General features: G+C 45.3%; 44 protein-coding genes and 1 riboswitch (2 of these 45 cut by a window edge). Of the genes, 30 read left to right on the plus strand and 14 right to left on the minus strand.

From position 1 onward, the window contains the following. Both CLV59_RS14260 and CLV59_RS14265 read left to right on the plus strand, forming a co-directional pair. Positions 1 to 734 carry the 3' portion of a HEAT repeat domain-containing protein gene (locus CLV59_RS14260; protein ID WP_111592711.1) on the plus strand. 217 nt of this gene lie to the left of the window's left edge, so 734 of the gene's 951 nt are visible here — the last part of the coding sequence; the start codon falls outside the window, past its left edge; the stop codon is at positions 732 to 734. A 57-nt stretch (positions 735 to 791) separates the two neighbouring features. Further along, on the plus strand, positions 792 to 2,954 hold the full coding sequence (locus CLV59_RS14265) for a S9 family peptidase (protein ID WP_111592712.1): 2,163 nt from the start codon (positions 792 to 794) through the stop codon (positions 2,952 to 2,954). A 78-nt stretch (positions 2,955 to 3,032) separates the two neighbouring features. On the opposite strand, the gene CLV59_RS14270 is transcribed toward CLV59_RS14265, so the two are convergent. The 3 genes from CLV59_RS14270 to CLV59_RS14280 form a co-directional block, all read right to left on the minus strand. Beyond that, positions 3,033 to 3,704, minus strand: coding sequence for a DUF1349 domain-containing protein (locus CLV59_RS14270; protein WP_111592713.1), 672 nt, complete (start codon positions 3,702 to 3,704; stop codon positions 3,033 to 3,035). 30 nt (positions 3,705 to 3,734) lie between these two features. Continuing rightward, positions 3,735 to 4,850 carry an SGNH/GDSL hydrolase family protein gene (locus CLV59_RS14275; RefSeq protein ID WP_111592714.1) on the minus strand — a complete coding sequence of 372 codons (1,116 nt, stop codon included), beginning with the start codon at positions 4,848 to 4,850 and terminating at the stop codon, positions 3,735 to 3,737. Positions 4,851 to 5,275: 425 nt separating this feature from the next. Then, positions 5,276 to 6,298, minus strand: coding sequence for a LacI family DNA-binding transcriptional regulator (locus CLV59_RS14280; protein ID WP_111592715.1), 1,023 nt, complete (start codon positions 6,296 to 6,298; stop codon positions 5,276 to 5,278). 393 nt (positions 6,299 to 6,691) lie between these two features. Between CLV59_RS14280 and CLV59_RS14285 the strand changes: the two genes are divergently transcribed. Beyond that, complete coding sequence (locus CLV59_RS14285) at positions 6,692 to 7,555, plus strand: OmpA/MotB family protein (RefSeq protein WP_111592716.1); 864 nt, start codon at positions 6,692 to 6,694, stop codon at positions 7,553 to 7,555. A 41-nt stretch (positions 7,556 to 7,596) separates the two neighbouring features. On the opposite strand, the gene CLV59_RS14290 is transcribed toward CLV59_RS14285, so the two are convergent. Further along, positions 7,597 to 8,091 carry a DUF2867 domain-containing protein gene (locus CLV59_RS14290; protein WP_111592717.1) on the minus strand — a complete coding sequence of 165 codons (495 nt, stop codon included), beginning with the start codon at positions 8,089 to 8,091 and terminating at the stop codon, positions 7,597 to 7,599. 89 nt (positions 8,092 to 8,180) lie between these two features. Between CLV59_RS14290 and CLV59_RS14295 the strand changes: the two genes are divergently transcribed. Together CLV59_RS14295 and CLV59_RS14305 are read left to right on the plus strand one after the other, a co-directional pair. Beyond that, positions 8,181 to 8,651 carry a DinB family protein gene (locus tag CLV59_RS14295; RefSeq protein ID WP_245950868.1) on the plus strand — a complete coding sequence of 157 codons (471 nt, stop codon included), beginning with the start codon at positions 8,181 to 8,183 and terminating at the stop codon, positions 8,649 to 8,651. 383 nt (positions 8,652 to 9,034) lie between these two features. After that, positions 9,035 to 9,394, plus strand: a complete 360-nt coding sequence (locus CLV59_RS14305) for a hypothetical protein (protein WP_111592720.1) — start codon at positions 9,035 to 9,037, stop codon at positions 9,392 to 9,394. A 5-nt stretch (positions 9,395 to 9,399) separates the two neighbouring features. On the opposite strand, the gene CLV59_RS14310 is transcribed toward CLV59_RS14305, so the two are convergent. From CLV59_RS14310 to CLV59_RS14330, 5 genes are read right to left on the minus strand one after another with little or no spacing between them, the layout of a single operon-like run. After that, positions 9,400 to 10,398, minus strand: a complete 999-nt coding sequence (locus CLV59_RS14310; RefSeq protein WP_111592721.1) for an L-histidine N(alpha)-methyltransferase — start codon at positions 10,396 to 10,398, stop codon at positions 9,400 to 9,402. A 28-nt stretch (positions 10,399 to 10,426) separates the two neighbouring features. Further along, a complete protein-coding gene (egtB, locus tag CLV59_RS14315; protein ID WP_111592722.1) occupies positions 10,427 to 11,578 on the minus strand; it encodes an ergothioneine biosynthesis protein EgtB in 1,152 nt (383 codons plus the stop codon). Positions 11,579 to 11,585: 7 nt separating this feature from the next. Then, positions 11,586 to 13,151: an ABC transporter permease/substrate-binding protein gene (locus CLV59_RS14320; RefSeq protein WP_111592723.1), complete on the minus strand. Its 1,566-nt coding sequence runs from the start codon at positions 13,149 to 13,151 to the stop codon at positions 11,586 to 11,588. Positions 13,152 to 13,154: 3 nt separating this feature from the next. Beyond that, positions 13,155 to 14,099 carry an ABC transporter ATP-binding protein gene (locus CLV59_RS14325; protein WP_111592724.1) on the minus strand — a complete coding sequence of 315 codons (945 nt, stop codon included), beginning with the start codon at positions 14,097 to 14,099 and terminating at the stop codon, positions 13,155 to 13,157. 44 nt (positions 14,100 to 14,143) lie between these two features. Continuing rightward, positions 14,144 to 15,529, minus strand: a complete 1,386-nt coding sequence (locus CLV59_RS14330; protein ID WP_111592725.1) for a mercuric reductase — start codon at positions 15,527 to 15,529, stop codon at positions 14,144 to 14,146. 160 nt (positions 15,530 to 15,689) lie between these two features. On the opposite strand from CLV59_RS14330, the gene dusB reads away from it, so the two are divergent. The 5 genes from dusB (at position 15,690) to CLV59_RS14355 (ending at position 22,589) form a co-directional block, all read left to right on the plus strand. Then, the gene (dusB, locus tag CLV59_RS14335) at positions 15,690 to 16,727 is read left to right on the plus strand and encodes a tRNA dihydrouridine synthase DusB (RefSeq protein ID WP_111592726.1); all 1,038 of its coding nucleotides are present in this window, start codon (positions 15,690 to 15,692) and stop codon (positions 16,725 to 16,727) included. A gap of 125 nt (positions 16,728 to 16,852) precedes the next feature. Then, on the plus strand, positions 16,853 to 17,434 hold the full coding sequence (locus tag CLV59_RS14340) for a nuclear transport factor 2 family protein (RefSeq protein WP_170137754.1): 582 nt from the start codon (positions 16,853 to 16,855) through the stop codon (positions 17,432 to 17,434). Between the two features lie 113 nt (positions 17,435 to 17,547). After that, positions 17,548 to 18,381, plus strand: coding sequence for an aldo/keto reductase (locus tag CLV59_RS14345; protein ID WP_111592728.1), 834 nt, complete (start codon positions 17,548 to 17,550; stop codon positions 18,379 to 18,381). Between the two features lie 177 nt (positions 18,382 to 18,558). Further along, positions 18,559 to 20,715, plus strand: coding sequence for a glycoside hydrolase family 3 N-terminal domain-containing protein (locus tag CLV59_RS14350; RefSeq protein WP_111592729.1), 2,157 nt, complete (start codon positions 18,559 to 18,561; stop codon positions 20,713 to 20,715). Between the two features lie 44 nt (positions 20,716 to 20,759). Then, the gene (locus CLV59_RS14355) at positions 20,760 to 22,589 is read left to right on the plus strand and encodes a glycoside hydrolase family 9 protein (protein ID WP_245950869.1); all 1,830 of its coding nucleotides are present in this window, start codon (positions 20,760 to 20,762) and stop codon (positions 22,587 to 22,589) included. A 60-nt stretch (positions 22,590 to 22,649) separates the two neighbouring features. On the opposite strand, the gene CLV59_RS14360 is transcribed toward CLV59_RS14355, so the two are convergent. Continuing rightward, complete coding sequence (locus tag CLV59_RS14360; protein ID WP_111592731.1) at positions 22,650 to 25,016, minus strand: ABC transporter permease; 2,367 nt, start codon at positions 25,014 to 25,016, stop codon at positions 22,650 to 22,652. A 139-nt stretch (positions 25,017 to 25,155) separates the two neighbouring features. Further along, a complete protein-coding gene (locus CLV59_RS14365) occupies positions 25,156 to 26,394 on the minus strand; it encodes a multidrug effflux MFS transporter (protein ID WP_317048647.1) in 1,239 nt (412 codons plus the stop codon). Between the two features lie 298 nt (positions 26,395 to 26,692). Here CLV59_RS14365 and CLV59_RS14370 point away from each other — a divergent pair, with 298 nt between their 5' ends. After that, positions 26,693 to 27,148, plus strand: coding sequence for a GNAT family N-acetyltransferase (locus CLV59_RS14370; RefSeq protein ID WP_211323860.1), 456 nt, complete (start codon positions 26,693 to 26,695; stop codon positions 27,146 to 27,148). A gap of 80 nt (positions 27,149 to 27,228) precedes the next feature. Here the strand turns inward: CLV59_RS14370 and CLV59_RS14375 are convergent, their stop codons facing one another. Further along, on the minus strand, positions 27,229 to 28,347 hold the full coding sequence (locus CLV59_RS14375) for a DUF4932 domain-containing protein (RefSeq protein ID WP_170137755.1): 1,119 nt from the start codon (positions 28,345 to 28,347) through the stop codon (positions 27,229 to 27,231). Positions 28,348 to 28,524: 177 nt separating this feature from the next. Then, positions 28,525 to 30,033, minus strand: a complete 1,509-nt coding sequence (locus CLV59_RS14380) for a succinate CoA transferase (protein ID WP_111592733.1) — start codon at positions 30,031 to 30,033, stop codon at positions 28,525 to 28,527. A gap of 176 nt (positions 30,034 to 30,209) precedes the next feature. Between CLV59_RS14380 and CLV59_RS14385 the strand changes: the two genes are divergently transcribed. The 12 genes from CLV59_RS14385 (at position 30,210) to CLV59_RS14440 (ending at position 45,220) form a co-directional block, all read left to right on the plus strand. Next, entirely contained in the window at positions 30,210 to 30,623 is a 414-nt protein-coding gene (locus tag CLV59_RS14385; RefSeq protein ID WP_146616198.1) for a hypothetical protein, read from the plus strand. 118 nt (positions 30,624 to 30,741) lie between these two features. Beyond that, on the plus strand, positions 30,742 to 32,172 hold the full coding sequence (locus CLV59_RS14390; protein WP_170137756.1) for a DNA/RNA non-specific endonuclease: 1,431 nt from the start codon (positions 30,742 to 30,744) through the stop codon (positions 32,170 to 32,172). 50 nt (positions 32,173 to 32,222) lie between these two features. Further along, positions 32,223 to 33,410: a M20 metallopeptidase family protein gene (locus CLV59_RS14395; protein WP_111592736.1), complete on the plus strand. Its 1,188-nt coding sequence runs from the start codon at positions 32,223 to 32,225 to the stop codon at positions 33,408 to 33,410. A gap of 52 nt (positions 33,411 to 33,462) precedes the next feature. Then, a complete protein-coding gene (locus CLV59_RS14400; RefSeq protein ID WP_111592737.1) occupies positions 33,463 to 34,167 on the plus strand; it encodes a hypothetical protein in 705 nt (234 codons plus the stop codon). A 162-nt stretch (positions 34,168 to 34,329) separates the two neighbouring features. After that, complete coding sequence (locus CLV59_RS14405; protein ID WP_170137757.1) at positions 34,330 to 34,935, plus strand: RNA polymerase sigma factor; 606 nt, start codon at positions 34,330 to 34,332, stop codon at positions 34,933 to 34,935. Positions 34,936 to 35,001: 66 nt separating this feature from the next. Next, positions 35,002 to 36,006 (plus strand): FecR family protein, encoded by a 1,005-nt coding sequence (locus CLV59_RS14410; protein WP_111592739.1) that lies wholly within the window; start codon positions 35,002 to 35,004, stop codon positions 36,004 to 36,006. Positions 36,007 to 36,015: 9 nt separating this feature from the next. Continuing rightward, positions 36,016 to 38,997: a TonB-dependent receptor gene (locus CLV59_RS14415; protein WP_111592740.1), complete on the plus strand. Its 2,982-nt coding sequence runs from the start codon at positions 36,016 to 36,018 to the stop codon at positions 38,995 to 38,997. A gap of 10 nt (positions 38,998 to 39,007) precedes the next feature. Beyond that, a complete protein-coding gene (locus CLV59_RS14420; protein ID WP_111592741.1) occupies positions 39,008 to 40,348 on the plus strand; it encodes a DUF4876 domain-containing protein in 1,341 nt (446 codons plus the stop codon). Positions 40,349 to 40,356: 8 nt separating this feature from the next. Beyond that, on the plus strand, positions 40,357 to 41,916 hold the full coding sequence (locus tag CLV59_RS14425; protein WP_146616199.1) for a DUF6850 family outer membrane beta-barrel protein: 1,560 nt from the start codon (positions 40,357 to 40,359) through the stop codon (positions 41,914 to 41,916). Between the two features lie 21 nt (positions 41,917 to 41,937). Further along, the gene (locus tag CLV59_RS14430) at positions 41,938 to 43,071 is read left to right on the plus strand and encodes a cytochrome-c peroxidase (RefSeq protein ID WP_111592743.1); all 1,134 of its coding nucleotides are present in this window, start codon (positions 41,938 to 41,940) and stop codon (positions 43,069 to 43,071) included. A 109-nt stretch (positions 43,072 to 43,180) separates the two neighbouring features. Then, on the plus strand, positions 43,181 to 43,771 hold the full coding sequence (locus CLV59_RS14435; RefSeq protein ID WP_111592744.1) for a TetR/AcrR family transcriptional regulator: 591 nt from the start codon (positions 43,181 to 43,183) through the stop codon (positions 43,769 to 43,771). Between the two features lie 198 nt (positions 43,772 to 43,969). Continuing rightward, positions 43,970 to 45,220, plus strand: coding sequence for an MFS transporter (locus tag CLV59_RS14440; RefSeq protein WP_111592745.1), 1,251 nt, complete (start codon positions 43,970 to 43,972; stop codon positions 45,218 to 45,220). On the opposite strand, the gene CLV59_RS14445 is transcribed toward CLV59_RS14440, so the two are convergent. Continuing rightward, positions 45,210 to 46,139: an alpha/beta hydrolase gene (locus CLV59_RS14445; protein WP_111592746.1), complete on the minus strand. Its 930-nt coding sequence runs from the start codon at positions 46,137 to 46,139 to the stop codon at positions 45,210 to 45,212. The genes CLV59_RS14440 and CLV59_RS14445 overlap by 11 nt on opposite strands. Positions 46,140 to 46,189: 50 nt before the next feature. Here CLV59_RS14445 and CLV59_RS14450 point away from each other — a divergent pair, with 50 nt between their 5' ends. The 7 genes from CLV59_RS14450 to metE all read left to right on the plus strand — a co-directional run. Next, positions 46,190 to 46,807, plus strand: a complete 618-nt coding sequence (locus CLV59_RS14450; RefSeq protein ID WP_170137758.1) for an RNA polymerase sigma factor — start codon at positions 46,190 to 46,192, stop codon at positions 46,805 to 46,807. Positions 46,808 to 46,917: 110 nt separating this feature from the next. Then, complete coding sequence (locus tag CLV59_RS14455) at positions 46,918 to 48,054, plus strand: FecR family protein (RefSeq protein ID WP_170137759.1); 1,137 nt, start codon at positions 46,918 to 46,920, stop codon at positions 48,052 to 48,054. A gap of 188 nt (positions 48,055 to 48,242) precedes the next feature. Next, positions 48,243 to 51,593: a SusC/RagA family TonB-linked outer membrane protein gene (locus CLV59_RS14460; RefSeq protein ID WP_170137760.1), complete on the plus strand. Its 3,351-nt coding sequence runs from the start codon at positions 48,243 to 48,245 to the stop codon at positions 51,591 to 51,593. Between the two features lie 10 nt (positions 51,594 to 51,603). Further along, on the plus strand, positions 51,604 to 52,959 hold the full coding sequence (locus CLV59_RS14465; RefSeq protein WP_111592750.1) for a RagB/SusD family nutrient uptake outer membrane protein: 1,356 nt from the start codon (positions 51,604 to 51,606) through the stop codon (positions 52,957 to 52,959). Positions 52,960 to 52,973: 14 nt separating this feature from the next. Next, entirely contained in the window at positions 52,974 to 53,849 is an 876-nt protein-coding gene (locus CLV59_RS14470; RefSeq protein ID WP_170137761.1) for a DUF4843 domain-containing protein, read from the plus strand. Positions 53,850 to 53,870: 21 nt separating this feature from the next. Continuing rightward, positions 53,871 to 55,463 carry a PKD-like family lipoprotein gene (locus CLV59_RS14475; protein ID WP_111592752.1) on the plus strand — a complete coding sequence of 531 codons (1,593 nt, stop codon included), beginning with the start codon at positions 53,871 to 53,873 and terminating at the stop codon, positions 55,461 to 55,463. Between the two features lie 193 nt (positions 55,464 to 55,656). Next, a riboswitch (cobalamin riboswitch) is annotated at positions 55,657 to 55,848 on the plus strand. Between the two features lie 161 nt (positions 55,849 to 56,009). Continuing rightward, positions 56,010 to 57,671: the 5' portion of a 5-methyltetrahydropteroyltriglutamate--homocysteine S-methyltransferase gene (gene metE, locus CLV59_RS14480; RefSeq protein WP_111592753.1), read on the plus strand. It continues 657 nt past the right edge of the window; 1,662 of the gene's 2,319 nt are visible here — the first part of the coding sequence; the start codon lies at positions 56,010 to 56,012; its stop codon lies off the right edge, out of view.

Raw genomic sequence — 57,671 nt, forward strand, 5'->3', positions numbered from 1 at the left:
ACCCTGAAGTTATTCGCTTTTTAATCGACCGGCTTAAGATAGAGCAAGATCCGGATATGATTACCGGTATTCAACAGGACCTGGAACGGGGCCTGCCGGTTCCTTCTTACATCAATGTGCAGCCCTTGCTGAATAATACCCTGTCTGCCAATACCAATGTACGCAGGTCCGCCCTGCTTGCCCTCAAAGGAACCAAAAATCCTATGGTGGAAGATTGGATATTACAGGTGTTACAACGTACTGTAAACGAATATGATATATATTATATTACCGTCTTGTTAAATAAGATTGCCACCCGCAAGAGTCTGGCGGCCTTAAAAAGATTACTGGAGCATCACCGTCATGATGTGAGGAGTCTGGCATTTGCCACTATTGCCGATATAGAACGGGAGAAAGAGGTATTGTTCTATGCCCGTTGCCTGATGCGTGGGCAATTGAAATTTGAGGCCATGCAGGCGATTTACAAGTATGCTGATGAAAACGCCATACAGGCGGTAATAAATCGTATCACCGAGTTACTTTCCCGCAAAAGAACGGGTGAAGCGCATCATCTCAATAATGACTCGCACAAAACTGGTTTCACAGACCTGATGCTGGGGATGGAGTTCCTTTGGAAATTCCGGGCAGCTAAAGCGGAAGTAAAGAAGACCTTCTCCTGGATTGCAGAAAAACGGGCCGATTATCTGTTACCGGAAGAACGGGAATGGATACAGCGGAATGGGGCGGTAAGCTGATTACACGCGGTAAACAGGCTTCTTTTGGTTACATTCGCATCCTAAAAAGTTTAAAGGATGAAAAAAGCGTTCCTAGTGCTTTTGACTGGATGTGTGATGAGTGCCTGGCAATATACCTATGCCCAGCAGCGGATGTACACCATGTCGGAGGCTACCAATGGGCTTCGCATGGAGCTGGCCCCCGAAAAGCTGAAAATGTTTGAATGGATTCCCGGTGAAAACGCCTACACAAGAGCTGTCTCAGCAAATGGCTCCACCGCCTGGGTGAAATACAGCGTTCCTTCCATGAAAGCGGATACTTTATTGACGGCCGCTAATCTGAGTGATCAACTGTTCTCCGGAAATGCGCTTCGCAGCCTGCCAATGCTCAAGTGGATCAATGCTTCCAATGCCTGGTTTGCAATGGGTAACAAGGTATATACCGTTTCCCAGAAAGAAGGGAAATGGCAGGGAGCTTCGCTTTGCACACTGCCGGAGGGAGCGGAAAATGTCTCCCTAAACCCTAAAAGCAATCAGATAGCCTTTACTGTCAACAATAACCTCTTCCTTCGTACTGCCGATGGTCGTACCCTCCCGGTAACAAATGACGCCGATGCGAACATTGTGAACGGAAAGAGCGTACACCGCGATGAATTCGGTATCAGCGGTGGCATATTTTTCTCTCCAAACGGTGACCAGCTGGCCTTCTACCGTATGGATCAACGAATGGTGAATGATTATCCGGTGGTAGACTGGTCTGTAGTACCAGCAAAAGCCAACCTGATAAAATACCCGATGGCCGGCGGTAAATCTCACGAAGTAACCCTTGGCATCTACCAACCAACCACACAAAAAACGATATTTCTGAAAACCGGTCTGCCAGCAGATCATTACCTCACAGGAGTTACCTGGGCGCCGGATCAGCAGTCTGTCTATATTGCCATTCTTAATCGCGAGCAAAATCACCTCTGGTTGAATCAGTACAGCACCGCTACCGGCGACCTGGTGAAAACACTTTTTGAAGAAACAGACAGCAAATATGTGCATCCGGAACATGGGCTGACATTCGTACCTGGTAAAAACGATCAGTTCATCTGGTATTCCGACAGAGATGGTTTCCGTCATCTGTACCTCTACAATACCAACGGACAATTAATTCGTCAGCTGACAAAAGGCGAGTGGGTAGTGAATGATATCCTGGGCTTCAACTCCGGCACAGGCGAAATCGTGATTACCACCGCGAAAGAAAGTCCAATGGAGAAACATGCATATGCAGTTTCTCTGAAAAATGCAGCAATGCGTCGACTGGATAATGCAGCGGGATGGCATGAAGCGCAACTAAGTCATGATGGTAATTACTTGCTGGATGTATACAGCTCAGCTAATGTTCCTGCTGTTTCGCAGGTAGTGGCGGTAAAAGGTAAATGGGCGCAAACGCTGCTGGAAAGTAAGGATGCACTGAAGGAATTCAAACGTCCTGAAATCCGGAATGTTACCCTGAAAGCAGATGATGGTACGCCATTGTATGGTAAAATAATTCTGCCGACAGATTTCGATTCTACCCGTAAATATCCGGTGATTGTATATCTCTATAATGGCCCTAACGTACAGCTGATCAAGAATACCTGGCCTGCCAGCGGCAATCTGTGGTATGAATATATGGCGCAGCATGGCTATATCGTATTTACGATGGATGGTCGGGGTAGTCTGAACAGAGGAATGGCTTTTGAACAGGCTACTTTCCGTCAGTTAGGTACTGTGGAGATGAATGACCAGCTGCAGGGCGTGGCCTACCTGAAGTCACTTCCTTATGTAAATGCCGACAAAATGGGCGTACATGGCTGGAGCTTCGGAGGATTTATGACCACATCGCTGATGTTACGTCATCCGGATGTGTTTAAAGCAGCAGTAGCGGGTGGTCCGGTAATTGACTGGTCTATGTATGAAATCATGTATACAGAGCGTTACATGGATACGCCGCAGGAAAATCCGCAGGGATATGCAGATAACAACCTGCTCACTAAAACAAAAAATCTGAAAGGCCATCTGATGTTGATTCATGGTACCAATGATGATGTGGTAGTATGGCAGCATTCCATTAAGTTCCTGAAATCCTGTGTGGATACGGGTACGCAAGTGGATTATTTTGTTTATCCAGGACATTTACATAATGTGTTGGGGAAAGACAGGGTTCATTTGATGCAGAAGATTACAGATTACTTTGATCTTTATCTCAAATAAAATAAATATCAAACAGTCAAATAAAAACGGGCGACATCTTAGATGTCGCCCGTTTTTATTTGCAAGCATATGGCGCGATTACTCGCCGGTATTGCCGTTGGTAAACCCTTTGGGGGAATACTGGATATCAGAGAATATACTTTCGCAGCTGGCGCCGAGTGGCGACTGGGAAGAGAAGCCCAGTTTGATTTTGCCGCCAGGCTGGAAATTTACTTGTCGCGCTGCTACCCATGTTTTTCCATCCATAGAATAGAACATACCATAGAAGTTTCCTCTTTTGCTCAGGCGCATCCATACTTCATTCGTTGGTGCGACTGCGTTATTGGCGTCGTCTGTGTAGGTGTTGGTAACGCCGGAGCAGACAGACATGGTGCCATAATGACTTTTTTCAAAAAGAAATTTGATATAATGGGTACTATCTGCATATACGAAAATTGCGCCGCCATCATAGGTATCTTTGAAGCCTACTTTTAGTTTAGCAGTAACGGTGAAGTCTGCGTCTGGATTGAAAAGCAGGATAGGTGCGGTGGTCATTTTAAAATCTCCGCCACCATAGTGGAAGAAGTCGGTTCCCTTGCCGGCGACAATGCTGATATTATCGTGTTTAGCTACAGCGTTGGCGGGTTTATTCAGCCAGTAACCAGCGGAGGGAAAGCCTTTCAGGCGAACGGAATCTTCCGTAGCAGCAAAAGAACGGGTAGAAAAGGCCATACCGAGTAAGGCTAACAGTAAAGCATATACGCTTTTCATTGTGTCGATTTTTGGTTTTATGTAGAGAGATCAGGGTTTACCTTTTGTCAACTTTTGTAATGTGGGGAGAATATGGGCAGCAAAGCGTTCCATGCCTACATCGGTAGGGTGAACGCCATCCACGGTACCTTCATGATCTTCGCCGATAAAGTTTTCTCCCGTCATGTAATACAGATTTTTAAAGCCCAGTTTTTGTAGATCGGCATAGGCTTTTTTCAGTTCTGCTTGTTTTTTGAGTGCAATCTCTTTAACAGAAGGGGTGAAGTAGGCGCTTTCATACATGAAATTTTCTACGAGGAGGATAGGTACGCCTGGTTTGCAGGTACGGATTTGTTGCACCAGTTTAACAGCTCTTTCGTGGATAAGATCTGGCGTAGTATTCGGATTGCAATCGATCACAAAGAGAGCAGGATCTGTTTCGCAGAGGGCTTCGCCAACATTGGTTTCGAACATACCGTTGCCGCTGAATCCGAAGTTGATGATAGGGCGTTGCAGTTTGCGTACGAGGATGTTGGTGTAGGCCATGCCTGGTCTGGAAGCGCAGCCGCCTTGTGCGATACTGCTGCCGTAGTAGACGATAGGTTTTTTATCTAATAAGAACTGACTGGCGGGCGGGGTAATTTCTGCACCGGCATTCACGCCGATAGATAAGGAGTCCACACCGTCGTATAATGGCAGGAAGAGGAGGTATTCCCTTTCAACCTGTTGTTCGCCGTTTAGGAGGGTACGTTCTGAGCTGCCGGAATTGTCCGGGATGCCGCTGTTTACGAACTGCCAGTTGTTATTTACAAGCGCATAGAGATCAAGTCCTTTGATACCAGTGGCCGTCATGTGGTTCATGCTGGCATTGTTCTTTACTTTCCATTTAGCGGAGATCGCAGCAGCATTGGAGCGGAAGCGGATGGCAATGCCGGCAGAATTGAGGCTGAGGGCCCAGACTTCCGGGCGTACTGTTGCCTTGAATTTTTCCGGCAGGCGGTTATAATTATGTTCCTGGTGATACTTATCTATCACAGGAAATTCCATGGCGTCGTGATAAATGAAAGTTGTTTTAGGTTTGGCCGGATTTGTTTGGGCCTGTAGCATGGTTGTTGTAAAAAGGGCTGGCAGTAAGGATTTCAGCCGGCGAAGCAGCAATTTTTTCATTTGTTGGAATTATTTACGGAATGAATTGCGAGCCAAGCTAATAAAAAACAATGGATTTTGCCAATTACGCAAACGCTTGCGTGGTTAACGCAAGCGTTTGCGTAGATGATATGTAAAAACATTTGCTTAAAATAGTGGTGTAATTGGTAAAGAGAGTAAAATTTCTTTACGCAAGAAAAGCAGCTTATTTAGAACAGTGAACAGTACGGCGCATACAGTGAACAATTATCGCGCCAACAGTGAACAAAAGGATCGCATTTTTCCAAATGCGTGTTACAGTGAATAACGCACATTTGGTTGTGCAACAGTGAACAATTTTATCTTACAGACAGTGAACAGCGTCGTGACCTGCCATAGTAAAAATGCTGTGGCTAGGTTTGCGGCAGAAACGATGTTTTACTAAAAATCAATATCCAACCATTTATTTAGGTATGTAATACCAATTGCGACTCCATGATGCGTTGCTGATAATCGTTGAGTGGTAATGTGCCATTCAGGATATCGAGTAGCATGTTGGTGGCTGCCTGCCCTTGTTCGTAAGGAAATTGTTCTACGGATGCCGCGGGTGGAAATGCAGTGTAACTGCTCACCGGCGTATTGGCGTAAGATACAAAAGTAATGTCTTTATTTATTTCCAGTTTTTGTTTGAGTGCATATTGCACTGCATCCATGGCTACATAGTCGTTGAAAGTCACCACAGCCGTCACTTTTCTTTTGAGTGTCAGCAGGTGCTGCATGGCAGCGTCGGTACCTGCAGCGGTAAGGTCGGCGTTTACAATCAGTTCAGGATCATATTTCAGGCGATGTTTGCCCAGGGCGCGGATATATCCGGCGGCTCTTTCTTTGCTGGCCATCAGTTGTTCGGGGCCGTTGATCATTCCTATGCAGCGATGTCCTTTTTTCAGCAGGAAATCTACCGCTTGAACGGTACCTGATTCCAGGTTACAGGAAACGGAGTGGATATTAGGAAGATCGGGGATACGATCGAAGAATACCACCGGTATTTTCGCTTGCCGAAGCATTTCAAAATGGTCGTAGTTACTGGTATTTTTTCCGATAGACACGATACATCCGTCTACCCGGTGTTGTTTGAAGCTTTGAATGATTTGTTTTTCCCTGGCCTCGTCATCGTGGGATTGCCCCAGGAGGACGGTGTAATTGTTGCTGTAGGCCGTGTCTTCAATACCGCTGATAGCGCTGGAGAAAAAGGCTTCAGAGAGCTCTGGCAACAGGATACCGATGGTAAATGTTTTGCCTTGCTGAAAGAAAATAGCAGTCTGATTGCGTTCATATCCCAGTTCAGCAGCTAACTGCTGTACTCTGGCCTTCGTTCTGAGGCCAATACTGTGATGATCATGCAATGCTCTGGATACGGTAGATACAGAGATATTCAGCCTTTTTGCAATTTCCTTTATTGTTGGTTGACCCGAAGAAACCACCTTTCTCATACATTACAGCAATTATTGGAAAAACAGATACAGTGAACAAGCTGGCGGGTAAGTTACTCAGATAATCCTAAACATCCCTGCTTTTTTTGTCGCTTAAAGTTAGTGAACAGACCAGTAACGAAAATAATAATAGTTTATAAAAATCGACATGTGTCGGGTAGCGAAGCTCCTGGCAGGCCTTGCGAGTGGGCCGTATTATAAATTAAATATTTACAGATACATGATTGCAATTATATTTAAATATATGTAACTAATCAAATTTTAATTCAAATGGCAAGGTTTTGTTAATTCTAAGCAGATTCGGCCTGTTATTTGCTTATAGCGCATTAACTTGCCAACGTCCTTTTGTTACCCATTAACGATTTTTTATAAGATTATTTAAATGTAAACTTTATGAAAATAGACCGTTTTATCCTGCCTGTGCTTGCTGTTTCAACCGTACTGGCATCTTGTTCTGCTCCGAAAAAGCTTCGGGAATCTGAAGCAAGAAATGCCCGTTTAGACAGCCTCTATAAGGCAACAACGGAGAAGCTGAGACAATGCGATGAGGATGCTGCGAGAGCTGCCGCAAACTATAAGGATCGTATTCAGAACATGACGGAAAAGCAACAAGCGTTACAGACAAACAATACGCAAATGTTGGAACACCTGAAGGAACTGTCTGTTATTTCCAGTTCCCAGGCGGAAAGTATCAAGAAATCACTGGACAATATCGGTGCGAAAGATGCTTACATTAAGGATCTGCAAGGTGCAATTGCCCGCAAAGACTCTCTTAATATGCAGCTGGTCCTGAATCTGAAAGGCGCCATTGGCAACCTGGATGATAAAGACATCAATATCAAAGTGGAAAAAGGAGTAGTTTACATTGACATCTCCGATAAACTGCTGTTTAAAAGCGGTAGCTATGATGTAACTGACAGAGCGAAAGATGTATTAGGTAAAGTGGCGAAAGTACTGCTGAACCAGCCTGATATTGAATTCATGGTGGAAGGTCATACAGACAATGTACCTTATCGTCCGAATGTATTACTGGATAACTGGGATCTGTCTGTTAAACGTGCGACTTCCGTAGTACGTATTCTGCAGAACCAATACGGTATTCCTCCTGCAAGGATGACTGCTGCCGGTCGCTCTGAATTTGTACCTGTTTCCAGCAATGATACGCCGGAAGGTAAAGCGGCTAACCGCAGAACAAGAATCGTGATTCTGCCTCAGCTGGATCAGTTCTTCAAACTGCTGGAAAAACCAGGTAACTAATATTAACGGAAATCATCATAACCATAAAAGCCGTCTCTCCATCAGAGGCGGCTTTTATCATTTTTATAGTGGATAATACCTTGCAACATACCCGGAAAAATGAAGCCATGGAATGGCCAGACACTCCACCAATAAAGCTCCCCAGCCAACCCACGCGGAACGTAGATGGCCGTTTGGACCAGTGTCTCCCCCAATACCTCAAAATGTAACCACGCTTCTCCAGGCACTTTCATCTCCGCTTGCAGCAACAATACGCCTTGTTGTCGGTTAGCGGCTAATACCCGCCAAAAATCCGTATAATCGCCTGTTTGAAGCGTTATTTCGTCCTTTCTGCCTCTCCGTAAGCCTGGACCGCCTACTAGCTCGTCCATCCAGCCCCGGACCTTCCAAAGAAGATTTCCATAATACCAGCCCCGTTTTCCGCCAATGGCAAAGAAATTGGCAATGGCTTGCTCTTTATCCATATATCTGGAGACACGAACGTCCTTGTAATACTTCCTGCCCCCTATGTATTGATTCCAATATGCTATATTCATACTTTCAAATGCGCAGCGAAATTACGTGTTCCAGACATTCATGAAAAATGCTTACATTCAGTAACACCCTAAATGTTTGTGATATGGATATGCAAAAACAAATTGTAAAATCCCTGAAAGACTTACTGCTACAGGGAAATGCGCATGTTACACTGACCGACGCCATTAAACATCTGCCCGCCGATATGCGTGGCGTTGTACCAGATAACATGCCATACAGTATCTGGCAACTGGTAGAACATATCCGCATTACACAATGGGATATCCTGGAATTCAGCCGCAATCCACATTATAAAGAAATGAACTGGCCACACGACTACTGGCCTAAAGAAACAGCCCCCAGAGACGAAGCACATTGGAAAAAGTCGCTTGATAAAATTAAGGAAGAGCTACATGATTTTATTGCACTACTGGAAAAACCAGAGGCAGCCTTGTTCGAGCCCTTTGCACACGGAGACGGGCAGCACTTATTCCGGGAAGCCGTGCTGATAGCGGATCATACGGCTTATCATACAGGGGAAATTGTTACCTTGCGGAGAATGTTGAAATGCTGGCCTTGAGTTTTTTCTCGCAAAGGGCGCAGAGAGGCAAAGGTCGCAGAGGATTGTGTTTTGATTTTTTCACGCAAAGCAGCAAAGGAGGGAGGCAGCAAGGGATTGTGTTTTGTTGTTTTTTCACGCAAAGCAGCAAAGGAGGGAGGCAGCAAGGGATTGTGTTTTGTTGTTTTTTTCACGCAAAGCAGCAAAGGAGGGAGGCAGCAAGGGATTGTGTTTTGTTGTTTTTTCACGCAAAGCAGCAAAGAGGCAAAGAGATGGATGTGGAGGAGGGGAGATGTATGCGAATGGGCTTGCAATGTGGCGTAGAAGGAGCTGGGCTGCTGGGCTACTGAGCTGCTGGCATTTGTGTTGATGCGCTATTCAAATGTTTATACCTACTGACTCCCGTGCAGGAGCAGATTACGCTGGAAACAGAGGAGCTTCCAATAGTACTTACTTTCATAGATAACGATAACTGGTCTTTGCTGACTACCAGACGTGTATATACTGTTGATGATAAAAAGCGGTATCAGGTTTCCAATACAGACATGAAGGATGTATCCTTTTCTTTGAGAGGCAAGACTTCCATCACATTAATGGATGATAACACTATTCCGGTTTTTATAGAACCGGGCAAGCCTTCTATGGCAATATATAACGGGATCACCGAGTCAATTTTTCGAGTAAAATGGTTTGCCCGCACAAAATCAATGGGACTGCCATTAGTTCCTGCTGATGGAATTAGGGGAAAAAAGCGGCATCAATGATGCGCTTATATCGCCTGCCATAAACAATCTACAAACCAATTGCGCTGGTCATGAAACTGCGTGATTGGTTTAAATCCTCCCAAAGCCGCCAGCTGATCAATTTCCACGGGATCATATTTCTGTGAGATCTCCATGTACAAAGGCTCATTTTCTTTAAAATTGATGATAACGTCTTCGCCTATACGCACCTGCTGATTGCATAAACTGATCAAGTAACTTTTACAAGCTCCTGTCATAGGATCGTAGGTAGGGAAGTGCTCAAATTTAGAGGTGTCGAAGTTGGCGTCCAGTTCCTTATTGATCCTGCGCAGCAGGTTGAAATTGAATTCCCGGGTAATACCTGCACTGTCGTTATAAGCATGTAAGATTAATTGTGGGTGCTTCTTCAGATCGAAGCCAGTGAGCAGTAAATCTCCTGGCTGAAGGTGACTACGCAACTGCTGACAGAAACTACGTGCAGCCGTTGGCGTGAAGTTGCCAATATTTGCTCCCATGAATAACAGTACTTTTCTCCGGGAGGAAAGTTGATTAACTGTTTCCAGCATGTTGAAATATTCGCCCAGTAATCCCTGGAACTTCAGTCCGGATAGCTTTTGAGGAAGCGTATTGTTTAATAACTGTATCACGTTGCCGGATATATCAATAGGGTAATACGTGTAGTCGGTACCGTTATTGAGCAGTTGTTGTAATAAGTGAACGGATTTGGAAGCGTCTCCTGCGCCGAGTTCCACGATATCGTAGCTGTCCGCATACTGATTGAAAGTAGCGGCGATATTAGAGGACTGCTGCATCATGATTTCCATTTCACAATCGGTCAGGTAATATTCCTGGCATTGCATGATTTGCTGGAAGAGGACATCGCCTTCGGCATCATAGAAATATTTAGGGTCCAGGTATTTCTGCTGCGCGCGGAGGCCTTGTACTACGTCATTGTAGAAAGCGTTGTTGTGGCGGAATGTTCTGCAAACAGTTGCTGGTGTTGGAATTACAGTAGGGTATGCCATAATGGAGTATTGTAATGTCTGAGAATAATTAACTTTTTGCCAGTCGGATACCGGTAAACTGCCATCGTAAAGGAGGATGGAAGAAATTGCGGTATGTTTTCCGGCTATGGTCTGGTGGGGTTACTTCGGAGGCGCCCCTCAGTACCATTTGGTTTACCATGAATTTCCCATTATACTCGCCGATAGCGCCTGGGGCTTTTTTAAAGCCGGGATAGGGGAGATAGGCACTTTCTGTCCATTCCCATCGCTGGCCCCAATGAAACTTATCTGCCGCCGCTTCCCACTCAAATTCTGTAGGCAGGCGGAATCCTTTCCAAGCGGCATATGCGGCCGCTTCGTAATAACTCACATGGCAGACCGGATCTTCCGGTTTTATCGGCTGTAAGCCTTGCCAGCCATATTGTTGCCATTGCCCATCTATATAATACCAGTATAAAGGAGCTTTTATTTCCCTGGTTTTCACCCAATCCCATCCTTCGGCATGCCAATAGCGAAAATCCGTATAGCCGCCAGCGTTAATGAACTCCAGGAAATCTGCATTGGACACTGGCGTAGAACTGATGGCATAATGCCCGAGGGATACCTGGTGTCTCCCTAACTCATTATCGAAACAAAATCCATTACCCTGATAGCCGATATCATAAATACCAGCAGGCATATCTATCCATTCCTGCGGATGTCCGTTACTGGCGATGGTAGCCCGATTCCGGTCATACGGCGGCATCAGGGGATTATGTCCGAGGATATATTTTATATCAGTGTACAGCAGTTCCTGGTGTTGTTCTTCATGATTTAAACCGAGTATCAGCAACGGTTCCAGCGCAGGCGGAATGGGTTTGGATAACCATTTTTCCATTGCATGATCCACATGGCGGCGGTATTGCATGATTTCCTCTACAGATGGTCTGCTGAGATTTCCTCTGTCGGTGCGGATTACACGGGAACCAACGGATTCGTAATAACTATTGAAAACGAAGTTATATTGAGGATCGAATTCCGTATAACCAGTAACGTTAGGTTGCAGGATAAATGTTTCGAAGAACCAAGTGGTATGGCCCAGGTGCCATTTCGGGGGACTCACATCTACCACGGGTTGTACCACATAATCTTCCGTTTTCAACGGGGAGCAGATGGTTTCAGAACGTTCTCTTACAGTTTTATATTTTTCGAGTAATTCCATAGTTCATTTATTTTTCCAGGTAGCGTGCCAGATCTGATATAGAGCGGATATGTAATTTTGTTGTTTGTTCCCGGCGCATCATCAGGGCGTATGTATTATTAAAACCGATGGGAGGCAGCCATTTAATGTGATATCTGCTTTCAAATTCCCGGCTCACATAATCGTACACTTTATTTTTATCCGCGATGATGGTGTCAGTAACTGACCGGGGAGCCTGGAGTATTGCCAGCAAACCGGTACCGCTATATTCGGGATACAAGTCAAGCTGATTATTGTTCAATGCATCGAAACAAATTTTTGTGCCTCCGAGTCCCAGTTTGGTACTTACAGCCAGATCTGTATGGCCTTCTATCAGCATTTTGTACATATTTGCCAGGATATAGCCATCTCCAAAAATTTTAGAGCCTATTCTGATAGTGCCTTTATTCCCGTTTCGGGCGGGTAGGAGGAGTCCCTGTTGCTGCAGGAAATCTGCCGCCACTTTTTCCGGGCTAAATTTCAGGTAATCCACCTGATAATTGAGCGCCGTCATTATGCTATCATTAATTGTACCAGCCAGGAGGTTAAGCGCTGGGGCCAGTTCCGGAAATTGAGAAAGTGTTTCTTCCCTGACAATAGGGGCCGCATAGTACGGGGGGAAAATATGTTTGTCGTCTTCCAGTACTACCAGGTCGTAGGCCTTTGCGCGGCCATCCGTACTGCTCCCTGAGATAATATCCACTGTTTTTTGTGCGGCAGCCTTGTACATAATCATATCACTGATGACCAGTGGTTGCAGGTGTATCCCATACACAGACCGGAGACCGATGTTTCCGTCTCTTCGCCCCATAAATTCGGGCGTGAAGCCCGCCTTTAGTTTACTACGACCTTCAAATGGAAGTAGATAAAAGGAGGATAGCAACAGAATAATGGCGGGGAATACGTATAGTCGCCAACGTGAGCGGGGTGATTTCATGTGTTGGAGCAGGGATATCAGCCAGTCGAACAATATGGCCAGAAGGGCTGCTGGTATTGCTCCGGCAAGGATCATATTGGAATTGTTCAGGGCTATACCGCCAAAAATAAATTCCCCTAATCCGCCGGCTGCAATATAAGCTGCTAGTGTAGCCACGCCTACATTGATAACAGTGGCAGTTCGGATTCCTGCCAATATAACGGGCATGGCTAGTGGTAATTGTACTTTGTACAGTAGCTGCCGGCTGCTCATGCCCATTCCTGTGGCCGCTTCCGTAATAGCGGAATCGACCCCCAGAATACCTGTGTAAGTATTACGGATGATAGGGAGTAAAGCATATAGAAATAGGGCTACTATAGCGGGTTTAGCGCCGATGCCCAGTAAAGGAATCATAAAACCCAGCAAAGCAATGCTGGGGATCGTTTGTAATACGCCCGCGATGCCAAGTACCATTCCTGCCAATGACTGTCGCCTGGTGATGAGAATGCCCAATGGCAGACCAATAGCAATAGCGAGCAGAACGGAAATGAAGGTGAGTCCGGTATGCGTGATGGTTTGTTGCAGCAGCTTGCCAGATTCCTGGTGTATGAATGTAAAAAATCCTATCTGTGGTTCCATCGCTTATTGTTTTTTGAATGCATGTAATCCATTCATGATTCCATCTCCGGTAATGGCTTTTACTTCATTGTTCCAGGATATGACGATGTCCTGTGTGCTGAGTGCCGAGAGTGCATTCCAGCAGGTATCTTCTGCCGTGAGTACCTGGTGCGCCTGCGGCAGACGCGTGTCTGGCAGACTTGCCCATATATCTTTAATCTTCAGGGTGGAGAGTTCCAGATGAAGACGTTGTCCGTCGAAGAAATTGCGCACAAAATCGTTTGCAGGCTGGAAGAGAAGAGCGGCAGGAGTACCCAGTTGCTGAATACGTCCTTCGTTCATCAGGCAAATGCGATCGCCCAGTTCCACTGCTTCTTCTATATCATGGGTTACCAGTACAACCGTTTTTGTGTGTAGCTCATCGAGGGATTTGAATTCTTTTCGTACAGTGGTACGCGTTAGAGGATCGAGTGCTCCAAACGGTTCATCCATGAGTAGCACCGGCGGATCGGCGGCCAGTGCGCGTGCGAGACCGACTCTTTGTTGCTGGCCTCCACTGAGTGCGGCAGGGTATTCCGAGGCGAAGGTGGCAGGAGGTAATTTGAGTTTTTCCATCAGTGCATTGCAGCGGGATTGGGTTTTTTCTTTGTCCCATCCCAGGAGTTCAGGCACTGTACTGATATTTTCCATAACGGTATAATGTGGGAAAAGGCCATGGTATTGTAATACGTAACCTATGCCTTTACGGAGATCAGTTGCAGGGAGATCTTTAATATTTTTTCCATTAACGAAAATCTGGCCGGTGCTGGGTTCCAGCAACCTGTTGATCATGCGCAGGGTGGTTGTTTTCCCGCAGCCGCTGGTCCCCAAAAGTACCATGATTTCACCATCTGCAATTTCCAGTGACAGATCTTCCACCGCATTTTTTCCATTTCCAAAAGATTTACTGACATGACTAAGTTGTATCATTCAAAAAGATGGTGTTGATGAGGAATTATATACACAGAATGCCCCTATTTATCCAGGGTCATAAAAAGATTATTTATTGATTCCGCATACAAGGGGTGTGCGAAAATCATTTCCTTAAGCTGAGTAGCGGTAAGATCGCCTGCCATGGCCATTTGTAGGATAGACATTATTTCACCGCCCTGTTCTCCTATGATAGCGGCGCCAAGAATTTTATCAGTAGCAGCATGTACCAGCGCTTTCATAAACCCGGTAGTATGGCCTGTCTCAATCGCTCTGGCTACTTTATCCATTCCCAGTACAGCTACTTTAAATGGATAGCCTTTCTGATTAGCTTCTTTTTCGGATAGCCCGATGCGTCCCAGTTGCGGGTCGGTAAACATGCAATAGGGGATTTGCCGGGCGAGCGTAGATATAGACTTTTTTTCTATCAGATTATGGTAAATAATGAGATGATCGTTATAGGAAACATGGGTGAAAGCAGGTCCTGGTTTTACATCTCCCAGTGCAAAAATTCCCGGGCAGGAAGTTTCCAGGTGATCATTGACTTGTACAAACCCGTGTTCATCGATGGTGACATTGGTTTTGTTCAGCTGAAGGTCTGCCGTTTGGGGCCTACGACCTGTGGCTACCAGTAAATGCGTACCTGTAATGGTTTTGCGGGAGGTGCCTGAAATAATATCCATGGTGATGGTAGTTCCATCTGTAGATATATTGGAAGGTTCAGATGAAGTATGGATTTTCATGCCTTCTTCCTCGAGCATTTTCCTGACTACGGCGGCTACATCTTCGTCCTCTCTTGACACCAGGTGCATACCAGGCTCGATCACTGTAACGTGACTGCCTAAACGCTGGTAGAGTTGCCCCATTTCCAGTCCTATGTAACTACCGCCTAGTACGATCAGTTCTTTTGGGATGACTGTCATGTCCAGGATAGTAGTGCTGGTAAGGTAATTAATCTGATGGATGCCAGGAATTTCAGGCACTGTGGTAGCTGCGCCGGTGTTGATAAAGATATAGGTTCCTTCCAGTTCCAGTGGCGGCTTTTCCTGTTGGGTAACCGTAATTTTTTTTACGCCGGAAAATGTTGCCTGGCCATGAATGATGCGAATATTGGGTTCGGCTTCCAGGGAGCGGAGGATATTATGGCGGAATCGTTGAACGATTTCATTTTTGCGTAATACGATGAAGGGGAGGTCTACGGTAATATCTCCTTCTGTATGGATGCCCCAGGAACTGCTGTGTTGGATGGTATTGGCCACCTTTGCGCAGGAGATCATGGATTTCGTGGGGGTACAGCCATCATTGATGCAGGTGCCACCGAGGAGGCGTTTTTCGATCAGGGCGGTTTTCATGCCTTTTTTTGCCAGTTTGCGGGCTAATGGCGTTCCACCCTGTCCGGACCCAATAATGATAGCATCAAATTTTTCCATATTCAAGGGTTTGAGTAAGAGGAAGGACCAATAACTATACCACGGGGACCAGCTGCAGAATTCTCTAAAATTAGGCTTTTTTTCCCGCAAAGCGTGGCTTGTTCGGAATGGCCATTTCGTTTAAAATGCGTACCTTTGCCCGCTGAAAATTTGATGAACCTTGGTTAAAATTGGCAACATAACATTACCTGATTTTCCTTTGCTGCTGGCGCCCATGGAGGATGTAAGCGATCCGCCGTTCCGTGTGGTATGTAAGGAAAATGGGGCGGACCTCATGTATACGGAGTTTATATCCAGTGACGGGCTGATTCGGGATGCGATAAAATGTCGGCGCAAGCTGGAATTTTTCGAATTCGAGCGTCCGATTGGGATACAGATATTTGGGGGAGACGAGGATTCTCTGGCTATGGCGGCTAAAATTGTAGACGTCACCAATCCTGATTTACTCGACATCAATTTTGGTTGTCCGGTGAAGAAAGTGGCTGGCAGAGGCGCAGGAGCCGGCGTACTGAAAGACATAGATCTTATGGTACGACTGACAGAAGCCTGCGTAAAGGCCACCAATTTGCCAGTAACCGTTAAAACCCGCCTGGGATGGGATGATGATACCAAGAATATCGAAGAAGTGGCAGAAAGACTACAGGATGTTGGTATCAAAGCGCTGGCGATTCATGGACGTACCCGTTGCCAAATGTATAAAGGCGAGGCTGATTGGACGCTGATCGGGAAAGTGAAGAATAATCCGCGTATCAAAATTCCTATTATCGGAAACGGAGATATAAATACCCCGCAGAAAGCGCTGGAATATAAGAATCGCTACGGTGTAGATGGTATTATGATAGGCCGCGCCGCCATCAATTACCCATGGATTTTCCGTGAGATCAAGCATTATGTGGAAACAGGAGAAATGCGTGCCGGTCCAACTTTGGAAGAGCGCATTGCAGTCAGCAAAAAGCATCTGCATGAATCTGTGAAGTGGAAAGGACCTATTGCTGGTATCAATGAGATGAGAGGTTGTTATGCCAATTATCTGAAAGGCTTACCAGATATCAAGCAGTTCAGAAGCAGATTGGTCACATTAAAAACTGAAGAAGAGGTAGTGGCGGTGTTGGATGAGATTGAAGCCTATTACAAAGGCATAGAGCTAGAGAATACGCCGATAGAGCTGATCGATTATCACCAGAATTGCCCACTATAAACATATTTTAAGAAGCCGCAACTGCGGCTTTTTTTATGCCCCTGATTTTGAAGGCTGCCAAATTTTAAGGATATTCGTTAAGACGGTTGTTTATGTGGATTGGCCTTACCATTAAATTCCCCATTATGTTAAAACCAGTAGTAACCGCAGTAATCCTTATGCTATTGTTGTCTGCCTGCATCTCCAAATCGGACCACAATCCTCTGCAGCAAAGCAGTACAGAAATTCCGGATACGACGCAGAAATTCGATATCCGTCATCGTGATCAGCAACAGATAGAAAAAGTAATTTACAGCTTTGCAGAAAACTTCGATAATGTACACCTGGAGAAATGCCTGGAGTTAATGGACGAGAACATCCGCGGAGAAGTGGATGGGGTGATGCTCCACGGGAAGCAGAACTTCGCATCCCGTATTACACGGCTGGCAGAAAGCGTAAAGAATGCCCATTATCAACAACGGCATTTGATTTCCAATATGCAGTTTGAAGGACTCACAAACGATACCGTTAAAGTCAGTATGTATTCCGCTATGTTGTCTACAGATCTGACAACAGGAATGATACAACTAATGCAGGTAGGATATTACAAAGGCAAACTGGTAAAGAAAGGCGACAAATGGTTGATTGCCGTATTGAACTCTCTGCCAGACAGTAGACTGGTGGAGAATTTCTTTAAAGAACCACTGGATTCTATTAATAAACGATGATATATTATTTTTCTGATACCTGTTATCAGTGGAATAATGATGCTATCTCTAATAATGGAACTAATTTTGTGGTCGCAATGCAGATCTGATTTTCTGATTCAAAAGATTAAATTATGAACATTACAGACATTAAAGGAACCGTACAGCTTTCAAATGGCGTGAATATGCCGTATCTGGGTTTGGGCGTATGGAGAACCAACGAGGGACAGGAAGTTATTGATGCCGTGAAATACGCATTGGACGCTGGGTATCGTCATATTGATACTGCTACGATTTATGGAAATGAAGAAGGGGTAGGTACCGCTATTGCTAATCACGCAACAGACAGAAAAGAGGTATTTATCACCACGAAAGTATGGAATGCCGATCAAGGATATGATAGTACTATTAAAGCATTTGAGGCATCCCTGGATAAACTGAAAACGGATTACCTGGATCTTTACCTGATTCACTGGCCGGTGAAAGGTAAGTATAAAGAAACCTGGCGCGCACTGGAAACATTGTATGCAGAAGGCAGAGTAAAGGCCATCGGCGTAAGTAATTTCCTGCAACACCATCTGGAAGACCTGATGCAATCTGCTAAGGTAATACCTATGGTAGATCAGTTGGAGTTCCATCCACGACTGGTGCAACCCAAATTATTAGAGTTCACTCGTCAGCATAACATTCAGCATGAAGCCTGGAGTCCACTCATGCAGGGACAAATCTTCGATATCCCTGAACTGAAAGAGTTGGCGCAAAAGTATGGCGTTTCTGTGGCGCAGTTGGTACTCAGATGGGATCTCCAGAAAGGCGTAGTGACCATCCCTAAAAGTATTCAGCAGAAAAGAATTGCAGACAATGCAAAGCTTTTCGGATTCAACATTGAGGCGGTGGATATGGCGCTTATTGATGGACTGGATGCTGCCACCAGAGTAGGTCCTGATCCGGATAATTTCAATTTCTAAGATAATTCGCTTAATGCGCTAAAGGGAAAGGCCGGCAATTGCCGGCCTTTCCCTTTTTTAGATGAATCCTGTCTGGCTAATTAGTACCATATTTTTAGCTAGATAACAATAGAATTTATTTCTAACTTACGTGCTCTATTAGATATTATTTAGCCATTTAGCAAGGTTTTTAGCACGATGATGAAACGTAAGTTATTCACTATTGCCCTCGGTATGCTTACCGTACAGCAGTTGGTTGCGCAGGAGCAGCCGATGTTTCGCAGGGTAGATCAGCCAACAGAAGCCAGGGTGCAGGATTTGCTGCACACCCTTACCTTATCAGAAAAAATTTCCCTCCTGGGATACAACAGTCCAGCTATTGAACGCCTGAAAATTCCTGCCTATAATTGGTGGAATGAAGCGCTGCATGGTATTGCCAGAGGAGGTGAAGCCACCGTTTATCCGCAGGCAGTAGGACTTTCCGCCACCTTTGATCCGGTACTCGCAAAGGCTGTGGCCAACAGTATTTCCACAGAAGCTCGCGCGAAGTATAATCTTGCGACAGCAGCCGGGCGGCATGTGCAATACATGGGACTGAACTTCTGGACACCCAACATTAATATCTTCCGCGATCCACGCTGGGGAAGAGGCCAGGAAACCTATGGTGAGGACCCCTTCCTCACTGCAACCATGGCGGGCGCCTTTGTAAACGGCCTTCAGGGCGATGATCCACAGCATCTGAAAACAGCCGCCTGTGCTAAGCATTTCGCGGTACACAGCGGACCAGAAAAGGATCGCCATGAATTCAATGCCATTGTGGATGAGAAGGATCTACGGGAAACATACCTCTATGCTTTTAAGAAACTGGTAGATGGTAAAGTAGAATCCATTATGTGCGCATACAATCGCGTCAACAACCAACCTTGCTGTACCGGTAATACGCTGCTGCAAGATATCTTGCGCAAAGAATGGAAATTCGGCGGACAGGTAGTAACCGACTGCTGGGCGCTGGATGATATTTGGCGCAGACATAAAGCCATTCCTACCCGTGAAGAAGTAGCTGCCGCAGCTATCAAGGCAGGCGTAAACCTGGACTGCGCCAATATTCTACAGGACGATGTCTTGAAAGCGATCAACAAAGGCTGGCTGAAAGCGGCAGATGTGGATTCCGCATTGGTGGCCTCTTTACGCACTCAAATGAAACTGGGATTATATGATGATGCCTCACAGCGACAGTTTGCAGCATATGGGGCAGACAGTGTGAATAATGACTGGCATGCGCAGTTGGCTTTGCAGGCAGCCAGGGAAAGTATGGTGTTGCTGAAAAACAATGGCGTATTGCCTTTGCAGCAGGATAAATATGCTTCCATGCTGGTAACCGGTTCTAACTCCGTATCCTTGGAAGCGCTGATGGGCAACTATCATGGCGTTTCCGGCAATATGGTCACTTTTGCAGCGGGCCTTAGCAAAGCAGCAGGACCAGCAGTAGCTATGCAATATGACCAGGGATGTGATTTTACAGACACGTTGCATTTCGGCGGCATCTGGGCCTCCGAAAATTGTGATGTAACTGTAGCGGTGATTGGCCTTACACCCTTGCTGGAAGGGGAAGATGGCGATGCATTTTTATCGCCCGCAGGTGGCGACAAAAACACGCTGAGCTTACCTCGTTCCCAGGTGATTTTCATGCAGAAATTACGCGCTGCTCATAAGAAGCCTATCATTGCTGTAGTAACGGCAGGTAGCGCAGTGGACCTCAGCGCTATTGAGCCATATGCTGATGCTATTATCCTGGCCTGGTATCCGGGAGAACAAGGTGGGAATGCCCTTGCAGATATTATTTATGGTAAATATACTCCTTCCGGAAGACTGCCACTGACCTTCTATCACTCGCTGAGCGATTTACCTGATTATAAGGATTATAGCATGAAAGGCCGTACCTATCGATATTTTACAGGAAAGGCGGCATGGCCTTTTGGGTTCGGTATGAGCTATACTACCTTCGACTATTCCTGGAAACAGTCGCCAGCAGATCGTTACAAAGCAAACGATACCATTCGTATGACCGTGAACGTTAGTAACACCGGTAAATATGATGCAGATGAAGTGGTGCAGGCATATATCAGTTATCCGGCGATAGACAGAATGCCGTTGAAAGAGCTGAAAGCCTTTGGCAGAGTGCATACTACAAAAGGAGGGAGCCAGGAACTGGAATTACAGATACCCGTAAGTGAATTGCAGAAGTGGGATTTACGCCAGGGTAAGTGGAAGCTGTATCCTGGAAATTATACGATTCACATTGGCGGGGATTCGGAACATTTTCGTTTATCCCGCACGTTTAGTGTGAAGGGTTAGTAAATAATGGCGGGATTTGTTATCTTAATAAAAACATTCCCGCCATGCCCTTACTATCCGTAAAACATTGGCTGCTGGCCTGCTGTATGTTACCCCTGGCCGCAGTTGCCCAATCGGTGATGGTTGTCACCAATCATGTTGGTTATGAAACCAACAGCCACAAAAAAGCAATTCTGGTGGCTACTTCTCCTCAGCAACCCCGTGGATTTGAACTTATTGATCAGGAAGATCATCGCATCTTAGCCGGTAAACTTGTTAATGCCGGAACTGTTGATCACTGGCAGCATAAGTATTTCTGGACGATTGATTTCTCTGCCGTGCGTAAACCCGGTAAGTATAAGTTAGTGGTGCATTTGCCTGGTAAAGATTATTCCTCTACCTATTTTGTTGTTGGTGATAAGATATTGGAGCGACAGACATTATCCGATGTGATTTATTATTTCAAGGGGCAGCGTAGTTCCGGACTGCTGGATCAGGCAGACAGACGGATTGGCCTCCTCGGAACCCGTGATACGATTGATTCGCATGGTGGCTGGTACGACGCTACCGGCGACTATGGCAAGCATCTCTCGCACCTCTCTTTTTCCACCTACTTTAATCCGCAACAGATTAGTCTAACCGTCTGGAGTTTACTGAATACCTATGACTTGTTGGGCCAGCGTACAGGCAATGATTTCCGGCAGTTCCGGCGTCGGTTGCTGGATGAAGCGATTTATGGCGCTGATTATCTAACGCGGATACAGGCCAGGGATGGTTCCTTTTTTCGTAGTGTGTCCGCTCCCGGACCCGGTAAACGAGCCATAGACAGGGTGATCCGACCGGAAGAGAAAAATTATCGCATTAAGCAAACGAAGGATCAGTCTTTTACCACTGGCAACGATGATCATCACTGGCAGAGTTTCCAGGCCAGTTACAGGGCAGGAGCAGGTATTGCGATAGCTGCGCTGGCAAGGGCTGCTATGTATGATACCTGTGGCGAATACAGTAATCGTCAATATCTTGAAGCTGCTAAAAACGCTTTTGCCTTTCTTGAAAAGCATAATGCAGCCATGACCAATGATGGGAAAGAAAATATTGTAGACGATTACTGTGCCTTGGCCGCAGCAACGGCCTTGTTCAAGGCTACTGCTGAGCAACAATATCAGGAAGCGGCAGCGACTCGCGCAGCGCGCCTGATACAACGTTTGCATAGCTGGCAACAGTATAATGGCTATTGGGCGGCAGATGATCATGACAGGCCATTTTTCCATCCTTCCGATGCGGGATTGCCTGTGGTGGCATTGTTGCAGTATTATCCGTTTGCCAGTGAGCAGTTACAGAGAGACATTGCTACGGCTGTTCGCAAATCATTCCACTATGAATTGGCTGTTACCGGGGAGGTCAATAATCCCTTTGGTTACAGCAGGCAATTGGTGCAGGACACCCTGGGTAATCGGCGTAGTAGTTTCTTTTTTCCGCATAATAGCGAGGCTTCGCCATGGTGGCAGGGAGAGAATGCGCGACTCGGTTCTATGGCTACTGCGGCACGCATGACCGCGAAATTCTTTGTGAATGATAAGCCATTCGCCGACAGTTTGCAACAATTTGCCGATGACCAGTTGAACTGGATATTGGGGCTGAATCCTTATGATGCCTGTATGTTGCAGGGGGCAGGACATAATAACCCTGCCTATGGTTTCTTTGGAACATTTGAGTATACGAATGCACCTGGTGGTATTGTAAATGGAATCACTGCAGGGATGGATGATGAGCGGGATATAGCATTCAATTTATCGTATGCACAAACTGGAAAGGATAATGACTGGCGATGGGCCGAACAATGGTTGCCGCATGCTGCGTGGTATTTATGGGCAGTGGCAGTTGGAGCGGAATGAGTCTCCCTGAAATATACAAAATGAAAGAGGTCGTCTGGAAACAGACGACCTCTTTCATTTTTATTCCGATTTAATACTTTTTACAGGGTCCGCCATGGAGGCGCGTATCGACTGATAACTAATGGTTATCATGGTAATAACTATAGAAGCGGCGCCTGCCAGGATAAATACTATTGGTCCGATGGTAACTTTATATTGATATTGTTGTAGCCAGTTATTCATCATCCACCATGCCAGCGGAAATGCTATCAGCATGGCAATGCCAATTAATTTGAGGAAGTCGGCCGACAGCAAAGTAGCGATGCTGGCGGTGGAAGCGCCTAATACTTTTCGGATGCCGATTTCTTTCGTACGTCTTTCTGCGGTGTAGGCAGATAATCCGAATAATCCCAGTGCACTGATGAGAATGGCGATGGCGGCGAAAATGCGTGAGAGTTTCTGCATCAGCATTTCGTTGCGGAACATATCATCAAACTCCTGATCGATGAAACTATAGGAGAAAGGATAGGCGGGGCTGTATTTATGCATGATAGCGCCTATTTTTTCCAGTGCTTTTTCCGGCGTAACGGCAGGATTGAGTCGGGTATAGATACTGTTAGTACCGGAAGGAATGCCCAGGAACATAACAGGATCGGGCTTTCCGAACATATCGCCGTATACATAATCCTTCACGACACCGGCTATACGAAAAGTAACCACCTTATCATTTTCTCTTCCGTATAATAGTTTACCAACGGGGCTTCCGGCGCCTAGTTGACGGGCCATGGCTTCATTGACGAGTACGTTGGTGCTATCATCAGCGTCTCTGGTGAAGTCTGTTCCCTCCAGCAATGTCATGCCTGTAGTTTTGAGGAAACCTGGACCTACTAATCGCAATGACGTAATGTTTTTTACATTGGCGGGTTTGCCATCCCAGGAAATTTCATCCGTGCTATTGCCGTCGTATAGAGGATTGTGATCAGCCAGTGCGGCGTTTTCAATCACACCGGTGTTGAGTAGATCCTGTCGTACAGCGGGGAAGTTTCGTACGATTTCGTCCTGTATATCGATGGAGATGAGGTGGGCGATATTAAAGCCCAGGTCTCTGGATTTTACATGTTGAATTTGTTGATAGATGATTACGGTGGCAATAATCAGCACGATAGAGATACTGAATTGGGAGATGACCAGTGCCCGACGTACGAAGGCTGCGCCGCCGGTTTTAACCCTGGCGCCTTTGAGAATAGCTACTGGGTTGAAATTGCTGAGATATAATGCAGGATAGCTGCCGGCAAGCAATCCACAGATCAGGACAAGGCTTGCTATTGCCGTCAGATGGATGGGATTGAACAATTGCAATTTCATTGTTTTTCCTACCAGGGCATTGAAAGCGGGCAGTAATATTGCCAGTAATAAGACAGCCAGTAATGCCGACAGGAACGCCTGCAATATAGCTTCGCCGATGAATTGTTTGATCAGCGTTTGGCGGCCTGCCCCTAGTGCTTTGCGCACGCCTATTTCGCGGGCGCGTTGTTCGCTGCGGGCGGTGGCCAGATTCATGAAGTTAATGCAGGCAATCAGCAGGATGATTCCTGCGATGAGCAGGAAGAGACGAACGTATACAATACGGCCACCTGTTTGAATACCGCTTTTGAATTCATTGCGGAGTCGCCAGTCTTTCATACTCAGCAGAGTAGCTGAATTGGTGGCACTAACGGGATTGGATGCAATTATTTTATCGAGTTTTACTTTTAGTTGGGGGAGGTCTGTACCTGGTGTAGTCAGAATGTATGTTTCCAGGTTGCAGTAATCCCATCTGGCTAATTTTTCGATAGTCGTGAAGTTGGAGAGTGGCGCCAGCCATGCATAGCGGATGGAGGAGTTGTCCGGAACATTCGCCACCAATCCTGTGATCGTATAGGCGTCCTTGTTATTCACCATAATGGTTTTGCCTACTACGTTTCTGGAGGTATGGAAGAATTTTTCAGCGGTTCTTTCTGTGATCACCAGGGAATTGGGATTGGTGAAAGCGGTAGCGGGATTGCCTTCCAGGAATTTGCAGTCGAAGAACTGAAAGAAGGAGGCGTCCACATAACGTCCGGAGCTGTATACCGGATTGTTATTGAAGTTGAATAATGCGGTATTGAGGCCTTCGGAGCTGCGGCAATAGGCTTTAACGCCAGGAATAGCAGCCGTAGCGGATGGACCTAATGTGCCAGGGGTGGAGGTATATGTACGAATTTGGTTGTTGAGTGTCCAGTTATAGTGGATACGCAGGATATTATCTTTCTGGCTATAGAAGTTGTTGTAATTGATTTCATCTTCTGCCCAGAGGAGAATGAGTCCGGCACAAACAAAACCGATGGCGAGTCCGAAGATATTCAGGATGCTATAGGTTTTATTTTTCTTCAGGTTTCGCAGCGCTGTTTTCAGGTAATTTATGATCATAAGCCAAATGCCTTTGCGTGGGGTAGTGCCAAGACGGTGCCACCTTATGAAGGTATTGAAAACAGGCGGTTTATGGAATTTTCGGCAGAGAAATTTGTCCACTTTCGTTACAGGAAATGTCCGAAAGTGGACAGGAAAATTAATGCATGATGGGTTGGGCAGCGGTTTGGGTAGCTTCTGTGCGGATAAACTTCTTGCCTATGACCAGAATGGCCCATGCTGAGAGTCCGCATAAAGCGAGGGTAGCGGCCATGGGGCCTGCGCCATCGCCATCGAAGGCACTGACAGCGGCGGATGCCACTGCGCCTATACCCAGTTGCAATGCGCCCATTACAGCGGATGCGCTGCCTGCATTTTTGGAAAATGGCGCCAGGCAAAGCGCTGCGGTATTAGGATTGACGAAGCCCAGGCAGCAGAGGTATCCGAACAGTAAGATAATCAGCAGTGGAAGGGTCAGTACTTTGGAAAAGGCCGAGAGGTAAATCAGGATACCAAACAGCGATTGGAAGGATAAAGCCCAGGGGATGATCTGTTTACTTTGGAATCGGCGCAGGAGGCGGCTGTTGATTTGGCTGCAGCCAATGAATCCAACCGATAATCCCGCGAAAATCCAGCCATAGGTGCTTTCGCTTACCTCATAGATCTGCATGAATACCCTGGGTGATCCGGAAACATACGTGAATATTCCGGCGAAACTGAAAGCGCCTGCCAATGCATAGGTGGTAAACTGTGCATTCGCTAGTACGGACACAAAATTTTTAATAATGGGTTTAGGTTTGAGCGACATCGTCGTATCTGGCTGGTAGCTTTCCGGTAGCCAGAGGATACAGGAAAGGAGGATGGCGCCACCCAGCACCGAAAGGATGAGGAACACCATATGCCATCCGAATACGCTGGTAATATAGCCGCCTACAGCGGGGGCCACCATTGGAGAAGCGCCTACTACCAGCATGAGCAGCGCAAACACTCTGGCATTGTCCTGTACCGGAAATATATCGCGGACCATGGCTACGGCCGCCACAGTAGCGGCACAACTGCCAATTGCCTGGAAAAACCGCAGTGTGATGAGGCTTTCGATGGAATGACTATACAAACAGCCGATGGAGGCCAGGATGTAGAGTATGAGTCCGGCATATAGCGGCTTTTTACGGCCAAATCGGTCTAACAACGGCCCATAGAGCAGTTGTCCTGCCGATATGCCAATGAAGAAGCTGGTTAAGGAAAAGCCGATAGTGGCCACATCTGTATGTAAATCCTTTGCTATGGCAGGAAATCCGGGAAGATACATATCGATAGAAAAGGGCCCTAAAGCGGTCAGTGATCCTAAAATTAAAATTAAAAAAAAGAACCGGGAGGGTGCTATCGTTGTTGTTGTCAAGGAATGCTTATTTATGGTTTCGTTTAACAGGTCGCAAAGTTACAAGTGTTTTTTGAGGAACCATACGGCAGAGGTATCGAAAATAACTATCCTGGAATCTAAATACGTTATAACTATCAATAATTTAATGTTTTTTGTGTTATAATGGTGCGGTTGGGCTTGTCAATCAAAATGCAATAACGTTGATGTATATACGAAATGGATTTTTGTTTCCCCAGAGTGTTAATTTTTTTGTAGAAATGTTTTTTTGGTTATATCATTGGGGTGTGAATACGCAGCCCACAAAAACAGAAATGCAATGAATACGATAACCTTTCTCCGAACCAACAATGAGCAGCAAGATTTTGAAGCGTTGATTAGTGCGCTGGATGAGGATCTCCGTGATCGTTATCATGAATTACAAGATATGTATGATGAGCATAATGTGATTGAGGCCGTCAATACGGTGGTGATAGCGTATATTGGGGCAGAACCGGCGGGCTGTGCATGTTTCCGTGAGTTCAACGATCATACAATAGAAATCAAACGTATGTTTGTTCGACCGGAATTGCGTGGAAAAGGGGTGGCATTTGGATTGATGCAGGAACTGGAGAACTGGGCAAGGGAATTGAACTACAGTTATGCGATCCTGGAAACAGGAAAGCGTCAGCCGGAGGCCATCAGTTTATATCATAAGAGCGGTTTTACGGTAATGGATAATTACGGCCCTTATATTGGCATGGACAGCAGTATTTGTATGCGTAAGCGTTTATAGTGGTTGCTGAATAAAAGATATTTGTAAACAAAACGTCTCTCTCTAATTACTAGAGAGAGACGTTTTGTTTTTGGTACAATTTATTTTTCAAATAACTTCAAAAATGCCGGGTAGAGATCATCGATGTTTTTATTGGGATTCTCTGCGCGGATTTTTAGCAAATTATCCGTGAATAATTTCATTTGCGGGAAACCTCTGTCTGTCATCAGTTGGATCAAATCTTTTGTTGTTTTGTTGAAAGTAGCCTCATCATAGTGATCCTTGCAGTATAACAGAAAAACGCCATAGGTCATATACTCATTGAAAACCTTGACAGGGTTAGGATAAGCGAAGATACCGGATGCTTTTTCATTTACCCAAACGGTGCGGTCTTTAAAGAGTTGATTGATTTTTTCCTTGTTGTCATCAGTTGGCTGTCCTACATAATTATGATCAATTTCTGTGAACATTACCCTGGTGTTCAGTACTTCCACTTCTTTGGCAGAAAGTTTAGGGTATTGGTCCAGTGGTGGGAGTACCATATAAATCTGGTAGAAATTATTGTTCTTAAACTCGCCGGTATAGTTTAAGCCATTAATTAATGGAGAACAGAAAATCACGTAATTATTGATACGGGTTTTAAAGTTGGCTTCCAGCCATTTCCACTGACTGCCTAGATTGGCATTTTTATTATAATCGGCTGTAATACCGGAGTAATATGCTTTATGGTTAGCGTAGAATTTTCTGAAGTTGGTTTTCTTTGCGAAATCCTCCAGTTGCGCTTTATAGGTAGTTATTGGATTTTCAGTGATGGTTACCTTTGATACGGTAATGGCAGGGAAGATGTAAACATTACTAGGTTCCAGTTTATCCTTTTTGAAATTATAGGAGAATCCATTTCCTGTCAGGAAGATATAATTTAAAGGGCTGGCTGAAATCAGGGAGTCGAAGGTCTTGATGATAGGCTCGTTGGCGTAAGGTTTGAAGTGGGCCAGTATTTCCTTGTAGTAACTGCCTTCTTGCTGGATCATATCATCGTTCTCGAGTCCTCCTGGCGTAATGGCGATCATAATATGGATCAATTCCTTTACTTCATGGATGTCGATTTTATATTTCCCCTGATTTGCTTTTTTGAATGATTCGGAGAAGTTGACTTTTTCCTGTGCAAATGTCTGTAGTGCTGCTAAAACCAAGAATAGCGGTAATAGAAATTTCTTCATAAGTTTTACTGTGGGTCGATTAGATTTTGTGAATGATGTAGGGGTAAAGGGCCAGTACATCTATTCTTTAGGGGTCAAATATAATCAGAAAATTAAAGGAAGTAGTATAGAAAAAGAGGCCGCTACCTTGCGGTAACGACCCCTTGTCTTTCACACCTTGTTCCTCATAAGCATGGCTTATATATCTTGCAATATGTTTTCTTTTTTCATGGAACCTTGTTGTTCCATGCGCTGGTGCCAGCTGAGGGCTTCCTGCAACAGGTGAGGGGTATGGCCTCCTTTCTTGCAGGCTGCCAGAAAATAATCTTTCAGTTCTTCCTTATAAGCGGGATCGGCACAGTTGCTAATGATAACGTTTGCGCGTTCGCGTGGCGCCAGTCCGCGCAGATCTGCCAGTCCAAAATCGGTTACTACAATGTCCACATCATGCTCGCTATTATCTATATGAGATGCCATCGGTACCACATGGGAAATAGCGCCAGCTTTGGAGGAGGCCTGAGTAACGAAAATGCTCAGATAAGCATTGCGGGCAAAGTCGTTGGAGCCGCCGATGCCATTCATCATGCGGGTACCGGCGATATGTGTGGAGTTGACATTTCCATAAATATCAAACTCAATGGCGGTATTGATGCTGATAACGCCTAGTCTGCGTATCACTTCAGCAGCGTTACTGATATCCTGTGGACGCAGTACTATATTGGGTTTATATTTTTCCAGGTTGCGCATGAGCCGCTGGTAGCAATCTTGTGATACCGTGATGCTGGATGCAGAAGCAAAGTCCATTTTGCCAGCGTCGATCAGGTTGAAGGTGCTGTCCTGCAATACTTCTGAGTACATGGTCAGGTGATGGAAGCTACCTTCTGTAAATCCTTCCAGAACGGCGTTGGCCACTTTCCCGATGCCTGATTGCAAAGGTCTGAGTTGATGGGTGAGTCGGCCCTTTTTTACTTCGTGTTCAAAGAACTGCAATAAATGTCCGGCGATGGCGCGGGTTTTATCATCTCGTTCATTTATGGCTGCGGGGCTGTCTGTTGTTTCAGTGATAACGATGGCAATAATTTTCTCCGGATCTATTGGGATAGAAGTACGGCCAATTCTGGTACCGGCATTGGTGATAGGAATGATCTGACGGTTGGGCCAGATGCCGGCGGAAAAGATATCATGTACGCCATGGAGTGTCAGGGGTACAGAGATATTTATTTCTACGATGATTTTTTTTGCGGCAGTGGCAAAGGCCACTGTGTTGCCTACAGACGTAGTAGGAACGATGCTGCCATCTTCTTCAATCATCAGCGCTTCGATGATAGCGATATCTGGCTGGAGGATGTTTTCGTGTATCAGTTCTGCACTTTCTCCCAGGTGCTGGTCGTTGAAGAGCACTTCTCCATTGTTAATACTGTTACGGAGAATGGGATCTACCTGGAAAGGCGATCTTTTATGGAGGGCATGGGCAGATGCCAGCATGCCGTCTGTGCCGTGGCCCAGTGAAGCGCCGGTGATCAATGTGATTTTCCGGGGACTATCTTGCGCTATGGCAGCGAAAGCTTTCAGCACGGCTTTGCTGTCGCCTGCTTTGGTGAAGCCGCTGCTGGCTACAATCATGCCATCCCGCAAATGGGTGGCTGCATCGGCTGCACTGGTAATCCTGCTCTGCAGGCCCGATCTCTTGATTCTCTCTTCGTACATCTTGTGGTAGGTTGTGGAAGTCCTAAAATTACGAAGGAGTGATATGGCCAAAATATGATAATGGGTCAAATTGTTGTTTATTCCGGCCAAAGTGAGATTTTGGGGACTTCAAACTATTTTAAAGGGGCTTTGTTATGGTATATCCTGCAATCATTTGCATTAAAAACTACTGTATTATGAAAAAGGTTTGCTTTCTTTTTGTAGGTACTTGTTTTCTTTCATTTGGATCATTACAGGCACAGAATGTATTAGGGGCTGCCCAAAAAGCGGCGGCTGCTACCACCACGCTGGGAAATTCTGGCGGTATTGCCAACAATATCATGGGATCATTGACGCCCACTTTAGGATTGAATAATACGCAGCAGCCGAAGGTGCTGGATATGGTATCCGGCTTTTTGAAAAAGAAATCTGAAATTACGCCATTGCAGCAGACTAACCCTACTGCCTATACGAGTAAATTCAGTGGATTGCAGGGAGGATTATTTTCAAAGTTGAAAGGGGTATTAACCGCTGCCCAGTATGCGAAGTTCCTTGGCTTGAAACCTAAAGCCAGCGATGCAACCAACGTATTATCACAATTATTTTTCTAGTATCTGATCGTTATTTTTTGTAAGCCTGTCTCTAACAATTAGAGACAGGTTTTTTTTATGTGTGGTGAGATGAATGCACAGGGAATTGTTATATCTTCGCGCGCTCGTAACCTGCACTATGCCACAGAGAAAAAGTAAGAGTAAAAGTAACAGTAATTCCCTCGTTATTATCCTGGCTATAATTGCGTTTGTAGTAACCTATTGCACCCGCAAATTCGCTTCTGATAAGGGAAAGGAGGTTCCTGTAAAAACCGCTCAAAAGAAAAAAACTTCCACAGCGAAGAAAACCAGGAATGAAATTTTCATTGAAAATTTTGAAACGGCTTCTCCTGTCAAAGAGAATTATAACAGTGAGGAAATCACTCTAAGCACTGGTCCCTGGATGTTGAAAGACGCTGTCATAGGCGCCAAAGACGAGGATGTGAAGTTGGGAAAACAATCGCTTCGTTTACGCGGTGGCGGTAGTGCTACAATGGATTTTGATATCAATGTGACGGGTACGGTAACGGTTACACTGAAACATGCTGCATATGGTTCCGATGCAGGGGGCTCCTGGGAGCTTTGGTATTCTGTGAATAAAGGACAGCGTTTCCTCCAGGCAGGGAATGCAGTTAGTACCACTGAACATGCCCTCCGTACTTCCACTTTTACTATTTCTACGGAGAAAACATTAAGACTACGTATACGCAGCAACGATAAGGATAATGGTCGTTTGAACTTTGATGCCGTGTCTGTCGTCCTCAGTTCATCGGCTACAGGCGGCAATACGCCTGCCGGCACAGAAAAATCTGTTCTGGGAGATGATGATAACCTGTTGCTGGGAAATCCAACGGACGCTGTGGCGGCCATTGTATCTGCGAATAATTTCCTGATGGATAAAGGCTATTACAAATTGTCGTATAACCGCGACCGTGGTACGCCTAACTGGGTAAGCTGGCATATCTCTTCCAAAGATCTGGGACCTATGTCCAGGGCCAATGATTTCAGACCGGATGCTGATTTACCGGAGAGTTTCTACCAGGTAAGTCAGACCAGCTATATTGGAAGCGGATTTGACAGAGGACATAACTGTCCTTCCGGGGACCGAACCTTCAGCAGAGATGCCAATGAGGCTACTTTCCTCATGACCAACATGATACCGCAGGCGCCGAACCATAATCAGCATTTATGGGCCAATTTGGAAAACTATACCCGCAGCCTGGTGAATGATGGCAATGAAGTATATGTCATCATGGGTAGTTACGGTGTTGGAGGATATGGTGCGAAAGGCTTGAAAAAGAAAATTGACAGAGATAATATCACAGTACCGGATCATATCTGGAAGGTTATTGTGGTCATACCGGAAGGTAATAATGATCTGAAACGTATTGGCAGGAATACCCGTATCATCGCGGTGAATACGCCTAATAAGAATGATGTTAGTACCAAGTGGAGTGCTTATTTAACCACTATTGAAGAGATTGAACAAGCGGCTAATGTGAAGTTATTGAGCAATGTACCGGAAGCGATACGGCTGGAGCTGGTAAAAAAAATCGATAATGGAAACTGATAGTTCGTCCGGGATATGTTATTTTCGGTGTCTTCAACCAAAGTAATGATATGCTCAAGGATAAAATCAGGCAACTAGCCCGGGAGCTACAGGCAAATGCTATTTCCCAAAGGCGTCATCTCCATACCCATCCGGAATTATCTTACAAGGAATTCCAGACGGCGGCTTTTATCGAGGCGCAACTGACGGCCATTGGATTGCCTTTTGAGCGAATGGCTAATACGGGAGTAGTGGCATTGGTGACTGGCAGGAAGTCGGCCTCCGATGCGGTGGTGGCGTTGCGTGCAGACATTGACGCCTTGCCCATACAGGAGTTGAATGAGGTGACGTACCGTTCCGCCAATCCTGGCGTCATGCACGCCTGCGGACATGATGTACACACGTCTTCCTTATTATCTACTGCGGCTATTCTTACTCAAATGCAGTCCGATTTTTCCGGGACTGTAAAATTTATTTTTCAACCGGCGGAGGAACTGATTCCTGGTGGCGCCAGTATGATGATCAGGGAAGGGGTATTGCAAAATCCCAAGCCGGATTATGTATTGGGCCAGCATACCATGCCGGAGCTGGAAGCGGGTAAGGTAGGATTTCGTGGGGGCCGTTATATGGCCAGCAACGACGAAATTTTTATTACCGTGAAAGGAAAGGGAAGTCATGGCGCAATGCCTTACCTGGGAATAGATCCGGTGGTTATCGCCTGTCATATTATCACAGGGCTGCAGCAGATTGTAAGTAGAAGAGCGAATCCGATGATGCCTTCTGTTTTATCGTTTGGAAAGATGACCGCTAACGGCGCCACCAATGTTATTCCAGACGAAGTGCGGATAGAGGGAACCTTCAGGTCAATGGATGAAACCTGGAGAAAATCGGCGCTAGATAAGATTCGTAAGATGGCTGTATCCATCGCTGAAGGCATGGAGGCGGATTGTATAGTCGATATCCAGCAAGGGTATCCGGTGCTGATCAATGATGATGCATTGACTGCCGCTGCAAGGGCGCATGCCATTGAATTCCTGGGTCAGGAGAATGTGGTGGACCTGGATATATGGATGGCGGCGGAGGATTTCGCGTATTATAGTCATGCGGCGGAGGCCTGCTTTTATCGGCTGGGAGTACGCAATGAAACCAGAGGAATCATATCCGGATTACATACTGCGACTTTTGATGCGGATGAAAAATGTCTGGAAACCGGTCCTGGATTGATGACTTACCTGGCCCTGAAAACCCTGGGTAACTAAGTCTTTTTATAAATTAAAAAAATTATATATATCTTCGCGGCAAATCTTACCTATGAAATTGCTGTCGATCAAAACTGTTTGTCTGGCCACCGTAGCTGCATTTTTATTTTCCTGTAATAAAGAAGTGCTTGTTGAACCTAATATCAACGGACCTGTGCCTGTTAATCCGGGAGGAAATCCTGATCCGGGAAATGGAAACGGGAATGGAAATGGTAACAGCAATAGTATTCAGGGAACTTACAAGGTAGTATTTATGTCCCAGGATGGCGTGTCTACTACTGTTAGTGGAGTGGGAGCTGATCGTACTCAGGTGAAATATACCTACACCACTACGTACGAGAAATTTACGGGTACATATAACTTTGATAGTAAGAATATTAACCTGAAAGGGTTTGGCTATACTTTTAACATGCAGGGAATAATGAGGATAACAGGTGGCGGATTTGATGATAGCATGCCATATGGAGGTCCTGCTACCATGACGTTTCCTGACAATAGTTCCCCTTATCAGTTGAAAGGCACAGATTCCATTATCACCAAGACAATGATGGGTGGAGGATCTATCAATGGTACACCTACCAGTTCAAACCCAAGTGGTTTACAGGATACGCAAACGCTTTATTATACTTTCTCCGGAGATACCCTGATCATGAAAATGCGTGCTGTTATTAGTAATCGCGAGATGGTTCAGGATGGACAGTTAGTCGTGGGCAATGGTTACACGAATGCTCTTATGAAAATGGTGAGAGTGAAATAGTATAATACCCGCTAAAATTTTTAAGGAGATGTAGACTACATCTCCTTTTTTTATTTTCTTTTTTTCCCGATCAGAAAAAACAACTGAATAATTTTTCCCGATTTCGAAAACTTTCCCGCTTTTCGAATGATACTTTTGCGCTCGTATTTTAAAGCGGTACTGATGGATAAACCGGAAATAGCCGTTTTGTGGAATGGTTTACTGGAGGGAGATGAACAATTACTACTGGGCCTCTACGAAGCCTGGTATCCGGGATTACTTCGTTATGGACTGCGTATTACGCAAGACAAAGAACTTATTCAGGATACGATTAATCAGACCTTTCTGTACTTCTGGCAAAACAGGGATACGCTTACATCTGTGATGGTACCGGAAGCCTATATGCTGACTTCATTCCGCCGGCGCTTACTGCGTGCCGCAGGTAGTGGCAAGCACCGGCTACAGTTTCCCGGCGAATGGGAGGTAGATGATGATACGGAGATGGTAGAGGATTCGCATGAAATGTTTCTGATCAATCATATCCGGATTCAGGAAGTAGAGGCGGTGTTGCTCCGCGCTATTAAACGACTGTCTGCCAGGAAGCAGGAACTCATCCGGTTAAAATATTATGAAGGGCTGAGCTACAGCGAAATGGCTGCCAGAACCGGATTAACAGAAAGAACGATATACAACAAAATACATGAAGCCGTGAAAACGCTGCGTGACCAACTGACAGCAGACGGCCATTCAAATAATATGATCTCCGCCATCCAGTATTTATTACTGTAAAAAAAATGTTTTAAAAAGCGGGTAAAAAATGCAGGGGAGTCTGCTCTTTATGTAAAGCACTTACAAATGCAGCAGTCTATTACTACAGCATATCTTGTAACAACAGATTCATTTATTCATTATTGCCTACGCACTAATGAAACTGATTTTCTGTACTGGCAAGCCTATGTCATTCAATATCCCGAACATCGTTCTGTTATCGAACAGGCGAAGCAGATGGTATTGACAATGCATCTGTATGGCCAACAGGAAGAGATCCGGGAACAAAAAGAAAAGTTGCGGCAGTTGCTGCATTCCAACGAGGATGCCGTTATTGTTGGTATCGGTAAAAGGCGCTTTTATTATCATTTACGTATAGCCGTTGCAGTTATATGTATAGTAGCGGTTGGATTAGCGGCCTTTTTCTATAAACCGAAACGTACGGTCATTACTGTTAGTACCGCCAGGGGGGAGGTGAAAGAGGTGCTATTACCGGATAGCTCGGTAGTATGGATGAATGCTGGTAGCAGGATGGAGTATACTACTGATTTTTCCTACGGAAGACATGTAACCCTCGCCGATGGAGAGGCTTTTTTTGAGGTCAGGCATGATAGCAGACGTCCGTTTACAGTAAAAACGGGCTCTGGACTGGAAGTGAAAGATCTGGGTACCACCTTTAATGTAAGTACTTATGCCGGGCAGGAAGAACGTGTGGCCGTACATAGCGGATTGGTGGCAGTAAGTAACAGTAAATATATAGCAGATAGTATAACCGCAGGGGAAATGATTACGGGAGACCGCCAGTCTGCAGCACTGAAACGCTCCACTATGCAACTATCGGGCGCCGACTGGCGAACAGGCTACATCCGGCTGGATAATGTCAGTTTCTCTATGTTGAAAGAAGTGATAGAAAGAACATATGATGTAACTGTAGTTTTTGATGATCCTTCATTGGCCACGTGCCGTATCACCACTGCCTTCCAACGAAAAGACGATATCCGTCAGACACTGAAAGCGCTGCAACTGATCTATGGTATTAGCTCGCGTCAGGTGGGTAATACAATTCATATAGCAGGAAATGCCTGCAAATAATTTATAGCGATGAAATTATTCTCTAAGCCCGGGCGACTATGGGTACTGGCTATTATTTTGTGGTGCCCATTGGCGACATTCAGCCAGGAAAAGAACAAATTATTTACTGCCAATATACCTGCCGGTACGTTAGCAGGTTCCATTCAATATCTGTCGCGGTTAACAGGAACGGTTTTTACCTATAATCCGGAAGAGCTGGCACACGTAAAAGTGGCGGCCAGGAATGTAACGCAGCAATCCGTCCGACAGATACTGCATGTTATATTAGAAGGTAGCGGATTTACGTATATCCATAACAGTAACGGATATATTATTCATGCTACAAAGGGAACAGTTGCCGCTGAAAAAAGTGCTGCCGCAATACCGGTACTTTTCAGAGGGAAAGTTATTGATGAGAAAGGGCGGGCACTGGAATTTGCCAGTGTGCTGTTGAAAGAAACCGGCGCCCAGCAAACAACTGACTACAATGGCATATTTGTATTCCGCATTCCCGACGGCAGCGTGTCTTCCCATATTTCCATTTCCTACGTTGGCAAACAAACCATTGAAACCGTACTGACGCCGGACATTTATCTGCGCCAGCCCACCTTTCAATTGAAAGAACTGAGTCTGACCCTGGAAGGTATTCATGTAAATGCCATTCAGAAGGGAACGAACTCCAGTTCTTCCATAGTATTCGACAGAGAAATGATTGAACAATCGCAGGCATTTTCTCTGGCAGACATTATGAATATGCTTCCGGGCAGGGAAGTTAAAGTGCCGGATATGTTGAACGTACAGTCGCTCACGCTCCGTACTGCCGCATTGAATAATGCCGCGATGATTAACTCCATGGGAACAGCCATCATAGTGGATGATATTGCCCGTTCCAATGATGCCAATATGCAGGCAAAGAGTCTTTCTATGTTTGGTAATTCCACTTCCACCCTGAGGGTTTCCGGTAAAAATAGTTTTGATGTACCCTTCCAGGGCCAGGACCTGCGCGATATCCCGCTGAATAATGTGGAGCGAATAGAAGTTATTTCCGGGATACCATCTGCTAAGTACGGGAATGTTACCAGTGGGGCAGTTATCATAGATCGTCAGGCCGGGGCTACTCCATTCCAGGCCAGGGTGGGCATTATTGGATATACTACCCAATACAGTTTGAGCAAAGGTATTAAGCTGGGAGAGAAGTTGGGCGCCATGAACTTTTCCATTAATCACCTGAGGAGCAATGCAGATCCGAGGAGTCTTTTACAGAGTTATAACAGGACCACACTGGATTTGATGTGGACAGAAAGATTTTCCAGTAAGTTGAAAAATACGATCTCGCTTACATATGGTTATCGGAACGACAATATTAAAATGGACCCGGAAGATACCCGTGAACAGCGACTGTATTCAAAGTCTAACAGTTTAATTCTCACAGATAGGATTAGTTATAATGTGGGTAAGAAGTGGTTGCAAGACATTCGGCTGAGCATGGGCTTCACGAAGGCAAGACAGGAGTCTTATTCGCAATTCGCCATGAACGGAGATCCTAAGCCTATTGGAGATAAAGATACTACAGGCGTTTACGAAGGATATTATATCCCTGGCACTTATATGGCTGTAGATCACGTTCTGGGCAGACCCAGCACCGCCAATGCAAGTTTAAATCTGAATGGAAATATCAGATGGCTGGGCATGGATCACCAATGGAGTGGCGGCGCCAGTATGGACTATACGGCCAATAATGGGGAAGGGGTTATCGTAGATCCGAATACGCCAAGGTTTGTGAATCAGAGATATCAGAACCAACGTCCCTATTCCTATGAATATCTTCCTGCCACAGTAAATACAGGGATTTACCTACAGGATCATGTGGAGTTATTCCCATTTGGGCATAAGCTCACGCTGGACCCCGGGCTGCGATATGATATGCAGAACGGTTGGGGTATACTCCAGCCTCGTATTAATACGGCCTATGCGATATCTGAAAAACTCACCACCACTTTAAGTTATGGCGTGAGCTCCAAATCGCCGCCCATGTCTTATCGTTATCCGGCGCCTTCCTATTTTGATTTGCCGGTGTTGGATGTGTACAATGAAGATCCTGCCAAACGTATATACCTCGTGTATACAGAGAAGGTAGCGCATGATAACAGCTATCTCAAACCGATGAAGGCGATGCAGTTGGAAGGTGGTTTGAAGTATACAGACAGATTATTCAGCGGCTCTCTGTTTGCGTTTTATAAAATGAACAGAGATGGTTTCAATGTATCGTCCAGTATGAGAAAATTCATGCTGCCCGCCTATGACTATGTGATTGAAGATGGTAAACTCAGATACTGGCCTACCGGGAAGTCGCAACTAAAAGTGGGTTTGTTTGATAATGTGGCCGCAAATGATATCAGTACAGACGATATGGGACTGGATCTGTTATTGAGTACAGCCAAAGTACCTGCTATTGCCACTAGTTTCAGCCTTTCCAGTTTTCTGTATTATAGTCGCTATGGAAGCAGCCTTTTAAAATATAGTTTCAAAGACGCTTCTCAGTTAGTCACCAATGGTATTTGGTATGGCGTATTTGCGCCGCTGAATTATCAGTCATGGGCCATGAACTCTCGTCTGAATACTTCTACGCATATTCCTAAACTTGGATTTATCGTGAATCTTACCGCCAATTTCGCCATTTACAAAAGGCAGCGGAATATCGGGAATTCCGGTCAGCCACTGGGATATGTAGACATCAACAGCATATATCACGATATCAGCGAATTGGCGGCTGACAGCCCGATTCGTCAGGCATTAGGATTATATGATCTCTCCGCTTCAGATAACTCCGATCCTTACTACATGAGTATTAGCATGCAGGTGATAAAGGAAATTAAGAAGAAGATCAAATTCTCTGTCAACGCCTATAACATCTTTAACATACTGAATAAAAAATATAGCGACATCTCCAAAACAGTAAGGGAACTTACTCAGCCTGTAGTGCTATCCGGAGAAATTTCATTCAAATTCTAAATTGGAAATCATGAGAAACATATTCATTGCAATTATTAGCATTTTGTTGTTGGGCGCTTGCAGTAAGGAGAAAGGAGCCACACTGCATCCGGTAGATATCAACGTTGTACTACGTTTATCCGGTGATCAGGAAGGTATTGCGATACCGTACAAAGGGGCCACTGTTAGTATGATTAATCAGACAAGCAGTACTAAATATTCCGCGAGTATCACGACAGATACCAACAATGTAGTATTCCATCAGGTGGTGCCAGGAAATTATCAGATCTCGGTGGAATTACAATTGAGTGCAGCAGATTACGAAAAAGCAACTGGTCAGAAAGTAAGCGGTTCCGTTATTTTCACGGGCACGGCTACTGCAAATGCGGTGGAACTGACGAATAGTATTACCGTGGATGTACATACCGGTGGTGGTACAGAAGCATGGGTAATCAAGCAGATTTATTACGCGGGCTCTAATGTAAAAGACGGCGCATCTTTCAGGGATCAGTTTATCGAAATCTATAACAATTCAGATCAGTTGATGTACGCCGACAGTCTGTACTTTGCACAAGTAGCCGGGGTGAATGCTGCTTTATCTGGACTGGATATCAGCAAGGGATGGTATATTCCTGCCACTGGTCAGTATGATTGGAGTTTGTCTGCCGGCAATAATGTGGCAGATGCTAATACTGCCTATATCTATTCCGGATGTATTTTTCGTATACCCGGCAACGGTAAGACCTATCCGGTAGGACCTGGCAAAAGCATTATCATCGCTTCCACCGCAATTAATCACAAAGTACCCTTTATTGATATTACCGGGAAAGAAGTGCCTGTGCGGAATCCTGATCTGACAGTAGATCTGAGCAAAGCAGAGTTTGATGTATACATGGGCGATTTCCCTGGAAAGTCGCCATTAAGTTCCGATCTGAAAACATCCGTGCCACATATGGTAGTCATTGCGAATGTCAACCGGGATTTGATTTTGGATAATCTGGGAAGAGATGGATATATGCTGTTTAAAACAACCGCTAATATCAAGGATGAATGGCAACAGTTTAAAATGCCGGGAGCGTCGGTTACAGAAGATAAAACCTATTTCCGCATGCCTAAAGCTGCGATGGAAATTTATGATGGCGTAGAGATACAGCCTACCACGATGGCGAGTCGTACGCCAAAACGTTTGCCGGTAGACCTGGATGCAGGATTTTCCTATGTGCCGAACGGCTCCTATTCCAGTCAGGCTATCCTTCGTAAGACGCAGAAAACGGTCAATGGTCGTGTTGTATTACAGGATACCAATAACTCTATTCTTGATTTTGTGGTGATTAAGGCAGATCCTTCTAAGGAAGCCTTTACCAGTAAATAATTCCTCTTATGAGAAGAATGGCATTACTGCTGTGTTTGATGATGTCTGTAGGCGTTTTTGCTCAGCAGCAAGGGCCTACAGACAGTGTTTGGGTGTATCAGCCGGCGCAGGACAGGTATCGTTGGGCTACTGCCTCTATTGCCGCTTTGCATAGATATGGCATAGCTAATACAGGTATTGTTTCGCTGGAAGTAAAGGGCGAGGCTGGCGGATTTCGTTATGCACAGTTGCCTGAACAGCAAACAATGGTGGGCTTTCACAGTGAAGGCATCCGTACCTTAGGTCGGTTCCGGGCTTACGGACATTTTTCGTATAGTCGGTTCCGTGATGATTCCGTTTCCTGGCAACTGCAAGGGAAACAGGATTTGAACCGGCCATATTTCCTGGCAGCGCGGAAGGCGGGCGACTTTCAGCGGCAGCGTTACCTGATGGAAGGAAGGCTGGCCTATGAGTTGCTGCCTGGAAAGCTGCTGATAGGAACAGGTATTTATTATCTCTATAATACCGCGTTTCGTTCTCAGGACCCAAGGCCCGGCACAAAGGAGTTGGAGTTGATCGTTTCGCCTGACATTGCCTTGAATACAGGTAAGCATACGTTGGGCCTGACTCCGGAGGTAGGGTATAGTTTTGAGCAGACAGACATCGTTTACCTGAACAAACAATATCAGAACAATTTTGACAGTATACCGGAGCGCCGTACCTGGATCATTATGGGAATGGGTTACAGGCAGCCAAGGCCCGGCGGCGATAATACTATCCGTACCACTTCCCGGATAGCGGGTCTTACTTTTTCAGACGTATACAGTAACAACGACTGGACTGCCCAGCTAAGTGCCGGCTATCACTGGCGGTATTATAAAACGGGTACTTTCCTGGAAAACTCCCTCAAAGCGTCCAATTGGGGGACTTATACTTTAGAGGAGTACAAGTTACAGGCAGCGGTCTATAAAGCGCAGCAACATAGTTTGCAACTGAAGGTGCATTATGCCACAGGCATGGATATGAATAAGTATCAGCCTTCCACGAATATTCCTCCGCTGAATGGCACCAATTATACCTACCATGCTTTGGATGCCCATCTGAAATACAGTCTGGTAGCACATCCGGGAGCGGCGCTCACGCCGGGATTAGATGCCAGTGTGCAGCTCAATACTTTGGAGAAACAGGATTTCATTGCTACACAGTATTTGCAATCGGCGGTGCTGCACCCTGAAATAGCTGGCCTTTTGTATGGAAAGGGGCAGCAGGGCGACAGGTGGAAATTACGACTCTCTGGCGGCTTAGTGTTGCCATTGCAAACCAGTGTATCCGTGTCTCCCTTACAAATGAATGATATGGTATTAGACGTGTTGTATCATGATTACTATTTTCTGAATAGTAAAGCATTCAGTGGCGGTATCGCTGGGCAATATATGACGAAGCGACTGTTAAAAACAGTTCCGGTGGGGATTGCCGGCCATGTCAATTATCTAGGACGCTTGCAGGAACCGGATTATGTTTTTCCGGAGATAAGAGAAGTGGGTGCCTATCGGATTCAGTGTAGTGTTTCATTAAATATTTACCTGTAAGGAAGCAATTTTGTATAAGTAATGAAGAGAACGATTTTTATTTTATCAGGTTTGTTGCTGATAGTAGTGACATCTGCGTTGAATAATGGCAATGGCGCTGCGCAGCAGGAGGCCGACAGCTTGCGGGCATTGTACGCGCGCCCGGTGGCTTTCTGGCCGCGCCCGGACATTGATTCAGGCGCTGTCTGGCAGGAGTTTGCCCCAATATTGCCTGATACCATGTTGCCACAATTGTTGGAGCAGCCACAGATCAAGCTGGGAAAGACATTATTCTTCGATCCACGTTTATCAGGTAGTAACCAGATATCCTGTAGTAGTTGTCATGATCCGGATTTAGCCTGGGGAGATGGCAGAACGGTATCTCTTGGGCATGATCATTTGCAGGGGAGCAGGAATACGCCTTCATTGCTGAATGCAGGAGTGGCGCATAAAACGTTTTTCTGGGATGGCAGATCCGCTTCTCTGGCAGATCAGGCGGTCAATCCTATTGCCACCCACCACGAGATGAATATGGAGCCGGCTTTACTATCGGAGAAACTGGGTAAAATAACGGGTTACAGAAAATTATTTCAGGCGGCCTATGGATCGGAACAAATCAGTATAGACCGTATCGTGCAGGCGTTGGCCGCTTTTGAAGGCACTATTAAAAGCAGGACCAGCAGGTTTGATTTATTTTTGATGGGCAATTATAGGCGACTGACAGACGAAGAAATCCAGGGTTTGCATTTATTCCGTACCAAAGCCCGTTGTATGAATTGTCATAATGGGCAGTATTTTACGGACGACGCTTTTCACAATATTGGGCTGACGTATTATAAACGTAAGTATGAGGATTTAGGGAGATACCGTATCACGGGAAATGCGGCGGATGTAGGGAAGTTTAGGACGCCTTCTCTCCGTGATGTGATGCTGACGCGGCCCTGGATGCATAATGGTCTGTTTGATAATATAGAAGGCGTCATCAATATTTATAACAGCGGTATGCAGATGATGAAGCCCAGGCCTGGTCAGGAAGGGGATAGTTTGTTCCCCCGTACAGATCCGTTAATGAAAGAGTTACACCTTTCGCCGGAAGAGAAAAAAGCGGTGGTGGCTTTTCTAAATGCAATAACGGGTGTTCCTTATAAAATGCGAAGGCCGGAATTACCACAGTAAAATATTTTTTTGATTAAAAAGACACTGATTTCCAGTGTCTTTTTCTTTTTTTATAAAGAAATGCAAAGAATTATTTTAAAATGAGCGATCGCTTATTTATTTTTGTGTCATGAGATACAGAGATGAGAACAAAGTTCAGAGTATAAAGCAGAAGGCAATTGAGATGATTGCCGGGGAGGGATTGGAGAATTTTGGTATCAACAGGTTAGCGAAATCTGCTGGCGTATCTCCAGCGACTATTTATATATATTATAAAGATAAGGAAGACCTGATTAATTCCATTGTTCAGGAGGAAACAGAAAAATGGGTAGCGGCCCTGTTTAGAAATTTTGACCCGGAAATGTCGTTTGAGGAAGGCTTATGGGTACAGTGGAAGAATCGTGCAGACAGTGCCATAAAGCATAGAGATGTAAATCTTTTCATGGAGAAAATCCGCAATACTTCCTACGGTAAAGATCAACAGATCAAAATATCCCAGTGTATGGCGAATTTTATGGGAGATTTTGTTAAGAATGCAGTGAAGCGCGGAGAGATTACATTTAATACGCTGGAAGTTTATTGGGCGGTAGCATTCGCTCCATTGTATACATTGGTGAAATTTCATCAGGAAGGCAGAAGCATTTCAGGCCGGTCATTTAAACTTACAGAAGAAATCATGCGTGAAACATTTAATCATGTAATAAAAGCGTTGAAGAAATAATACAGATACATATTTGACACCACTTTAGGCAGACAACAACAACTCGATTAAATCTCAATTCATCACTCTTTCAATTCTTAAAACATTGAAAAACTAACATCTGTCATCTTCACAGAAGATGCAAAGCCCTGATTCCAACCTGTTAGCATGCTAACAGTTATTGTTTAGCTCTTATTAATAAATGAACGCTTGCTTATTATGAAAACAACACCTACATTTAGTTCTCAACAAAAGCTGGTGATTTTAATGCTTGCATTAACCCAGTTTACAGTTATACTGGATTTCATGGTGATGTCGCCACTGGGCGACATGCTGATGAAATCTATGAAAATCACGCCCGATCACTTTGGTATTGTCGTTGCCGCTTATGCTTTTAGTGCTGGTATTTCCGGATTACTCACTGCAGGATTTGCGGATAAATTTGACCGTAAGAAGTTACTGATATTCTTCTATGGCGGTTTTATTCTTGGCACCTTGGCCTGCGGATTGGCTACTACTTATCCGATGCTGGTAGCTGCACGTATTATTACCGGTTTATTCGGCGGCGTGATAGGATCTGTATCCATGGCCATTATCACAGATATTTTCCCACTGGAAATGCGTGGTAGGGTAATGGGATATATGCAGATGGGATTTGGCGCCAGTCAGGTATTAGGTATTCCTATTAGTTTGTATATCGCGAATCATTGGGGATGGGAATCTCCTTTCTTCATGGTGGTGATCCTGGCGGCTGCTATCATGGCGCTGGTAGTATTCCGCCTGCCTTCTGTGACTGCCCATCTGGCTTTGCAACAAGATAGAGGAGTAGTAGAACACCTGCTGCATACCGTGAAAAAGAAAAACTACCGTATTGCTTTCATGGCCACTGCGTTGTTGTCTGTCGGCGGTTTCATGATGATGCCTTTCGGTAGTGCATTTGCCATCAACAACCTGCATGTTACCAAAGAGCAACTGCCTTTGCTCTTTACATTCTCTGGTTGTATGTCGCTCCTGGTGATGCCAATGATCGGAAAAATTGCAGACAAAGTAGACAAATTTGCCTTGTATAGCGTTGCTTCGCTCTATCTGATGATTGTAGTGGTGGTGTACACTAATCTGGCTCCACATCCGCTTTGGATGATTATCCTTATCAATATGCTGATGCTGGCTGGTATACTTTGCCGGATGGTACCTGCTACTGCACTGATATCTGCGGTGCCTGAAATGCAGGACAGAGGCGCTTTTATGAGTATCAACGCTTCATTGCAGCAAATTGCAGGCGGACTGGCAGCTGTTTTGTCCGGGCAGATTGTTACGCAGAAAGATAGCTTCAGTCCACTCCAGCACTACGATACCGTAGGCTGGGTAGTGGTTGCCTTCAGTATGTTGAGTATACTCCTATTAGGTCGTGTAAGTAAAGTGATCAAGGCTAAAACTGCTGCTACCAAAGCGACAGCCTTTAGCGCATAAACTTCCTGATAGCTTGCACGAGTTCCGTGCGAATTGGCAGCTCCGGTTTTTGATAGGTGGCATAATTTGCCTGTATATCAGCCGGAGCTGTTTTAAATATATGACTCATCCCGTCGATGATCACCAGGGTTGCTTTAGGGGAGGCTGCTTTGAGCCAATCTGCATCCTCTTTACTTACTTGTATATCGGTGGTTCCCTGAATAATCAGTACGGGAATATGCAGTTTGGCAATTTCCTGGGTGGGGTCCAGTTTTAACCAGGAGATCATATATGGTTGAATGGAGGGCCGGAATAATGCCATCAGATTTGGATCGATAGGCCCCTTCAGCGTATGGCCAGACTCCAGGGTGTCCAGCATTTTATTAATAGTAGGCGCCATAGCAGGTACGCGGGCCAATTGTCTGCGAAGCGTTTTCCCCGCAGGTTCTCCCGCGCCGGCGATAGAGATAAATCCTGCCACCGGTACTTCCTCTGCGGCCATCATACCGATAAGTGAGCCTTCACTGTGTCCGGCAATATATACTTTAGAGAAACGCTTGTCTGCCTTCAGCGTTTTGGCAAATAATACCGCATCTTTTACATAGTCTGTAAAAACCACATCTGCTTCCGATTTATAAGCAGCGTGACTCGCAGCAATTCCTCTTTTATCATATCTCAGCACAGCGATATTGCTTTTCAGCAATGAATCGGCCAATTGCTTATAACTATTTGTTTTCAGGTTGATGGTATTATTCCCGTCTCTGTCTGTAGGGCCGGAACCTGCTATCAGCAGAACGACCGGTACTGGATGATGGGTTTCCGGAATGGTCAGGGTCCCAAATAAATCGCCGGTAGGAGTGTGAAGGGTGAAGGGCGTTTCCTGAGCCACAGCAAAAAGAGAGAACAACATAAAAGCGCCGCTGAGTATAACTTTTTTCATATGCTGGAGGTTATCTTGTGAATATCCTACTTTTTTTTCTATTTTTAGCCTTGATCGAGGACTTAAACGACTTGGAGGATACAGCATTAAATAACACGCAATCCCTGCTGCAGAGAGTCGCTGCAGGTGATGAACAAGCTTTTCGTGTATTCTTTCACGAGTATAGCAACAATATATATACGGTAGCGTTTATGCTTACCAAATCGGCCGTGATGGCGGAGGACATGGTGCAGGAGATTTTCCTTAAACTATGGCTTAACAGAACTGCTTTGCCGGAAGTGACCAATATTCGTGGTTATATATTTATCCATGCCAGGAACCATATATTTAATGAGTTAAGGAAAAAATCGTCCGACCCCCGGTTTATAGAGGAACTGACGGATTATCTCGGGGAAGTAAGAGATACGCCGGAGCATCAGTTACTGGAGAAAGAAGGCCGGGAACTATTACAGGCTGCAGTCCGGAATTTGCCAACGCAGCAACAACTGGTTTACCAACTTAGTCGGGATGAAAATTTGACCCAGGAAGAAATTGCCCACCGCCTGGGGATTAGCAAACACACCGTTAGGAATCACATGGCACAGGCGCTGCAAAATATCCGGCAGTACCTGGAATCCAATGCCAGTGAGGTTTTACTGCTTATTTGTGCTATCGAAATGCTGTCCTGAAAAAAAAGTTTAATTTTTTTTCAGACAGACTAGTATTCCCTGTTCAGAATTGTGTCTTTATGCAAGTAGGGGGTTCAGACAACTGAATTTTCTGCGAGTAAATGAGTAGAATGAATCGTAAGAAAGAATTACTGGAAGGGCTGGTGAATAATACGCTCACCACATCAGAATTGCATGAGTTACTGGCGTTTATACGTCAGGGTGATACCGGCATGCAGGAACTGATCCATGAATGGATGGATAATCCGGCTCATACAGGGTTGCTGACGCCTGAGCGGGAGCAGCATTTGTTCGAACGTGTGATGGAGCAGGCCAGGAATGCAGAAAAACCAGTGGGTAAGATCAGGAAGATGCGGATCTGGCGAACCGCCGCTGCTGCTGCGATATTGGCAGTAGTGGTAGGAGGGACTTATGTCTACCTACAACAAAAACAACCTACGCATCAACTGGCAGAGATGGCCAATCGCAAGCCAGCAGCCAACAAAGCGATACTGACACTCGCCAATGGCCAGCAAGTAGAGCTGGACAGCGCAGGTAATCAAATATTAAAACAAGGTAATGCGACGATTCAACAACGCAACGGAGAGCTGGAATATGCGAATAGCACCGCTTCCGGAGAGGTTACCTATAATGAATTAACTACCCCAAGAGGAGGACAATTTGTACTGGTATTACCGGATGGGTCCAGGGTTTGGCTGAATGCCGCGTCCTCTGTCTGTTTTCCCACCTCCTTTGTGAAGGAAAGAACAGTTAGCGTAACTGGGGAAGCTTATTTTGAGATTAAACAGGATGCCTCCAGGCCATTTATTGTACATACAACCCGCTCCGATGTACAGGTATTGGGTACGGCTTTTAACATCATGGATTATGCAGAGGAGCAACAGCAGACCACCCTCGTCAATGGCGCTGTAAAAGTACTGGCAGGAGGGAATGCCGTCTTGCTACAACCTGGTACCATGGCCAGATTACAGTCAGGTAAACTGACTGTCACGAATGCGGATGTGAATATGAATACAGCATGGAAAAATGGTCAGCTTTATTTTACTGGTCAGGATGCCTATGCAGTATTAAGACAAATATCAAGATGGTATGATGTAGACATACAGCTGAAAGGCCGATTGCCCGATACGCGTTTGGGCGGCCTGATGGACAAAAATGTTCCATTGTCTGCCATACTGGAGTTTTTGAATGAGAATGGAATAACAGCTAAACTTGATGGATCAACCATAATAGTAACAGGAGATTAATACACCGGTTGTTAGATACAACAGTGAACTATTCGCCGTTTTAACTTCATTCATTTTAATCCCCCCGGCCATTAAAATTAGGTAGTCTTAGCAATAAGGCCCGGCGGAGCTTTGCCTATACAAACCAACGAAAAGATCAAAAACCAACCATTTATTTTATGCCATTATCAACCAAATTGCTGTTAACAATGAGAATAACTGCAGTGTTATTACTGGCGGCCACTTTGCAAATCAGCGCAAAAACCTATGCACAACGGGTCAACCTCCGTGTAAAGAATGCGCCGTTACAGGAGGTGATTACACAACTCCGACAGCAAACGGGTTTTGCCTTTTTCTGGAACCAGGAGCAGGTGGACAGAATGAATCCCATATCGGCCGATATCCGCAACGCTTCTTTGAAAGAAGCCATGGAACAGTGTCTGAATGGTTCAGAAATGTCCTTTTCTATCAGTGAAAATAATAAAGCGGTTTACCTGAGAAAAAAAGTGACCGCTGCTTCCAAAAATGTACTGGAAGTTGTACCCCCGGAACTGGTGACAGTTACAGGAAAAATTACAAATGAGAAGGGAGAGCCTTTACCCGGCGCAGTAGTGGTGGTACAACATACCTCCAAAGGAACAGCTGCGGACGGAGAAGGTAGATTCTCTCTGGTCAACGTACCAGAAGATGGCATGCTGGTGATTCGCCTGGTAGGTTATGAGCCCATCGTTTATTCGTTGAAGGGGAGGAAAGATCTCCAGAATATCGTTTTTCAAATGAAGATTGCTTCACAGCAGATCAGTGAAGTGACCGTTTCTACTGGTATTTTCACCAGGAAGAAAGAGAGTTTCACGGGGTCCTACGCCGTGTATACCGGTCAGCAATTAAAAACAGTAGGGAATCAGAACATTATCCAGAGCTTACGTACACTGGACCCTTCCATGCTTGTTCTTGAAAATAATCTGGCAGGTTCTAATCCTAATGCTATGCCTAACCTGGCTATCCAGGGAAAAACAAGTATGATTGGGCAGACAGACGCATTGAAGAATGATCCTAACCAACCGCTGTTCATTCTGGATGGTTTTGAATCAGATCTGCAAACCATTGTAGGGCTGGATATTAACAGGGTAGCAAGTATTACCATTTTGAAAGACGCCGCTTCTACTGCCATCTATGGTTCTAAAGGCGCCAATGGAGTGGTGGTAGTGGAAACAAAGCTGCCGAATCCGGGTGCAATGAACCTGATGGTAACCAGCGATAATACGATTCAAATGCCGGATCTGCGCGACTATAATATGATGAGTGCAGCGCAGTTACTGGAATATCAGCGTATTGCCGGTGTTTATACCAGTAAAGATATGAACGTCCAGGAAGGCATGGACAACATCTATAATAAACGTCTGACGGATGTGCAGCGCGGTCGTAATACTTACTGGCTGGGGAAACCATTGCAGAAATCTGCCTGGAGTCAGAACTATTCTGTTTATGCCGAAGGTGGAGATACTAAGTTTCGCTATGGGCTGGGCCTGAAGTATGGCAATGTAGATGGTGTGATGAAAGGCTCTGGCAGACAAACCGGAAACGGAAGTATAGACGTAGTTTATAAGACAGGCAAACTTTCTTTCACCAACAAGATGTTGCTGACAACTATTAAGGGAACGGAATCTCCTTATGGCAGCTTCACTGCCTTTGTAAAAGGAATGCCTTACTACGAGGCCAGCAACAATAAGTATCTTGATTCTACAAAAGATAACTTCTACAATCAGTGGCAGCGTGTTTCCAATCCCATGTATCAGGCAATGTTGCCTAATCGGGATGAAAGTCGCAGTATGCAGATCACAGATCGTTTCTCTGCTTTCTATCAGTTAAACAAGAATATCCGTTTCGATGCCCGCATCGGACTCACACAGAACAATGACGAAACCGAGTACCTGCGTTCCCCGCTGAATGCAGAGTTTGATGCAGTCGATGTTACCCAGAAAGGAAAATTCGTACATGGACGTACGCGTACTTTTAGTTACGAAGGATATTTGCAAGGTAGCTATGGGGCTGTATTTAACGACCGCCATGAAGTGAATTTTGTTCCCGGGTTTACGGTGAACAGTAACACCAATACCAGCGATAGCTATACCGCTGTGGGTTTTCCTGCTTCCTCTTTCCTGACGCCATCCTTTGGAACTGCTTATCCGGCAGGTGGATATCCTTCCTATGCAAAGGCAGTTAGCAGAAGTACCAGCTTCTTTGCCAATGCGCACTACGGATACGACAGAAGATATATGGTAGATTTTACCTATCGTAATGATGGTTCTTCCGTATTTGGTATCAACAGAAGATTTACCAGTACATGGACATTTGGCGCTGCATGGAACCTGCATAATGAAGCCTTCCTCAAACATTCTGCTTATATCAACTATCTGCAGATTCGTGCCAGTGTGGGTAATCCTGGGAACCAGAATTTTGGATCTTATAACTCCTTCAGCACACTGTCGTTCATTGGCGGCGCTTTGAATGATTATGGAACCGGTATGATGGTGAGCACCTGGGGGAATTCCAATCTGGCATGGCAAAAAACAATTAATAAAACAGTAGGATTTGATGCGAGATTACTGAACAGCAGGTTGAATATGACCTTGAATGTTTATGATAAACTCACCGATCCATTAGTAGTGGCGTTGAATACTGCACCATCAGTGGGAATGACATCACAGGTATTGAATATGGGAAATTCCCGTACTCGTGGATTGGACTTTACAGTAAATGCAACGGTACTTAGCAAGCCGGATCAGCGGATGTACTGGAGAGTCAATGCCAGTGGCTCCCATTACAAATCAGTTTATGGCGGTATTGGCAATAAGTTGTCTCAGTTTAACAGCAGTAGCGAAGCTGCTGGTAGCAATGACAGTATTATTCATACTTCTTCAGGGGGCAATCTGGCATTGCAACGGTATTATGATGGCGCAAGTCCGGATGATATCTGGGCCGTTCGTTCGCTGGGTATAGATCCTGCTAATGGTAGAGAAGTGTTTTTGACGAAGGACGGTCAGCGTACCTATGATTATCGTGCAGCCGATGCCGTTAGAATAGGAAATTCCCAGCCCTCCATGCAAGGGGTGATTGGTACCAGTTTCCAACTGAAAGGTTTCTCGCTTGGTATTAACATGCGTTACATGTTGAACTCCTGGCAGTTGAATTCTGCCGTTTACAACAAAGTAGAGAATGTTACCCTGTGGCAGTCGATGACCGAAAACCTGGATGCCAGGGCATTAACAGGCCGCTGGCAGAAACCGGGAGATCAGGCGCAGTATAAAGGAATTACCATTACCGGTACGACCCCAATTTCTTCCAGGTTCATACAAAAGGAAAATGCATTGACAGGAGAGTCCTTCTCTTTTGGCTATGATCTTATGGGTGCTCCATGGCTGAAACGTGTTGGTATGAACAGTCTGAGATTAACAGGTTATATGAATGACATTTTCAGATTATCCACCATCACCCGTGAGCGTGGTATTGATTATCCTTACGCAAGATCTGTATCCTTTACAGTGAGTGCATCATTTTAATTACTGAATTATGAAAAGATATATCATAAACTGTCTGGTGGCAGTAGTTGTAATAGCTGCTTCCTCCTGTAATAAATTCCTGGACGTAAAGCCGGAAACTTCCGTTGGAGTAGATGAGGCTTATCAGACACCGGAAGGATTTAAACAGCATCTGAATGGCGTATATCTGCAATTAGCGGCTAAAGAAGCATATGGGGGTATTATTTATCCGGTGGCCGCGGAGTTGCTGGGACAGCGTTATCAGCAGGGTGATAATGTGGGTACTAACTATACCTATGCAGATGTAGCCGGTTATAATTACACGGCGGCGGGTCCCAAAGCACTGTTTAATAGCATATGGAGTGGGTTGTATAAGCAGATCGCTAATCTGAATATGATCTTGCAGAATATTGATGCCAAGAAAAACATATTCGATGACAAGACTTTCAGAATGGTGAAAGGAGAGGCCTTGGCGCTTCGTACCTTCTGTTATTTTGACCTGATGCGTTTTTATGGTCCGGTGTACAAGACAGATTCGACTGCTCCTGCCATCCCATATTATACTCATACCACAGCTGATCCGGGAGCATATCTTCCGGCAAAACAGGTAATGGATTCTATTCTCAGAGATGGGGTACGGGCCTATCAGTTGCTGGATACTTCTATGGATCAGGACTGGGGGCGTATGACGCATTTTGGTACTGCTGCATTACTGGCGAGAATGTACCTCTATCGGGGAGACAAGGAAAATGCATTTGCCAAAGCGATGGAAGTAATGAGTGCACAGGCGGTGTGGTGGAATTTTACCAAGTATACCGATGTGTCAAAAGATCCGGTATTGTCTGGAGATGCGCTCTTTACGTTGCAGAATACAAAGCTGGTTGATGTTTTTAATTCCTGGTTTTCGCCAGCCATCATTACTCCGTCCCGTATGCTCTATGCTAATCCCAACGTGCTGTCTACTACCTACGAAGGAAAGACAGACGATCCCCGTAACTCCACCTATGTATGGAATGTTCCGGCAGGGTCCACCATTACCTTCAAATGTTTTTATAAGTTCCAGGCGGCCCAGCGGATGCCTATCATCAGAGGTTCTGAGTGTTTCCTCATTGCTGCGGAAACGGCTGCTAATCCAGCAGATGGCTGGAGATATCTGAACGTAGTAAGAGGAGTGAGGAACACGCCGATGAATACCATAGGGTTATTGTCTGATGCTATTGAAAAAGAATACAGGAAAGAGTTCTGGGGTGAAGGGCAAATATTTTTCTATTATAAACGGCTGTTTACTGCCTCTATTCCTTCCGGTGTCGTAGATGGACAGAAAGTATCAATGACCGCAAAAACCTACCAGGTGCCAGTTCCGGACGCAGAATCCAATATTCACTAAAAATTACAATGAAGATGAGATACAGAAAATTATGCGCCGCAGTCATATTATTCCTGCTCTTCGTTGTAGCAGGCTGCCGCAAGGAAGAATTGGCCCGGTTTAATTCCCGGGATGCCGTTTATTTTTACCAGGGTACTTATGATACCGTGAACGTTTATTTCCCTAAGGCAGATGGTACTTATGGTATACAACAAACCCGTTTTAATTCAGATACCACCCGCAACCTGGATACCATGGTTAGTATCATAGGAGCAGCGCCGGCGACCGCGCAGGAAGTAATTCTGGAGGTACGTGTTATGTTACAGGGGAATACCTCCAAAAGCGACAGGAAGTTTAAATTAAATATCGATCAGCAGACATCTACCATCCCAATGGATGCAATTACCATGAAGGATGAGGATTGCGTGGTGAAGGCCGGAACTTCGGTTTCCTATGTACCTGTGCGTATCAAAAGGCTGGCGCAAATGGCGAAACAGCCCATGTATATCACGGTGAAGCTGGCCGCTGTGACCAATGATCTTTCAGTAGATTATGCCTACAGAACCGTCAGCAAAACACAAAAGAATATTATTACCCGCACCTATGGATTATATGATAATGTTCCGAAACCGGGTTGGTGGTCATCGATAGGAGAGTACTATTTTGGTCCATTCTCTCGCGCCAAATACACATTCATAAAAAACTATTTTGGCGTAACTGACGATTACATTCAAAGTAATGACCTGAGTCCCTATATCCTGATCGCGTGGGGGCAACGTTTCTACTGTGTACTCAAAGCATTGACAGATGCTGGTAAGCCAGTAATGGATTACAATGATGTTACAGGCGTTGCTTTTCCCATGGCATCGGGAGGTTCTTCCAAGAATAGTTGTATAGAGGATTTACAATAGTGCATTTCAAAATTATCAGACATGTCATCAACCAGATATATAAATTTTAAAACCATTACCCTTGGATTATTTGCAGGGGCGATGCTGACCGGATGTTACCGGGATATGGGCAATTATGATTTGAAAGATGTCAATCAGATTGCTGTAGATAGTTTACTAGGTATTAAGGATGTATATCAATATGACACTTTAAGGGTTACTCCTCATTTCAGTGCCACCCAGGATACTGCTGTGTTACAACAGAAAGACAGGTTTTACTGTGAATGGTATGCCATTATCAATGGTCAAAATAGTTCTATCCGCTTGGATACTACCCGAGTACTGAATACAAGGATTAACCTGGCAGTGGGTACCTACAAGCTCTTATTCCGCATGAAGGATAAGGTGAATGGCAACATGTATTCATTAAGTCAGGGTGGATTAAATGTGGTTTCCGGAACTTATGAGGGCTGGCTGGTATTCAGTGATGTGAATGGCGCCGCTAAACTGGATATGGTGAATTTCCTCACAGGAAAGGCGCCTGCGATCACGAAAGATATCCTGGCGGCCTCTCCTGACCTGCCGAAAAAATTGACTGGTCCTAGGGATGTGGCTTATATGTTCTCTAATACTAATGCCAATACTGTTCCTGCGCCGGGCCATGGTACTACCAATGCGGCCGATAAAGAATGGATCTATATCTGTACAGACCAGGGCGCCTGGAAACTCAGGAATGATGACCTGACTACCAAATGGCAATGGAATACAGTGCATGAGTTTACGACGAAAGACTCTGCTACCTTCCATCCTGCTTTTGTAGGATCTGGCGGGTCTACTATTAGTCCTTCTTATCTTTATCTGCATGACGGGCAGGATAACGTTTATGAACGCTATAACTACATGTACTATGGCAACCCGATAAATATTGTTTCAGGGGAGACCAAAAGATTTAAGGCAGCGCCTTTTATCGGCCGTCATTCCAAGCTGAGTGTAACTGCTGCATTAGTGTTATTTGATACAGAGAAGCGCAGGTTCCTGCGTTATTCGCCTACAGCAGGTCAGTGTACCGTGCCTACTACAGATCCGGCATATATGCCTTATTTCAATTACAACAATGTAAATATGGATTTGGTATGGCTTCGTTCTACTCCTTTTAATTCATTGACATATGCCGTATTGAAGGCTGCGGATAATTCCAGATGGCTGGCGGTATTCAATATCAGTACTACGAATGTGCAGGATAAATTTGTAAAACTTACCGGACCGGATATTGACAAGGCAACGCATTTCGCCATTGACAAAAACAGCGGCGCATTGTTCTATTCTGTTGGTAGTCGCGTATACGCCACCAGTAAGGATTACCCGGATCAGACCTATATGGTGCTGGATGCAGGACAGGAAGAAATTACCTTGTTAGAACAACATGTATTCTGGGCTTCCAAATACATGGATGTGGCGCCTGCCAACCGTGGAAATTACCTCATGGTAGGGACCTATAATGCAGCTACCGGCAACGGTACGCTCACAGGATATTATCCGGCTGATTTTGTGAATAATCATGCCGCGTTAACTAAAACAGAAAGCTTTACCGGCTTCGGTAAAATCAATGCTATTTCATATCGGGAAAGATTTTAAAAACCAACCATTCATTACTTAGCTAACGGCTCCGTCTTCTGGCGGGGCCTTCTTTTTGGAATAATATTCTTCTGAGTGTTGTTTTTTGTGAATATTTTCCTGTTTTATGTGATAATTTGAACAATTATTCTTTTTATTTGGTTGTTTAAAGATGATTGTTCTATATTTGTTTCATAGTCTTCTTTGATTTACTTTTTTTGAATACAGCTATGGTTGCTGCCGTTAATTGGCAGCATTAAAAGGGAACGGTGTGCAAATCGCCGGCTGTCCCGCAACTGTAAGCAGTTACCTGAATTTCATCCCATAGATGTCCATTGTCTGCAAAGGCGAGAAGGACGGATGGAATACTGCTAGCCAGGAGACCTGCCATAGCTGGATGTTGACAAATACTTTCGTGGAATGAAGTGGGTCAGCTTTCAGGTATATCAGCAAATACTGACGTACGCAGTGTGTCTGCCGATATCCTATCCCGCATCAGGCTATGAAGGTGTTGGAGTAAATGAAAGATGAGTTATCATCTTAATTGACTTTAAAACCGGAAGTACCATGATCACACACAACCTGGGCTACCCGCGGATCGGCGCCCATCGTGAATTAAAAAAAGCTAATGAATCCTACTGGGCAGGAAAAATCACCGCTCAGGAACTGGAACAAACGGCCAAAAATATTCGTCTGAATAACTGGTATCTGCAAAAAGATGCCGGCATCGATATCATCCCCTGTAACGATTTTACTTTTTATGATCATGTGTTGGACACCTGTCTGATGACAGGCGCTATTCCTGCGCGTTACCATGATCTGCTGGTGGAGAAACAGCTGCCACAGCTGGATCTGCAATTTGCGATGGCCAGAGGCTTTCAGAAAGAAGGCCTGGACGTGACTGCCATGGAAATGACCAAATGGTTTGATACCAACTATCATTACATTGTACCGGAGTTCGCTGCTAACCAGCAGTTTTCTCTCTTCTCCGAGAAAGTGATTTCTCAGTATCATGAAGCTAAAAGAGCCGGGTTTGAAGCCAAACCAGTAATCTTAGGACCCGTATCATTCCTCTTGTTAGGAAAGGAGAAAGAGAAAGGTTTCCATCGCTTGCAATTACTTTCCAAATTGCTGCCGGTATACCTGGAAGTATTACGTAAACTGGACGAACTGGATGCGCATTATATCCAGTTTGATGAACCATGTCTTTCCCTGAATCTCGGTCAGGAGGAAAGAGATGCGATTACCTCCGCTTACACTACTTTGCAGAAAGCCTTCCCGCAGCTTCATTTTATCCTGGCTTCCTATTTCGAATGCTACGGAGAGAATCTGCAAACGGTATTACAGTTGCCTGTACAAACGTTGCACCTGGATCTGGTACGTTGTCCGTCTCAACTGGAGGATATCCTGGCAACAAACATTCGTCATACAAAACTTCGTTTATCCCTTGGCGTAGTAGACGGCCGCAATATTTGGAAGAACGATTTTGATCAGTCGCTGGCCCTGATTCGCAAGGCCCAGGAGGCGCTTAGCAATGAGCGTTTGCTGATAGCGCCATCTTGCTCCCTATTGCATGTGCCATGTGATCTGGATCTGGAAACAGACGAGAACAATTTACCGGCTGTTGTCAAATCCTGGATGGCCTTTGCAAAGCAAAAGCTGGATGAAGTAAAAATACTGGCGGATTTAGCTGGCAATACCCCATCCGTGAATGCGTTGCAGTCGCTCAAAGATAATCAGGCCGCTATGGCGGATCGTCGTACTTCTTCGTTGATTCATCGTCCGGCGGTAGTGGCGCGTACTGCTGCTGTTTCGGAAGACGATGCTCGTCGTACCAGTGCTTTCCCGCAAAGGAAGCAATTGCAGCAGGAGGTATTGCATTTGCCAAAATTCCCTACTACTACCATTGGTTCTTTCCCGCAAACGGCTACTGTTCGTTCCTGGCGTACTAAATGGAAGAAAGGCGAGCTCACCGCTGCGGAATATGATACGTTGATTAAAGAAGAAACAGCGGCCTCTGTCAGGTGGCAGGAATCCATCGGAATGGATGTGCTGGTGCATGGCGAATTTGAGCGCAACGACATGGTGGAATATTTCGGCGAGCAACTGGAAGGGTTTGTCTTTACACAATATGGCTGGGTACAGAGTTATGGAAGTCGCTGTGTGAAGCCGCCGGTTATTGTGGGAGATGTGGCCCGTAAAGCGCCTATGACGGTTTATTACACCCAA

Origin of the sequence: Chitinophaga dinghuensis (genome assembly GCF_003259435.1) — a bacterium.
Lineage (GTDB): Bacteria > Bacteroidota > Bacteroidia > Chitinophagales > Chitinophagaceae > Chitinophaga > Chitinophaga dinghuensis.

Excerpts from the sequence above, each read along its gene's own strand:
- CLV59_RS14395 (WP_111592736.1), top strand. The coding sequence starts at position 32,223 with ATGCTCAAGGATAAAATCAGGCAACTAGCCCGGGAGCTACAGGCAAAT.
- CLV59_RS14290 (WP_111592717.1), bottom strand. The coding sequence starts at position 8,091 with ATGAATATAGCATATTGGAATCAATACATAGGGGGCAGGAAGTATTAC.
- CLV59_RS14465 (WP_111592750.1), top strand. The coding sequence starts at position 51,604 with ATGAAAAGATATATCATAAACTGTCTGGTGGCAGTAGTTGTAATAGCT.
- CLV59_RS14375 (WP_170137755.1), bottom strand. The coding sequence starts at position 28,347 with ATGAAGAAATTTCTATTACCGCTATTCTTGGTTTTAGCAGCACTACAG.
- CLV59_RS14295 (WP_245950868.1), top strand. The coding sequence starts at position 8,181 with ATGCAAAAACAAATTGTAAAATCCCTGAAAGACTTACTGCTACAGGGA.
- CLV59_RS14390 (WP_170137756.1), top strand. The coding sequence starts at position 30,742 with ATGCCACAGAGAAAAAGTAAGAGTAAAAGTAACAGTAATTCCCTCGTT.
- CLV59_RS14380 (WP_111592733.1), bottom strand. The coding sequence starts at position 30,033 with ATGTACGAAGAGAGAATCAAGAGATCGGGCCTGCAGAGCAGGATTACC.
- CLV59_RS14355 (WP_245950869.1), top strand. The coding sequence starts at position 20,760 with ATGCCCTTACTATCCGTAAAACATTGGCTGCTGGCCTGCTGTATGTTA.
- CLV59_RS14310 (WP_111592721.1), bottom strand. The coding sequence starts at position 10,398 with ATGGCATACCCTACTGTAATTCCAACACCAGCAACTGTTTGCAGAACA.
- CLV59_RS14435 (WP_111592744.1), top strand. The coding sequence starts at position 43,181 with ATGAGATACAGAGATGAGAACAAAGTTCAGAGTATAAAGCAGAAGGCA.
- CLV59_RS14440 (WP_111592745.1), top strand. The coding sequence starts at position 43,970 with ATGAAAACAACACCTACATTTAGTTCTCAACAAAAGCTGGTGATTTTA.
- CLV59_RS14470 (WP_170137761.1), top strand. The coding sequence starts at position 52,974 with ATGAGATACAGAAAATTATGCGCCGCAGTCATATTATTCCTGCTCTTC.
- CLV59_RS14330 (WP_111592725.1), bottom strand. The coding sequence starts at position 15,529 with ATGGAAAAATTTGATGCTATCATTATTGGGTCCGGACAGGGTGGAACG.
- CLV59_RS14475 (WP_111592752.1), top strand. The coding sequence starts at position 53,871 with ATGTCATCAACCAGATATATAAATTTTAAAACCATTACCCTTGGATTA.
- CLV59_RS14370 (WP_211323860.1), top strand. The coding sequence starts at position 26,693 with ATGAATACGATAACCTTTCTCCGAACCAACAATGAGCAGCAAGATTTT.
- CLV59_RS14430 (WP_111592743.1), top strand. The coding sequence starts at position 41,938 with ATGAAGAGAACGATTTTTATTTTATCAGGTTTGTTGCTGATAGTAGTG.
- CLV59_RS14270 (WP_111592713.1), bottom strand. The coding sequence starts at position 3,704 with ATGAAAAGCGTATATGCTTTACTGTTAGCCTTACTCGGTATGGCCTTT.
- CLV59_RS14350 (WP_111592729.1), top strand. The coding sequence starts at position 18,559 with ATGATGAAACGTAAGTTATTCACTATTGCCCTCGGTATGCTTACCGTA.
- CLV59_RS14265 (WP_111592712.1), top strand. The coding sequence starts at position 792 with ATGAAAAAAGCGTTCCTAGTGCTTTTGACTGGATGTGTGATGAGTGCC.
- CLV59_RS14460 (WP_170137760.1), top strand. The coding sequence starts at position 48,243 with ATGAGAATAACTGCAGTGTTATTACTGGCGGCCACTTTGCAAATCAGC.
- CLV59_RS14400 (WP_111592737.1), top strand. The coding sequence starts at position 33,463 with ATGAAATTGCTGTCGATCAAAACTGTTTGTCTGGCCACCGTAGCTGCA.
- CLV59_RS14280 (WP_111592715.1), bottom strand. The coding sequence starts at position 6,298 with ATGAGAAAGGTGGTTTCTTCGGGTCAACCAACAATAAAGGAAATTGCA.
- CLV59_RS14340 (WP_170137754.1), top strand. The coding sequence starts at position 16,853 with ATGTTAAAACCAGTAGTAACCGCAGTAATCCTTATGCTATTGTTGTCT.
- egtB (WP_111592722.1), bottom strand. The coding sequence starts at position 11,578 with ATGGAATTACTCGAAAAATATAAAACTGTAAGAGAACGTTCTGAAACC.
- CLV59_RS14415 (WP_111592740.1), top strand. The coding sequence starts at position 36,016 with ATGAAATTATTCTCTAAGCCCGGGCGACTATGGGTACTGGCTATTATT.
- CLV59_RS14360 (WP_111592731.1), bottom strand. The coding sequence starts at position 25,016 with ATGATCATAAATTACCTGAAAACAGCGCTGCGAAACCTGAAGAAAAAT.
- CLV59_RS14385 (WP_146616198.1), top strand. The coding sequence starts at position 30,210 with ATGAAAAAGGTTTGCTTTCTTTTTGTAGGTACTTGTTTTCTTTCATTT.
- CLV59_RS14325 (WP_111592724.1), bottom strand. The coding sequence starts at position 14,099 with ATGATACAACTTAGTCATGTCAGTAAATCTTTTGGAAATGGAAAAAAT.
- CLV59_RS14410 (WP_111592739.1), top strand. The coding sequence starts at position 35,002 with ATGCAGCAGTCTATTACTACAGCATATCTTGTAACAACAGATTCATTT.
- CLV59_RS14405 (WP_170137757.1), top strand. The coding sequence starts at position 34,330 with ATGGATAAACCGGAAATAGCCGTTTTGTGGAATGGTTTACTGGAGGGA.
- CLV59_RS14445 (WP_111592746.1), bottom strand. The coding sequence starts at position 46,139 with ATGAAAAAAGTTATACTCAGCGGCGCTTTTATGTTGTTCTCTCTTTTT.
- CLV59_RS14320 (WP_111592723.1), bottom strand. The coding sequence starts at position 13,151 with ATGGAACCACAGATAGGATTTTTTACATTCATACACCAGGAATCTGGC.
- CLV59_RS14425 (WP_146616199.1), top strand. The coding sequence starts at position 40,357 with ATGAGAAGAATGGCATTACTGCTGTGTTTGATGATGTCTGTAGGCGTT.
- CLV59_RS14285 (WP_111592716.1), top strand. The coding sequence starts at position 6,692 with ATGAAAATAGACCGTTTTATCCTGCCTGTGCTTGCTGTTTCAACCGTA.
- CLV59_RS14420 (WP_111592741.1), top strand. The coding sequence starts at position 39,008 with ATGAGAAACATATTCATTGCAATTATTAGCATTTTGTTGTTGGGCGCT.
- CLV59_RS14455 (WP_170137759.1), top strand. The coding sequence starts at position 46,918 with ATGAATCGTAAGAAAGAATTACTGGAAGGGCTGGTGAATAATACGCTC.
- CLV59_RS14345 (WP_111592728.1), top strand. The coding sequence starts at position 17,548 with ATGAACATTACAGACATTAAAGGAACCGTACAGCTTTCAAATGGCGTG.
- CLV59_RS14275 (WP_111592714.1), bottom strand. The coding sequence starts at position 4,850 with ATGAAAAAATTGCTGCTTCGCCGGCTGAAATCCTTACTGCCAGCCCTT.